This window comes from Nocardiopsis synnemataformans (assembly GCF_965343085.1).
In the GTDB taxonomy this organism is placed as follows: Bacteria; Actinomycetota; Actinomycetes; order Streptosporangiales; family Streptosporangiaceae; genus Nocardiopsis; species Nocardiopsis alborubida.
Window position 1 is genome coordinate 1 of sequence record NZ_CBDRFA010000014.1, and the last position, 54,423, is coordinate 54,423.

Here is a 54,423-nt window from a genome sequence, read left to right on the forward strand (position 1 = left end):
CGCAGCCAGAGCAACCATGGCTTCTGAGGAAGGCACGCCGAGCGAAGACCAGATTGCCGAGGCCGATGCACCTGCCGCTGAGGTTGCTGTGCGGGAACCCGAAGTGGAGACAGCACCAAGCCGGCTTACTAGTGACGGTTACAGCCATGAACAAGTCACCGACCGTGGAACTGTGCCCGGTGAACTAAGTGAACCTGACCTGCTCGACCTCACCGATGAGGATCTGGAAGCGCTCGCCGAGCGGCGTCTAGATCAGCAGCAAGAAACCACGACAAGCCCCTTCACAGTAGACATCGACAGTGCTTTGAAGGATCGTCTGAGCCGTCTGCTCCGTAAGAGCAAGGTGAGCAGTGGTCGGCAACTGACCATCACCGCAATTGTATTCGAGGGTTTGGAAAAGCACCGTAGCGGTTACAGTAAGCTGATCGCGGCATGGCAGGCAGCCCAGACTCCCGTAGACAATGGTAGGCTTTTCAGTCAGCCAGAGCACCGGCGCTGGTCGGGGCGAGCGTTGAGCACTGGGACCGCAACCATCACCATTCGGCCTACAGTTAAACAGCGGGAGCTCATCGAGAGAGCTGTGATCGTGAGCGGCGCTAAATCGAGGAAGGAATTCATCGAGGCCATCCTCGATGACATCCTCCCCAATAGGCCTGGGCGTCCTCGCAAGTATTGATGTGGGAGGTAAGGGCATTCACCTAAGGTTGATGGGTCTTACTGGTTCACGGCAAGGACCCGCTTAACTGAGATGGCCGCGAGCGGAAACATGTAGAATTTGCTTTCCTCTAGGGGCGTGCTTGGTAGTCAATTCGAAGGCCTCGCTTGTGATTGTAAATCCGGTGAGTCTTGACGGTTCCAAGGACGTGGGTGTTCCTTATCAGGGATGGGGAAGTGCCAAGGCCGCCCGACCTTTGCCGGTGGGGCGGCCTCAGCCATGCTTGCACTCTGAGGGCTCCCGCTAGTAGATGATGGCTTTGCCGGGATGCGCCCACTGGGTGGCCTGGTCGAGATCGGCTCTGGTCACCTCGGTGGAGTAGATCAGTGTGGCCAGCACGTCGCGGACCTGGGCGGCGAAGACATCGCTCGGCCGGACGGCGTGCGTGGTCCCGGAGTAGGGGCCGCTCTTCCAGAGCGTGGTGTCGCCCTCGGGCGAAAGCAGAGTAGTCCGGTCGGCGCGACGGCGCCATCAGGCGGCGAACGGGTTCACCGGGCACCTTCGTTCTGTGCGGCGGTCAGGTTCTCGCGCAGGGCGGGGACGGGGTCGGGTTCTCCGCAATTGGGGCAGGTGACGAACGCCCCGTCCGGGGGTTCGATCTGCCCGTGGCAAGCACGGCACCGCACGATCCCCTCGCGTTGCTCCTGCTGGATCTGGAGGATGTCCAGGGCGGGGATGACCAGATCGGCGACGGCGGCGCGGAATCCGGGGTCGCCGCTGGTGTGGGCGCGCAGCAGGTCGCCCGCAGGCCCGGCCTGGTCGGGGTGGACCCCTCCCAGCGAGGCTAGGGCGGGGGAGAGGTCGTCTTCCTCCAACCACGTCCGCATGTCCAGGGGGAAGTGGCCTGCTGTGGTGCGCAGGAACAGCAGCACCGCGAGCAGGTCGTCGGCGGCCGCGCGCTGGTAGGGGTTGACGGGGCGACTGCCCAGGGTGGTGTCCAGGAACTGTGCGGCGCGCCGGTGGTATTCGCCCAGCACCGGCCGGGCGGGCAGTTCGTAGGTGGGCACGGCGAACTCGGCCTGGATGCGTTCCAGGCGTTTGCGGTAGCTGGCCGCGCTGGCCTTGCCGCGCAGGGCGGCGATCTCCTCCCAGGTCATGCCCAGGGCGTGGGCGCTGTGGGCGCACCACAGCTCGGCGTAGCGCGGGGCCTGGGCGGCGTCCTTGATCAGGACCAGGGCGGCGCGGGCCTGCTCGGGGGTGATCGGTGCGACCGCGGGGACGCCGTGGTGGAGTAGGGCGACGTCGGCGGCCAGCCGGGCGGCCGCGAGCGCGGCGAACACGTAGCCCACGCCGTGGGACTGCTCCTCCAGGTCCGGGTAGCGCCCGGTGAGGACGTCGGTGGCCCACACGCTGCCGTCGGGAGCGGACAGAGAGCGGCTCATCGTTCTCCCTCGCCATCATCCTTCATGCGGGCCTGGGCGCGTTCGACGTAGAGCACAGACAGCAGATGGGCCAACTGCTGCTGTCCCTGGCCGGGCTGGACGTGGTGGTGCTCCATCAACTGGATGCTCAGCGCTGCCCCGGCCTTGGTGGCGTCGCCGTCGAACTGCTCCAGCCGGGCCGCGGCCATGTCGGTGTACGTCTCGTTGATGTCGCGGAGCCGCTGGACGTACTGGTCGGCGGTGGCCGACTGACGGGAGGGGTCGTGAGTCATAGGTTTCCTCTGTTCGTGTGAGGGCGACACCGGCGCGGGTGCGGCCCGGCTGGTGCTTGCGTCCAATTCGATTCAGCGCAGGGCCAGGGACAGGTACTGCCGGGTGAGCACGAGGGTGTACACCGCCAGGGCTGCGAAGCAGGCCGCCCAGAACGCGGCCCCTCCCTGCCCGTTCACGGCGCTGTGGATAGCGCTGGCGCTGGCCCCGAACGCGGCGAGAAGGAAAGCGGCCGTGGATGCGGGTTTGACCCATCGCAGGGAGCGGCTCATCGTCCTTCCTCACCCTCGGCGCGGGTCTGGGCCTGCTGGACGTACATCGCGGCCAGCATCTCCACCGCTGCCGCCCCCGGGTCGCCGGGGCCGATCCTCATGTCCTGCATCAGACGCGCTCCCAGGACGGCCCATGCTCGTGCCGGGTCGCCAAGCTCGTCCAACAGGACGGAGGCCGCGGCGATCAGAGTGGCGTTGGTGGTGCGGCTCCGTGTTAGCCGCTGGTCGGCTTCGGACAGGGCGCGTGTCTCGTCGGAGTTGTGCGGCATGGGGTTGTCCTTCCGGGTGTTGGTTCAGCGCTGGAGCAGGGACAGGTACCGCCGGGCGAGCGGGAGAAAGCACAGCGCCAGAACGGCACAGCAGGCCGCTCCGAGGGAGGTCCACCAGGCCTGTTCCAGAGCCGTTCGGAGCGCGCCGTAGCTCCACCCGAGGGCACTGGCAAGGAACAGGAGAGTGACTACGGGCTTGCCCCACCGCAGGGAGCGGCTCATCGTCCCTCCTGGCCCTGGGCGGGGTGCGCGGCGCGCTCGATGAGGAGCACGGCCAGGCAGCGGGCCATCTCCCGGGCGTGGTCGGTGTCCTGGAGGCCGTAGGTGCGCACGAGGTGAAAGCCCAACTCCAGGCTGGCCAGGACGGTGTCGCCGCCGTAGCGGTCCAGCACGCGCCGGGCCTGCTCGATCAGGCGGGCGTTGAGGGCCTAGACGCCGTGCACGTGCGCGTCGAGGTCCGCGCGAGCGCCGGGCCGGTTGAGGATCTCCTGGCGCCGCGCGTCGAAGGTCCGGACGTACTCGGCTTCGACCTCGGCGACCGGGCGGGCGAGCAGGCCGCGGGCGTCCTGCTCGGTGAGGCCGAAGCGGGCTTCGGCGGCCAGGGCGCGGGCGGCCTCGCCGGGGGTGAGGGCGGCGGAGGCGATGCGGGCGCGGAGGTCGCGCAGGAGGTCGATCAGGGGAGGCGCTTCCATGGATTTCCTTCTTCGAAGATCGGCGCAGGGTGGGACGTGGAGGAACATCGTCCGCTGTTCGGACAGTGGAAGCCCGCGTGCGGCGCTAGTTCCTCTACCAAAGACGCTAGCACTGTTGGACGTTCGTGTCCGGGGAACGTGAAAACTTCCATGATAGAAGGTAGCGCATAAGGCCAGTTATGCGCGGGCGGGGGAAACCCCCTCATCCTCGAAACAGGGTGATCCCCCGCATGGGGCATCCGGTGTTCGGCCCCGGCTTTGGCCCTGCGGGGAGGAACCAGGCGATCCAAATGCGGCGTTCGCCTGCGGACACCGGCCTCAGGCGTGTAGCTTCGCCCCCATGAGTACGAAGCCGACCACCTGCACCGTGCCCGTGGAGCCCGCCCCCGGGTCCGCGCACCGGGGTCCGAGCACCGCACAGCCTTCTGCGGGGCGCACCCCCCGCCCGCCGTCGCCGGAAGCGGCCCGCGCCCTGCTGGCGGCCGCCGACGCGCTGGAGGCCACCGGCGGCCGCCCCGCCCCCGACACCACCGACCCCGACCTGACCCGGCTCCTGCGCGGCATCACCCCCGCCGAGGCCGCCGTGGACCGGGCCGCCCTCATGGCCATCGGCGCCGCCCGCAGCCGCGGCTGGTCCTGGCCCCGCATCGGCAAAGCCCTGGGGCTCACCGCCGACGGCGCCCGCGACAAGTTCGACCGCGCCGCGGCCCGCCACCCCGACTACACCGCCCCCCTGCCCCCCACCCTGGGCGCCCACATCTCCCGCGCCGGCGACCTCATCGCCGCCATCGCCGACCCGCCCGGCCCCTACCTCGCCCACGCGGCCGCCCGGCTGCTGGGCGCGGTCCTGCTCACCGCCACCCTGGAGGAGACCCCCCACCTGGTGGGCCACTGGCTCACCGACCCGGCCCTGGCCGCGGTGACCGCGGCCGCGGCCCGCCACCCCAAGAACGACGGGGCCCACAAGGCCCTGACCGAGTTCGCCGGGGTGCGGCCCGGCACCCGCGCCGACCTGCTGGACATCCTGCGCGAGGCCGTCCACGACAGCTCCTGGGCGCTTCCCCCGGGCGGCGCCGACGCCCCGGCGACCGGGATGATCCGCCTCCACCCCGACGGCGCACTGCTCGCCGTCTCGGCCGCGCCGACCGCGCCCCTGGCCGTGGACACTGACTCCGACCAGGCCCCCGACGGCCCCGCGCCCGAGGACACCCGGTCTATGGTCGACGCCCTGCGGTTCCACGACCGACCCCGGGGCGCCGGCGCCGATGTGGCCGCGGCCGTGGCCCACGCCGGATGGCCGGCCGACTGCGCGGCGCCGGCGGCCGCGCTCGTGGACGCGGTGCAGCTGCTCGCGCTGCACCTGCCCGACGACGACGGCGCCCCGGGCCGCGCCCTGGTGGAGGCCGTCGTCAACGAGGACGGTCCGGCCCTGGTCCGTGCGGTCGGGGCGCTGCGGGACCTCGACGCCCCCGCCCGTGCCGCGCTCCTGGGCGAGGACGGCCAGCGGGCCCTGGACGCGCTGACCGCGGCGGTGCCCACCACGCCCGGCCCCGGAGCCGCACCGGACGATCCGGACCAGGTCCGCGAGTCGGCGGCCGCGCTGGTGGAGCTGTCCGCGTACGGCAGGGCCCTGTCCGAGGGCGGGCTCAACACCCCGGCGGCCGCCGCGCTGGCGGTGCCGATGGGCCGCTTCGCCACCGCCGCGCACTTGGCCGCACGCCACCAGCGCGACGGCGTGCTGCGCCACGCCCTGGCGGCCGTCGAACCCGCCCTGACCAGCAAGGCCCCGGACCAGATGCGGACGCTGCTGTACGCCCTGCCGCACCTGGACGCACACGGGCTCCCGGAGTGGGGGGAACTGGCGCTGGCGATCCAGACCCACGCCCCGCACCTGGAGGCAGGGGTCAATGTGTCCGTGCTGGCCGCCGACGCCGGCCTGCCCGAGGACGTGGCCCGCCACCTGGGCGGCCTCATCCGGACCGCCCGGATCGGGCTGCTTGCCGCCTACGCTCCCGGGCACGCCCCCGTGGCGGCCGCACCGGCCTTCCACGCCCTGCTCTGCGCCCTGGACGCGGCCCTGGCCGATGAGCTGCCCGAGGCCCTGGACCAGGTGGCGGCCCTGGAGGAGATCGACCTGCCCGCCGACGACCCCGGTGCGCTCACCCTGGCGTGGGAGACGCTGGCGGCGGCCTGGAAACGCTGGCGCGCCGACAACCCCGGCCCCGTCCCGGGGGAGCTGGGGTTGGATCTGGGGGACCTGGGCGATCCGGAGCAGACATGGCAGGACGCCGCAGCCCGGACACTGCCCTCGGCGCCAGAGCTGGCCGCCGCGGTGGCGCGGCTGCTGACCGTGGCCGCCCCGCTCCTGGGCGGGTCGAAGCTGGGCGCGGGCAAGGCCCACCAGGCGCTCGACCACCTGCGTGCGGTGGCGGTGGCGGGCAACCGCGCCACCATCGGCACGGCACTGGAGGGCGTGCTCGCCCTCAACCCCTCCCGCGCCCCGCTCACGGAGCACCCGCGCCTGGCCGATGCGCTGCGCGGCCTGCGTTCCGCCTACGACGATTAGTGAGGACACACGATGCTGCGCCATGCGCTATGGGAGACCTGGAAACTCGTGCTCACCGTGACGGCGATCGCGGCCGGTCTGGCAGCGTTCGTCACCCTGATCTGGTTGGTGATCACCGATCCCGATCGTGCCGATGCGTGGGTCTGGGGCCTGGCCGTCGTGGCGATGGTGGGCGACCTGGTGGCGGCCGTGCGCACGAACCCCCGCCGAGCGCGCAGCCCCCGCCTGGCCGGGCTGGTGTGGCTCGCATCCGCGATCACCGGCGTGCTGTTGATCCTGCTCGCCTCTGGGGCAGGCGGCGTGGCGGTCATCGGCTACGTCGTGGCGACGAACGTCCTCTTGACCCTGCCCGACGCCGCCGGGCTGTGGCCGGGACAGGACGACCGCGAACTCTCCGCGCCGCAATGACCACCGACGGGCATCCCAACACCCGGCCGACCTCTACGGGCCGCAGACCGAACGACCTCACCAACCGGGCCCGCGCGGCGGGCGGCAAAGTCGTCCTGCTGGGCACCACGCTGACCTACGGCAACCACCTGCACACCACCACCAACGATGGGAACAACCGATGATCCGCAGCAACCGCTTGAACACCCTGGTCCGCGACGCCGCCGAGCACGGCGCCCTGTTCGGCGACGGCGTCGGGATCGGCTCGGGCACCGTGGACGAGGAAGCCGCCGCGGCGGTGCGGTCCTACCTCGCCGCCGCGACGGGCGTCGACGCCGGGCAACCCGGCGACCCGGCCGCCGCCTACTACGTCGCCGCCCCGGCGGCGGCGGAACTGCCCGCGGGGCTGGACCTGTCCGGCCTGCCCCCGGCCGAGGCCGCCGTGGCGCTGGCGCGGGCCGTGGCCGACGGAGCCCGCCGCGCCCAACAGGACGCCGAGGCTGTGGAGCGGGCGGCCAGGGCCATGGTCGCTGAGCACTCCAGCTGATTCGCACCACCCGCGCACGCATGACTGAGAACCTGGCCGGGGCAGCGGGCGCCTGCTCGCCGCCCCGGCCAGGCCCACCCCGACGAAAGAGAACGCTGTGTACGACCCCCGCAACGAAGCCCGCGGCCCCTACCTGGTGCAGGTGCCCCACCGCGACGACACCGCCCCCGAGGAATGGCTCGTAGTCCCCACCGTCGACCTCCAGTGCGTGGGACGCACCACCGCCCGGCGCCGGTGCCGCAACCGCGCGATGGACAGCCGCGCCGACCGCATCAACGGCGGCCTGTCCCTGCACTGGTCCACACGGGGGATGGTGTACGTGTACGAGATGTTCGGCAGCGCGGACGCGGTACGGGCCTGGCGTGAACAGCGCTGCCCCGTCCACGACACCCCGGAGGCCGTGGACGAGTGCGCGGTGGACTGGCGCCCCTACGACCCCGAGCGCGACGCCGCGTTCTTCACCATGGACATCCCGCCCCTGCCGCGCCTGCCTGAGCCGGGCCAGGACTGGAGCGAGGTGCCCGACTGGATCAGGAACCTGTGGCACATCGGCCACTACCAGCGCGAGTACCACGGGATGCCCACGGGCGCCTCCTACCTCCCCGGGCAGGGGTGGACCGCGTGACAGCGACGACCCCAGCACAGGACCATGCGCCCGCGGACGCGGCTGCGGCCGCGCTCGCGGCCGTGACCCGGCGGGTGGAACCGCTGTGCCGCTCGTGCTCGCGCAAACCCCGGGTGCGCGCGAACGGCACCGCGACCAAACACCCCACCCGCGGGGAGCCGTGCCCGGGGAGCGGGAGGGCCTTGTTCCTGGCCTCCTCCTGCGGCTGCGGTCAGGACGACCTCATCGGCGCCTGGACCTCCCCGGCGGGGCGCCCCTACCGGCGCGCGCCGGTCTCGGCGGCGGTGTGCTCGCGCGCCGACCACCAGGTGGCGGTCCACCAATGTGTCCACGGCCGGGCCGGGGTCGCTCCCGACGAGATCGGGTTCACCCCCACACCGGAGACGGAGAAGAGGGCACCCTGGCTGGATGAGGGTGCCGCCCACGCCCGTCAGGCGCTGGTGGCCACGCTCGCCGGCCCCGCCTCGATCCCGCCCGAGGATGGGGAGCGCTACAGCTACGCCCAAGCGCTGGTCCTGGAACAGGGGCGGGCGTGGGCGCCGGTGCCGCTCGGCGCGGACCTGGAGTCCCATCGGGGGGTCGTGAGGCGGTGCTACGCCAACGCCGCCCGCATGGTCGCGGCCGTTCCGGGGCTGGTGTACGTGGAGGGTTACGCCACGCCGTCCCCGCACAGGGCCTGGGCGATACCGCACGCCTGGGTCGGGCGCCTCTCGGACGGGGCGGCACTGGAACCGACCTGGCCCGAGCCGGGGACGGCGTACTACGGCGTTGCCTTGACCTCGGAGTTCGTGCGCTCCTACCCGCGGGTGCCCGGCACGGACGCGGTCATGGTGGAGGCGCTGCCCAGGGCGCTGCGCCGCCAGGGCCTGCCGCACGACGCGGTAGCGCGGTAGGCGCTCTCGACGCAGAATGGACATCATGAGCACAGACAAGTCCCCCCGGCCCGTGAACTCTCGGCGTCCGGGCCCGCGGTCAGTGGCGCTGCTGTATTCCGCGAGCGACTTCCCCGAGCTGGACACGGCGTACACCGCGGCGACGGCAGCCGCGGAGGACTATCTCCGGGGCACCGGCGGCGACAGGCTCCCGCACACGCACCGCGCGCTGAGCGACGACTGATGAGGCGGTGGTGGGTGCAGACCAGCGCCGACGTCGGGATGGGCACAGCGCTGGTGGCGGGCCTGGCCCTCATGGGCGCCCCGTGGGGGTCCGTGGTGCTCCTCGCGGCGGGCGTGAGCGCGCTCGTGGCCCGCCGGGCCTGGCGCTCGCGGCCTCTCGTCCCGGCCGCCCGGCAGTAGCCCGGTAGCGGCCTCCTGAACGCACAACGGCCCGGAACCCACCAGGGGTTCCGGGCCGTGTTGCGTGCGAGGTGGTCAGCCGGGCCGGGCCTGAGCCCGCCCGTCTCGGCCAGGTCCACGCGCTACGCTCGGGAGCCCTCGCCTTCTTCTGGCTCCGGCGTTGGCCGATACCCTTCCACGACCTCCCAATGGCCAGGGTTGAGGGTGCGTGCGACGTGCGCCAGTTCCCGGACGGTGTTTCGTGCGAACTCGCCCTTGAACAGGTAGGTGGGGCTGCTCCCGCCCATGGTCAGGGAGGGGTAGCTACGGCCGCTGAGCTGTCGCATGAGCGCATACCAGGCCCCCAAGGGCCCCTCCAAGGACCCTGGGACACGTTCCTCGCCGTCACCGACCACCAGAGTCAGGAAGTACCCTCCACGTTCGGCGTGGTAAGCCTCGATCTCCTCGGGGGTGTGGGTGTTGAACATGCCCAGCTCGTCCATGGCGTCGGCTACCGCCTTCTGCTCCTCCGGGGAGGAGTCGTGGGGAGCTTCCTCCCCCGGCTGCCACCGCGGCGGCTGGGCTTGGGCGATGGCCTCTCGGCCGCGGCCGCCGTCAAGCCCGTCGTCGTTGAGGAACAGGTCCAAGACGGCGGCTTCATCGAACAGCGTCTGTTCGGCGAGGTGCTCGGCGTAGACCTCCCGGTCCACCGGCCCCACCGCCAAGTCCTGGACGGGGCGCCACATCGGCCCGTTCTCGGTCAACTCGACTGCGGAGAGCACCCCCACCCGCTCGCGGACCACACGCAACGCCGAGAGCACACCCCGGGCCGGGTGGGCATCGCGGACCGTGGTGTAGGAGGCACCTTCCAGGTGCTCCCATGCCTGGTCGAACTCCACAGTCCAGTGGACCATGTGCGTGACCAGGGCGAGGACCTGTGCCGGTGCCGCCGCCATGACGGCGAATCCAGCGGTCATCCGGGCGTGCTGGTAGGAGCCGTATGCGAGAAGGAAGCGGCCCTCAGGGGTGGACGCGTCGGGGGCTGGCGTGGTCATAGGCGGCTCCATTCACAGTGGATGGTTCCGCATTGTCGCAGATCAACCCGCTTGCACAGAAGGGTCTGGATCTTGAGAACGTCCCGTAACCCGGCGCTGACTGTCCGGGCTTGTCGGAAGCGGCGTGGCAGGCGCGCATGCTCCCCAAGGCGGCCCCAACGGCGTGTTCCCGCCGCCCTTGAACAACTGAGGCGGAGCCACACCGACCTGGGCACTCTGCACGATGAGGCCTGGCAGGTGGTGGCGGTCGCGTTCGCGACGGTCGGCACATCGGTCAGCCTGGAGCCTGCCTAGCGCGTTCGTGTCCTGCGCAGTCGCTGTCGCCGTTGGTTGCGGCAGCATCGACAACCTCATTTTGAGAAAGTTCCGGGTCGGTGTGGAGTCGTCGGATCATGCGTTCGACGAAACTTTCAACGTTCAGCCCGGACGTATTTCCAGAGAAGGATTTGACATCTTCGAGAAGGCGCTTTTCTGGGTCCAACCTCAGATCTCTCATTCTGCTAGTACCTCTTCAGGAAGAACGAGTGCCGGCGTGGGCATCTTGCAAGCCTCCGATCTCATGAAGTCGAGCTTTTCGTCCGCGCTATTAATCGTGTAGTCCTCAAAGTAGACCATGTGAACGTTTTTTTTTGGGTCTTCGAACGCTGAACCCACACGTGCACGGGGCCTCCCTGGAGTCCCAGGGAGACCCGCTGTGTTGCACCCTACGGTAGGTGTGAGCGTGCTCGTGGCTCGCCGGGCCGGGCGCTCAGGGCACCGCATCCCGTCCGCAGCCCGGCCGAGGACTCGAGGAACATGGCACAGCCCGGAACCTTCCGAAGGTTCCGGGCCGTCGCGGAGGAGTTGGTCAGCGGGGCGTGGCCTGGAGTCCCGGCGTCTGGATCATGTCGGTGCCGGGCTCGGCCCTTCTCGCCATGCAGTTAGCGGGCCGGGATTTCCTCGTACACGTCGTAGAAGGGTTCGGCGTCCTCATCCTGGTTCTCGAGGTAGGCCTGCAACAGGTCCAGGTCCTTGATCGGGGGATCCTCGCTATCCCAGCGGTCACGCAAATCGCTGGACAGGCTGCGCGCTGCGGCTTCCCAGGTGGCATACAGCTCTACCTCGTCCCGCTCGGCCGTTATGACCTTGACGATGACCACCGCCTCGGGTTCGCGTGTTTGGCCCAGCAGCTGAGCAAGAACCGTGAGCCAGGAAGGCGTGAGTCGTTTACGGCGCATGGTGGGGTGCACTCCTCGTGCTCGTCCGGGTGACGGTGGCCCCGAACCTGGCGTTGAGGTCGGGGCCTTGGCCTGTCAGGAGGCGGGGACCGTCTTGTGGACGGTCCCCGCTCCGGCGTCAGGGGGTACGGACCCCGCGCACAACCTGGGCCACCACATCGGCGACCTCGGCGATGAGCGCGGAGGTGACCGGCCCGGTGCCGTCGTGGAGCGTGGTGCAGCCCCGTTCGTCGTTGTACTCCACCACCAGGTCGGGGGCCTCGGCCGTCAGCATGCCGATGTGCTCGTCCGTGGTGCTGATGCTGATATCCCCGTGGGAGGTGTACAGGAGGATGTGCTCGGGGGCACGCCCCATGCCGTTGTCGATCTGGGTGGCTTGCTGCCCGCGCTGGGCCAGCGCGTCCAGCATCTCCAGCCCGAAGGGCAACCCCTCGCGGGCGAACAGGTCGCGGGGCTCGCCGAGGACCTCCAGCCACGCCACCGCACCGGCCAGCAGGCGCACCAGCGACCGGGGAGCGCGCGTAGGGCGCTTCCCGCCCCCCAGGGCGGAGAAGCCGGACACCAGGCGCCGGACGCGGCCCCTGTCCTGAATCGTTTGCCCGGCCAGGCAGGTGGTGAAGTCGGTCAGGCGCGGGAGTGCGTCCGTGGCGGGCGCGGGCCGCTGCGCGGCGAGCGCCAGAGCCTGGGGCCACAGCTTGGCGTGGGCGGCGGCGCGGGTGGTGCCGAGGTTGCGGGCCGCCGCGTCCAGCACGTGGACGGTCGCCGAGCGCAGCCCCACGAGGCTGATGTCGGTCCTGGGACCCCAGTCCAGGGTGTTCAGCGCCATGAGGTCCATCGCTTCCGGGGGGACTGGCCGGGTGGGTCGGCGGCTGGCGGCCTCGGCGGCCACGGCCCGGGCCAGGTGTGAAGCGTCGGTCTGAGCGTTGCGGTCGGCTGATGCGTAGATGAGGTAGTAGCGGGAGGGGTCGTCCCGGTAGACGAGCTGGGCGCAGAACCCCCGGTGCTCGCTCAGCGGGTAGTCGATCCGCTCGGACATGGTGTCGGTGATCTGGATCCAGACCCCCGGCAGATCGATGAAGTAGCAGTCTCCTTCGGAGGAGAGCCGGGCGGACAGGCCGAAGTCGGTGTCCTCGGCGGCTTCGGCGAGGGCGGACAGCACCAGCGGCCCGGTGGTGGCGTCGGGGTCGGTGCCTGCGGGGGCCTCGTTGGCGTCCTCGCATGCGTGGCAGGAGTTCGTGAGCCGGTATCCGTCCTGGTGGCCGCACGGGGTGCGTGAGGCCAGTTCGTGGCCGGGGCCCTGAATCCAGTACCCCGGGCAGGTCCGCAGGTCCTGAGGGGTGGGCGCGCTGATCTCCTCCAGCGGGTAGGCGTCCATACCCCAGTCCCAGGCGGGCCGGTGCGTGGCCCGGTGGGCGGGGTGATCGCTGGGCAGTTCCCAGCGGCCCCCCTGGGTGAGGTAGACCCCAGCGGGGGTGTGGCGGGCCAGGACGGTGTCCACCAGAGCGGTGGCGTCGGCGTCGTCGGGCAGGCGCCCGTCGTGGCCGATGCGCTCGGCCATGGCATTCAACACGGCGACCGTGTTATCGCTGGTCATCGGGTGTCCCGTCTTCTTGGGTCGGGGGGTGAGGGTCGGCATGCTCGGTCCCCCGACAGGCGGAGTCGATACCCGCAACTCTGGTATCGCAGGTATCAGTTTCTCAGAAGGACCCCATACCCGCAACTCTAGAATCAAGGGTATTGCCTGGAGCTGTGGCCACCCCGCCCGCCCCTGGTCCGCACGTCCCGGCGCCGGGGCGGCGCCGCGCAGGGGCTTCCGTGCTCACTGGCAACTTGGGGTGGGTTCGTCAACTCGCTGTGGTCACTCCAGATCCGCAAGTCTCGGGCGGTGCGTGGTCGAGGACAGAGAAGACGCTCGCGCGCCGGGGCCACCGACGGCGCTCCCGTTCCCAGCGCGCACCCAAATACCCTTGATTCTGGAGTTGCGGGTATCCACCATCCATGGCAGGCTTATACCTGCGATACCAGAGTTGCGGGTATCGACTCCGCCTGTCGGGGGACCGAGCATGCCGACCCTCACCCCCCGACCCAAGAAGACGGGACACCCGATGACCAGTACTGATGCCACCTTCACCCCCGCCATGGGCTACATACGCGGCCTGGGGTGGTTCGGCGGGTACGTCGACGCCACTACTGTCTGCTCTCCGGAGGAGATGGACGTGCACCTCCCGCAGCAGGAGTTGGAGGACTCCCTGCTGCACACCGACTTCCATGAGGCGGTGCGCTTCTCCGCCGCCCTGTGGCGGGACCAGACCCAGAGCCCGTTCGCCGACTCCCTCCTGCCCCTGTGGGGCGAGGACGGGTGTCTGCACCTGGTCGACACGCGCACTCCCGAGGTGACCGAACTGCGGGGCCGCGACGACCACACCAGCCCCGATGCCCCGGAGCGCGCGTTCGCCCTGGGCGCGTTCGGTCCCTTCGTCGGGCTGCGGTGGGAGGCGCTGGTGCGCTGCCCGGCCGGGACGGCCGTGGGCGTGCTGGACGAGCAGGTGGAGCACCGCATCCTGACCAAGGGCCACCGGTCCACGGACTGGGAGTACGTCCAGCACACCGACCTGGGGGACCGGTCCCGGGCGCTGCGCACCGCCTACAACCTCAGCGGCCAGACTCCGCCGCTCACGCGGTCCTACCGTGTACTGCGCGAGGAGACCACGCTGATGCGCGCGTCGGTGGACCTGCGGGCGCGGGTGGATGAGGAGGCGCCGCCCGGCCGGGGCCCCGAGCCCTGGCAGGAGGAGGGCGTGTACCAGGTGCAGGCGCGCCACGGCCTGGCCCGCCCTGCCCCCGAAGGCTCCCGGGAGCACAGGTGGTCCTTCACCGCCTACCCCGACTTCGACGCCGCGCACGCCGCGCACGCCCGGGATGAAACCGGGCAGGCCCACCTGGCCTACCAGGTGCGGCGCAGCACGTGGACCAGTACCGAGATCGGCGTGTGAACACAGCGGCGTCGCCCCCATGCGGGGGCGGCGCCGCCTGCCGGGTCCGCCCAGTTTGCCGACCGGCGGCCCCGGCCCCAGCCCCGCCCAAGAAGCGGGGCCGACACCATCATCGCAAACTCAGGAGCGTGACCATGATCCAGATCAAACTGGGCCCGCGCCGGCCCGTGGATCCCGACCAGGACCCCCTGCACCGCGAGCACGTCGGGTGGGCGCCCGACCTGGACGATGACCAGGTCTATGAGGCCGGACGCGGCTGCTGGGTCTTGGGTGCGAAAGCCGACGGGCAGGACTACGCCCTGATCAGCGCCGAGGGCCTGGTGCGCCTGGCCGTGCAGATCGAGCGCCTGGTGCCGGCCGGGGAGGGGCGCCGGGCCATCCAGGGGCGGATCCTGCCCGCGGAGCATCCGGTGGCCGCGGAGCACGTGGGCCTTCCCGAGCCCGTTCCCGGCGCGCGCAACCCCATCGCCTACGTCGACTCGCCGCGGTACTGCCGGTGCGGGTGCGGACAGGTACTGACCTCTCCCTGGCACGTTCCCACGGACGGCTACCGGCCCGGCCACGACCGCCGGGCGTTGGTGGCGCTGGCCTATGCCCACGGCGGCATGGCCCAGTTCCTTGACCAGACCGCCCAGCGCGACGCCTGGGAGGGGGCCTACGCGCGCGCGGGGGAGCTGCTGGGCGCGGCCGCCGACCCGCAGCCGGGGGCGGGTCTGTGGGCGCGGCACTGCCTGGCCGCGCTGCTCTACGCCGCCCGCGGTGAGCTGGACACCGTCGGCGCCTGGGGTGAGAGCGACGCCGCGGCCGCGGCCTTGGACGCGCTCGGCGACCAGGACGACGCGCTCGCCGACCAGGCACGGGCCTGGCTGCTGCTGTACTCCAGGGCTGAGCACGCCCCGGATGCGATCACCGCGGCGGTGGAGTCGGTGCGCGGCGCGGCCGCGGCCCACTCCGCGGGCACCGGCCGCGCGGGTGGGAAGCAGGCGGGTCGTTGACGGCCCCCGCACCGGACCCTGTCGGCCCGTCGGCCGGGGAGTTGGCGGGCGCCGACCCGGTCCTGATTGACGCGATTACCCAGTTCGCCGACCCGCCGGAGCCGGGGGAGCGGTACGGCTCGGCGCAGGCCCTGGTCCTGGACCAGGGGCGGGCGTGGACGCCGACCCCGCTCGACGCCGACCTGGAGGACTACCGGGGCGAACCGGGGCACTGCTACCTGTTCGCCGCGCGGATGGCCGACGCCGTGCCGGGGCTGGTGTACGTGGAGGGCTACGCCATTCCGTTCCCGGGCTGCACCTGGGCGGTGCCGCACGCCTGGGTCGGGCGGCTGTCGGACGGGGCGGCGCTGGATCCGACCTGGTCCCGGCCGGGCCCGGCGTATTTCGGGGTTCCGCTCACGGCCGCCTATCGGCGAGCGGCGCCGCGGGCGCTGTCGGGCACGCTGTCCCTGCTGGTGGACATGCTCCCGCGCTCGGTGTGCGCAGACGGGCTCCCGCCGGGGGCCGTGGCCACCGGCGCCGATCAGGCCGCGTGAGCGCGCCTTCATGCTCCTCTGCCGGTTTCCTGTACCAACGCGCCGCTTCCGGCGCAGAATGGATGCCATGACCGACACACCCCAGCCCCCCATCACGCTCGTCGGCGTGCAACGGGGCGGCCTCGACAAGACCTCCGCGACCATGGACCTCAGCGCGATCATCCCCACCACGGACGACCCCGACCAGCCGTGCCCCACCCTGATCGACACCGGACCGGTGGCGGCCGAGCACCACGACCCGGTGGCGCGGGAGGTGGCCGGGAACTACGACTGGGTGGTGCTCGATTCGCCCCCGTCCATGCTCGACCCCTTGCCGATCGAGGGCTGATGTCCCGACGGTGGTGGGTGCAGACCGGCGCTGACGTCGGGATGGGCGCGTCGCTGGTGGCGGGTCTGGCCCTCATGGGCGCCCTGTGGGGACCCGTGGCGCTCCTCGCGGCGGGCGTGAGCGCGCTCGTGGCCCGCCGGGCCTGGCGCTCGCGGCCTCGACCCGGCCGCCCGGCAGCGGCCCGGTAGCGGCCCCAGGACAACGTGACACGGCCCGGAACCCCTGGCGGGTTCCGGGCCGCCGTTGCACGCGAGGTGGTCAGGCGGGCGGGGCCTGAGCCCGCCCGCCTCGACCATGTCCACGCTGGCCTCGACCATGCTCACCACCGCGGCGTGGCGCTCCTCGGTGTCCAGCCCGACCAGCTCGGCGACGCCGTCCAGCGGCAGGTTCGCGGCCGCGCTCCGGGGCCCTTCCGGGGGCGCGAACTCGTATGCGATGTAGGCGCTGGCGCCCATGTCGATGATCTTGGTGACCCGTGGTCCTTCTCCCACGTCGTGTCGCTGTCCTGGGGGTTCGGCTCACCGTCGGCGCCGGGAATGCGCTCTTCCCGAGTCATGGATGTGGCCGCACCGCCGTCCGGGGACTGTCGGCGGGCGCCAGTATCGTGCCAGGCGACGGGTTGTGCGCCCGCTTGGCGGCCCCGCGTCCGGGGCCGAGGATCGAAACGCATTGCCCCTTTTCGAAGGGTTCCCTGTCGACTGCTCGCATGGGGGTTTCAATGGCGCTCACACCCGACCACCAGGCGCTGCGCGCCGATCACCGGGCGCTGACCCGCCGCGGTGTGCCCGAGGAGCACGCCACACAGCTGCTGCGGGTGGTCGCCGAGTACCCGCGCACCTACGTCCGGTCCACCGACCGCCTGTCCCGGGACTCTTGGGCGCGGTTGCTGGCCGCTCTGGTCCAAGGGCGCACGGTCGCCGAGGCCGCTGCGGCCGCGGGCGTCTCCCTGCCCTGGCTCAAGGCGCTGCGCCGCCGCGACCGGGCCCTGGAACAGCAGGTGGTGGAGGCAGCTGCGCTCGGCGGGACTCGCCTGCGCGGTACGGCGCGGCTGGAGTGCCCGGGGCAGCACTGCGGGTCCACGACCGGCTACGACTACGGGTGCGCCCGGCCGCGCTGCCGGGAGGTCAAGGTGACCGAGGTGGTGCAGGCACGCCACCGCGAGTCCTGACACGGCGCGCACCTGGGGGCGCACCACCAGCACCAAGGCTACGGGGCGTCCGCCAGCGTGCACCCGCACGCGGCAGCCACGCCACCCGCTCAACCTTGCCCCTGCGTGGGGTCGTGGAAGACGATGTCGACGCCGCGGACGCGCACGATGCTGAACTCGCCGTAGGGGCTCAGCATGTCCTCGATGTCCGCAGGCCACAGATGCGGGCAGGCGGGTGAGTGCGCGACCTCACGCAGATGCTCCAGCAACCCAAAGTGCAACCGGGGCGCGAACACGTCCCACCCTCCCTCGCGGCGCCGTGCCACGCGCAGGTCACCGCGGTCCACGAGGGGGTGCGCTCCGGTCAACGCCTCCACCACCAGCTCCAGTGCGCTCAGCTCGTCGGCGCGCGCGGTCATCCGCCACGGCGGTCGATGGGGGGCGTGCTCAGAAGACCAGGGGCGTGGCGACTGCGAGGGCAGGGGATTGTGCCGAAGGAGGAGTTGGCTGTCGTGTTCGGCGTGCAACCGCACCCAGGGGGTGTCACCGGCGTGGACGTGGGTGCGGGTGCGCAGCGGCGCGGGCAGAGCGATCGGTGAGCGTGCATCGGTCAGCAGCTCGGCGAGTTCCAGGGCGGTGGGGCGGCTGCCCCATTCCAGGTTGAGCAGGCGGGCCCCGGAGGAGTTGCGGGGGACGGGGTTGGGCCACACGTTGTAGAAGGGCCAGCAGCGGGGGATGGGGGCGCCGTGCAGCAGCCGCAGGCGGCGCAGCAGCGCGGAGGACATCCGAGCGCTCTCGGCGGCTCCGGATCCGGGCTCGGACTCCGCTTGGAAGAGGAGCTCTTCCTCTTCCAAGGGCAGCATCTCGTGCGGACGGGTCGCCCAGGGCGCCACTGTTCCGGCGGGCAGGCCGGTGAGCATCCAGGACCGCGTCCGGTGCCACTGTGTGCTGGTGAGGGGGATGCGGATGCGCCCGGCCAGGCGCAGGTGCTCCAGGACCAGGTGGCCGCGGTGGTGGTGCGCCCGGATTCCGGGGATGCCGTCCAGGTCTTGATCGGGGACGGCGCGGGGCAGGGTCTCGTTGAGTACCGCGCTCAGGTGCGGTCGGGCGATCTCGATGACGATGTCGGTGACACCAGGCGTGCACCGGCGGATCGCGAACGGCGGGTCGGTGGGGTGGGACACCACGGGCAGGCGGTTGAGGTTGGCCAGGAACAGGCTCTCCAGCCGGGCCTGGCCGTCGCTGGCCTCAGGGATGGGCGGTAGGTGCGGGGGCAGCGCTCTGAGGGCCTTGGCGGCGGTCTGGCGGCCTTCGCCGGTGGCGGTGGTGCGCAGCTTGGTCAGTGCCGTGGTCCGGGACATGGTCGCTCCAGCGCCCCGGCTGCGCGTGAAGGTCAGGTCCGGTCGGACTCGTCGCTGAACAAGGAGTGAGGGGCGGCGGTTCCGCCGGTTCGGGCTCGCGCCCCGCGCGCCGGGTGCTGTGGGGGAGCCGCGGCGCCCTCGAACACCGTAGCCAGATCTTCACACACTGCGAAGCGCCTGGGCAACTCTGACCGGTGTGTCAGCCAACAGGACCAGGGTGCTGGTCGACGCCGTTCCGGGGCGGTGCCAGGGGGTGGGTTGATCGCGGCCTGGGCCTTTCAGCACCCGTCGCGGCACAGGTGAACGCCCGAGCCCGCGGTGTCGACCACGCGGCGCTCGCCCAGCGCCTGCTCCAGGTCCACGGTGTGTTCCAGGAAATCATCCGGCTCCTGGCCGCACCACCGATCGTGCTGGGAGATGCGGACCCACAGGCTGACCGTGTCGCCCTCCTCCGAGACGCGCACCGTGGGGTCGGCGGTGCAGCGCCCGGCCTCGATGTAGTCCACCAGGCCCGTGTCGGTGGGGGCGTAGTCGTGGATGCGTCCTTCGATGGTGGACATGGTGGTGAGGATGTGCTCCTCCGGTGAGGGCTCCGCAGAGGGCTCCTCGGTCGCGGAAGCTTCGGCCTGCTCGCTCGTGGAGAGGGCGGGCTGCCACCACTGCGCCCACAGCACCAGGCAGAAGACGATCAGCGCGACCGCGCCCGCCCGGTGCAGGGAGAACCACAGGTCGCTGGGGTAGTTCGCCTCCGGGTCTCGGTACTGCCACGCGCGCAGGGTCCAGGCCACCTGGGGGCGCACCACCAGCACCAGGGCCATGAGCATCATCAACACCAGCAGCAGATGCATGGGGGGTCACGAAGGGGTCCTTTCCGGCAGGGGTGGGGATCGGGGACCAGTGTGCCTGCCCACCGGACTGGTGGGCGACCGCCCTCGTCCGCAGCGAGCAACAGCACGGCTGCGCCCCTGGGTACAGGCGGCAACGCGCGGCCGGGTGGCGGCTGGAGCGCTGTGCGGGCATCGCTGGCCGTCATAGGCCGCTGACATAATGTCGCCCATGTCTATGCCTTCTCCTCCCCCCTCTCCCGTCCAGGCCCCGCGGGGGCGTCGCTTGCGCGGCGGGTACATCGCGAGCCTGGCGTGTTTGGCCGTCACGCTGGTGGTCCTGGCGGTCCTGCTCGCGGTGGGGCCCGAGGTGCGCCAGCCCGCGCCGGACTTCATCACCGACCCCCGCAGCGACCATGCCCAGTTCGAGCTGGAACTGGGGGAGGAACACGTAGGTGAGATCGGCGTGTTCGGCCGCTTCGGAGGCGCCTGCACAACCATCACCCCCTCGGGGCAGGCGGGAGACTTCCAGACCCGGGGTGCCAGCCGCTACACCTACGGCCCTGAGGAATGGAGCTTGGTCCAGATCCTGCACACCCCTGAGGCGGGCACCTACGAGATCACCTGCACCAGCCCCCGGGGCGAGATCGGTATCGCCTCCATGGACGTGGTGAACAACGCCCCGACCCGGCAGATGGTGTGGGGCCTGACCTGGGTGACGCTGCCCGCCCTGGGGCTGGTGGCCACCATCGTCCTGGCCGTGGCCACACGGGTGCGCGACCGGCGGGAGAGGATTGCCGGGCGGCGCTGATCGTCTGCGAACCGTTCTTGGGGCCTGCTGGAAAGCGGGCCCCTTCGCTTTCTCGGCCCTGGGGCGGTGGCCGTCCTTGCCTGGATCAGAACACGCGGACGTGGTGGGTCACCAGTGCGCGAACAACTCCTCCAGGGTCTCGGGCATGAGCTCGTGCCGCACCTTCAGGGCCGCGGCGGTGAGCTGCTGCGTCCACAGGTGCCCCATCTCGGGGTGGTCGCCGTCGCTGCGGCCCAGGAGCGCGCCGCCGATGGTGCCCAGCGCCGCCTCGTCCAGGTCAGTGAAGGCCTCCAGCACCTCGGTGGCCAGGGATCGGGCCGCCGGGCGCGACCCCTCCAGGGCGCGTTGCATCAACGGCCGCAGGAACTGGGCGACGTCGTGCTGGGGGTGGCGCATACTGATCGCCACCCACGCCTCGGGGTGTGAGCGGCGGTTCAGCATGAGCAGCAGGGACAGCATGGTGCGCACTTGGGGGTGCAGATCGGTCATGGCTCCTACCTACCGTGCCCGCCCCCGGGGGGAGAGGCGATGGCCGCATCCGGTCACCTGCCACGCTCTGGACCGCGGTGCGGACACCTGCCGGGGCGCCCGCACGGCCCGCACCGAACGTCTCCAGCAGGTTGGGGTCGGCCCCGGCCCGGCAGGCGGCCGCGCTCATCCTCGGCGACGGGAGCGGTTGGGGTGTTCCGGCTCGCCGCGGTCGCCGTCTCACCTAGGTCCGCACGATCACCACGTCGTGGCCGGTGGGAGTGAGCGCGGAGCCCGCCCAAGCCCCTGTTCCTGGGCGTTGGCCGAAGGAGTCGTCCAAGGTGACCAGGTGTTCGGCCACCTCAGAGGTGGCGTGCACGGACACGCGAAGACGGTGGTCGGGGTTGACCCCCTGGTCGTGAGGCTGGTGGACCCAGATCTCCTCGGCGCCGGCCTGCGTCATCTCATAAACCCAGGGGGCAAGCGTCTCCACAAGGTCGGCCTGCTCTGCGGTGGCGCCGTGTCCGACGTGGTCCGCCGACGTGGGCTGGGCGGAGACGAACACGCCAACGCCGCCCCAGGCGGCGTGTGCCCAGGGCGGGGAGCCGGAACGGCGCACGACATCGGCGCTCATCCTCGCGGCCAGCCGCTTCACCGCGACCTGCTGGCGAGATGCGGCCACGGCTTCCTCCGGGGCCAGCATCAAACGCCAGCTCTGCCGGGGCGCGTACATCACCATCATCGGCGGCAGAGGGGCGGCGGCCCGCAAGAGGTCGGCGGCCGCACTCAACTCGGTGGCCACAAGGTCGCTGGTGACGGTGGTGCTGGTGGTGGTGGAGTGGTTGCGCATCCGGGCATGATCGCACGCGCGCACGCACACCTCGCGGGGTGGGACTCAAGCGGAGGCGGCGCACTGGGAGGCGCGGCGTAGCAGTGCCACGTCCACCCGCCCGGCGCGGTCCTTCAGGGTCGCGATACCACCCTGTAGGATCTCGCCGCTCCTGGCATAGAGCAGTGCCTTGAGCTGAGGTTTCTCTGGTTGTCTCACGCCTTCAGCGGAGGGTTCTGTCTCACGGTCGTGTCGTTTCCTCAGGTGCCGCCAGCTCACGCGTTGTTCGGCGAGGTCGAGCCAGCGCTCCATGTTCGCCGGGGGTGAAGTGTCTGATAGCCCAGTCTCAGATCCGTGGCCAAGTGGCTAACTGGTGGCCATCGTTCATGAGATTTGGCCACGCGATTTGAGACGCTACAACCCTGTAGGATCTCACGCCCCCTGCCCTTCGGCCGGGTTCGTGACCTGCGGTTTCCCCTCTTGTCTCACAGATGGACAGTGAGGCTGTGTCTCACAGTCGGCGTTGCTTCCCAGGGCATGCCCGGAACTTTTCTGCCGCGAACTTTGCTGTCTCGCGAGCTACGTCGTATGCGACATCCATACGACATCGGACGTGAGATTGCGACACGGATCGTGAGACCCTACAAACCCGCCCGGCCCGGTCAGTTGGTGGACCCCACCGAAAGGTGACGGCCCAAGTAGCCCACCACGACCGCCAGGTCGGCGGGGTGGCGCAGGAAGTGCAACCTCGGACAGATCCCGTAGTCGACATCGAGTTTGATGTGCGCGAACATCGGCGCCTGCCCGGTCGGGTCGACGTCGGTGGGGACAGGGAACACACGCTGGGCGGCCAAGCGCTCGCTGTTGCGCACCGTGTCGGACTCGGTGAAACCGACCCGGCGGGGCGGGATGACGCGGTATCCGTCCGGTGCCTGGGCGAGGTAGTTGTGCAGACCCGCGCTGTTGGTTGGGCGGTCCTGCCGGTAACGGCACCAGTCCTCCAACGCCTCCAGGGCCTCCCACGCCCGCCCCACCCACAAGGCTTCCTTGCTCCGGTCCAGGGCCAGGTCGTGCACGGGCCCCTCGTCCAGGGTGAACATCAGGTGCGGCAGGTCGGGGCCACGCGTGATGCGCTCCAGCAGTTCCTCCACCCGCCGCGGCGGACCGCCGGAGGCGATCAGGGGCGGTGCGGGGGTGGTGGCCAGCAAGTGCAGCCCTTCGTTGGCGGCCTGCGCGCGCAGCCAGGCCACTTCGGCCTCAGCACGTCGGGCTCGCTCGGCCTGCCGGTCGCGGTCGACGGCCAAGTCGATGTTGTCCTGGTCGAGTTCGCGAGCCTGCGCGGTGGCGCGGGTTGCCTGGTCAGCGAGGCGAGCCACCTCCTCACGCAGCCGCTCGACCTGCCCTGTCAGGCGGATGCGCTCGCGTTCGCCGGACAGGTCCGGATCCTCCTCCAGGGGCCGGCAGGTAGGACCAGGGGCGGGTGGTGTGGTCGTGGTGTGCACCCGGACCGTGTCCGGCGGGTGGGCGTCCACGGCGGCGGTGCGGTCGTCAAGGCCGGCGAGGACCTTCGCCACAGGCTCGGGCGGCGCCGCGGCCTGGGCGCAGGCGGTAACGGCGGCCTGCACCTGTTCGACGACGTCAGGGGCGGAAGGGTCGTGCTCGCTGGCGCGCACGAACGGGGGCGGAGTCAGCACATGGACACGTCCCGGGCGCAGGTCGATCCCCGCAGGCAGTAACGGCACGATCTCCTCCCGCGCGGGCCCGTCCAGGATGTACACCGACGCCATCCCCCGCAGTAAGGGAACCAGCCCCTCGGGGAGCGACCGCGGCCCGCTCCGGAGGGCATCGGCGGCCGGGGCCACCACCAGGGGCAGCAGCCGCCCGGGGTCGGTGAGGGCCTCGGCGACCCCGGCAACCTGGGGCGGGTGCTGGACGCGCACGGCACTTGACGGCAGCCGGGCGGATCCGTCTGCGGCCTGGAGTGCCTCCATCAGGACGCGCAGAACCTGGGGTGGGAGGAGCACGTCGTCGGGGCCGGGCGGGGCGTGTTCGAGGGTGGTGTGCACCCACGCCCCGTCGCCGGGAGTATCGACCACGGACAGGGCGGTGACCCACTGGCCGTCGTCGCGGTCGGTGAGCACCGCCACCTGTATCGCCCGGGTGCCGTCGGGTTCGCTGTGGGGCACGACCACGGCGCGCGAGCGGGCGCTGAGCCGGTACCGTCCCGCCTTGTCCAGGTGCGGGACCGCGCCGGGACGGTTGCGGTTGACCCACCCGAGCAGCACCGGGCCCGCTGTCTCCACCACCGGGCTGGTGGTGAGACACCGCCACAGGGACCGGTAGCGGGCCACGGCGGGCGGGGCGGGGTTCACTCGGTGCTCCTCACGGCAGGGGGCGTGGCACTCCAGCATGGCCGATCAGCCCCCAGATCGGGAGAAGATGTTCTTTCCCTGCCGTGCTACGGCCCCTACGGCGGTCGGCTGGACCAGGGCTAGGATGCCGGGGCCGTGCCGCTCAGCGGCCCCCTTTCACTCCGGCGTGGTGTCGTCCTGTTCGGTGGTGTCGTTGGTGATGTACGCCTGGGGCCCTTCGTCGCCGGGGGCGAAGCCGTGGATGAACTCCCAGTCCGGGTTCGCCGGCCCGCCTCCATCGGTCTGGGGCGCCAGCAGTCGCAGCAGCGTCTCCATCGTGCCCATCGTGCGGTTGGCCTGAGGACCGCCCACCACCAGCACGATCCGGTCCTTGCCGTACCCGATGTAGAACGGTGGCGGGGCGGAGGTGAACATCGACAGCAGCGCCTTGTAGGAGTAGAACTCCCGGGGCGGCGCCTCCTCGTCGAACTCACCGTGCACGACGGTCAGATGCCGGTAGCCCAGGGCCTGCTGTTCGACCTCGACCAGGTCGGGGTGCTCCTCCACCATGCGTCTGGTTTGCTCGACCGCCTTGCGGTTCTCCTCGCGCTCGGCCGGGAGCAGCATCCGGATGAGCTTCTCGGCCCGGCCGGTCATCACCTCGGGGGTGTGCAGGAACAGCTCGGCCACGACCCGGGCGGTCTCGCTCAGAGCGCGCCCCTGGAGGTGTTCGGTGTAGGCCAGGACCACGGTGGGGTCGGCCACCTCGGGCAGGTGCTCCACGGGGCGCCACCGGACGACCTCCAACGGGTCGGTGACCTCGGCCTCGGACACGTGCAACGCCGCCATCCACCCCCAGGCGGTGCGGGTGGCGGCCAGCGCGGACAGCACCGGCCCGGTCTCGGAGGCATCGCGCGTGGTGCGGTAGTCGTCCCCGGCCAGCTCCTGCCAGGCCGTGTCCAGCTCCAGCACCCATCCCAGCTCGCTGGGAAGAGAGCCGAGTACCGCGATGAGGTCGCCCTGCTGCATCGCCTGGTAGGAAGCCAGGGTCGCCATGTACCAGGCGCGGTAAGCGGACAGGAAGCGCACGTCGAGGCTGTTGGGGTTCTCGAAGTCGAGGGTGTCGTTCTCCATCGGGGCATCATCGCAATCACAGGTGACGAAAACCAGCCCTGACCAGTACAGGAACCTCGTGATCGGGCCTTGACGGGCGATCCCAGGGCGAGTTCCTGCGTCACGCAGAGAACCTGCGCGAGGGGCCCAGAGCCGCGCCGGAGCCGGGACGGGCAGGGTGTCCCTGGCGCGGGCGCACCGCTTCGTCCAAGGGGCGCACGTCGGTGGCGTTCACGGTGGGCAGCGCCCCGGGGGCGGCCCGGCGGATGTGGCCGCGCGCCAGGAGTACCCCGCCGCCGAACAGGGCGGCGGCCGCGCGTTGGGAGGCGCGGCGGGAGAGCGCCAGGTCGACCAGGCCGGTGCGGTCCTCCAGGGTCGCGAACACGACCCGGTGTCCGGAGCGGGTGGGCGGGGTCTGCACGCTCACCCGCAGCCCCGCCACGACGGCCGGGGCGCCGTCGGCGAGCCGGTGCAGGTCGCGTGCGAGGGCGAGCTGGTGGTGGGCCGCCAGGTGGGCGATGTCCTCGGCGTGGGCGTCCAGCAGGTGCCCGGACAGCTCATAGCCCAGTACCCGCAGCTCCTCGGCGACGGCGTCGGTGTGGTCCATGGCCACCGCGGCGGGGCGGGCGCGCTCGGGGGCGGTGGTCAGGGTGAGCTGGCCGGGGGCGGGCAGGGAACGGCGGGTGCGGCGCTGGGCGTGGGCGGCCAGCAGCACCTGGCGGCGGTGGGCGCGGCCGCCGGTGAGGCTGTCGGCTCCTCCGGCCAGGATGAGGTCGTCCAGGCCCTGCCCGGACAGGTCGGTGCGCTCCAGCAGGTCCTCCAGGCCGGTGAAGGGGCGGCCGGTCAGGATCTGGTCCTGGTGGTGCTCGTCCAGGTGGGCCACGTCGCTCAGCGGGGGGCGCAGCGCCCACCGGTCCGGCCCGGTCTGGTCGACGTGTTCCACGCGCCAGCTGGTGTGGGAGGCGTTGACGTCCAGGCCCAGGACCGGCACGCCGCACCGGCGTGCCTCCTGGAGCAGGACCCGACGCGGGTACATGCCCGGGTCGTGGGCCAGCAGCCCGGCGAAGAACGCGGCGGGGTGGTGGCGTTTGAGGTAGGCGGACTGGTAGGTCACCGCGGCGAACGCGGTGCCGTGTGCACGGCAGAACCCGAACGCGCCGAACGCCTCCACCATCTGCCACACCCGGTCGGTGACGTGGGCGGGGTGGCCGCGCTCGGCCGCGCGCTGCCGGACTTCGGCCTCGACCTGGGCTCGCCCCTGGTCGCTGGCCAGAGCGCGGCGCAGGGCTTCGGCGCGATCCAGGCCGCACCCGGTGTAGGCGTCCAGGACTTGGAGGAGCTGTTCGTGCCAGAGCAGGGCGCCGCCGGTCTCGGCCAGGATCGGATCCAGGTCCGGATGCGGGGCCGGGGCGGGGTCGCCGGCGCGCCCGGCCAGGTAGGCGGCGACCATGTCCACACCCATCGGGCCGGGGCGGAACAGGCTGATGTCGGCGACCAGGTCGGCCACGCCCCGGGGGCGCAGCTTGGTCACTAACGCTCTCTGACCGGCTGACTCCGCTTGGAACACCCCCAGGGTCTGGCCGCGGCTGATCATGTGGGTGGTGGCCGGATCACCGTCGGGCAGGGCGGTCAGGTCCGGGCGGGTTCCGGTGGTGCGCTCGACCTCGGTGAGGGTGTGGGCGAGCGCGGACTGCATCCGCACCCCCAGGATGTCGAGCTTGAGCAGCCCGAGGTCTTCGACTCCGTCCTTGTCGACTTGGGCCATGGCGACCCCGGCGCCGGAGGGCTGGGTGGGGATGCGGTCGGCCAGTGCGGTGTCGGCCAGGACCAGCCCGCAGGGGTGCATGGCCAGGTGCCGGGGCAGACCGTCCAACCGCTCGGCGAGGGTGAACAGGCGCTCGACGTGCTCGCCGGTCAGGGGTGCGCCGCCGACCCGGGACAGCTCCGGTAGTTCCCGGGCCACCTGGCGGATCCGGGCGGCGCGCACCCGGGGGAAGGCGGCGGCGATGCGCTCGACCTCCGCCGCGGGCAGGGACAGGGCGGCCCCGGCGTCGCGCAGCGCCGAGCGGGCCCGGTAGGTGTCGACCATCGCGACCGCCGCGGCGGCGCCGGGGTGGGCGGCGATGACCGCGTCGTAGGCCTCCAGGCGCCGCGCGGACTCCACGTCCAGGTCGATGTCCGGCTGGCCGGGTCGGGAGGGCGTGAGGAAGCGCTCCATGAGCAGGCCGTGCTCCAGCGGGTTGAGACCGCTGATGCCGAGCAGGTGCACGACCAGGCTCCCGGCCGCCGACCCGCGCACCGACACCCGGATGCCCTTGCCCGCGATGGCCGCCGCGGCGTCGGCCACGGTCAGGAAGTAGGACCACAGGCCCATCCAGTCGATGACGGCGAGTTCGGCCTCCAGACGGGCCGGGGCGCGGCCGTCGCGGTCCACGCCCAGGCGGGCGGCGCCGGAGGCGCACCGGGCCCGCAGTTCGGCGGCGGCGCCGGGGCGCGGGGGCAGGTGCAGGCGTCCCATGCCCAGGTCCGCGGCCGGGTCCAGGGCGCAGGAGGCCGCCAGCGCGGCGGTGTGCGCGAGCAGCCGTCGCGCCCGGGAGCGGTCTCCCGCGCACACCGCCGTGGCCACGTCGAGCATCTCGGCGCCGGTGGCCAGGTGTGCCCGGTCGGTGGGCGGGTCAGGGGTGTAGCCGCCGGGCGCCCACTGGCGGATCCGGTCCAGCGCCCGCGCCAGCGAGGCATCGGCCGGGGCCGGGTAGCGCACGGCGTTGGTCAGCACCGCCAGCACACGCTCCTGACGGGCCAGGCCCAGCAGCGAGCGGGCCGCGCCGCGCTGGCCCGGAGCGCCGTGCTCGTGCGGCGCCAGGACGATCTCGGCGCCGGTGGACCGCCAGGCCCCCAGCAGGGCGCGGGCACGCGCCCCCTCCCTGCCCGCCAGGGCCCGCCCCACGTCGGAGTCGGGGCCCAGCAGCACGACCAGCCCCTGGGCGTGCTCGGCGACCTCATCCGGGGCGGCGGCCACCGGACCGGGGCCATGGTGGGCAGCGGTGACGAGGCGGCACAGGGACGCCCACCCATTCGCGCCCCGCGCGAGCACGACCGCGCGGCCCCCGCCCGGGGCGGCCAGGGCCAGGTCGGCGCCGAGCACCGGCTGGAGCCCGGCCTCGCGGCAGGCGCGCACGTGCTCCACGACCCCGAAGAGGGTGTCGCGGTCGGTGAGCGCCGCGACCGGCTGGCCGTCGGCCGCGGCGCGGGCCACGAGCGCGGCCGGGGCGGCGGTGCCGTGGCGCAGCGAGTAGCGCGACGCCGTGCGCAGGTGAGCGAACACCGGCTACACCCCTCCCTGCTGTGTGTGCACGGCCGGGGAGGAAGACACCGCATTCGAACTGTCGTACGAAAACTGTAGCGTAGAGGAGGGCGCCGTGCAGCTCTGAGCTGGGTTGACACCCCGCCCCACGGCGCCAGAGCGCCTACGGCGCGGGGCGTGCCGCATCCCGGCCGGGGCGCGAGGGCGTCGCCAACACCACCCTGCACCATACTTAAAGCGATATTGCATGCGCGGAAAGTGGCGAAGGGTGGGGGCGTGTGGGACGACGACGCAACAGGATCAGGGCCATCCGCAGGAGAGATCGCCGGACCAAGGTCGCATCGGCGCACCGCGCCGACGAGCCCTACGTCCTTGACGACCTCGACGACTTCCCCCTGGGCTGCGCCCTCCCCATGCAAGAGCACCTGCGCGAGGTCTTCGAGCGCCTGCCGATGTCCCCCAAGCGCGTCCTGGGGCCCACGCAGGCGGACCCGGGCAGGGTCCTGACCGTCTCGCCTTCGGCGTTCTACCAGGACCTGAGCGCCGAGGACCCACAGCACCGGGTCCTCGCGGAGCGCTGGCCCTTCCGGCGGCGCGGGTCCGGGCAGCCACCCCATGACGCCTGGAGCTGCCTGGCCCTGATGAGCCTGGAGCTGGACGAGTCCCCGGACACCCTGGCCGAGGACCTGCGCGAGATGGAGCAGCGCGGCCTCATGGTGTGGTCGCCGACGACCCACACCTACCTCGCCGACCCGCCGCCGCTCTACCAGGCCTGGCACGCCATCCGCGCCCAGCACCCGCAGCTGCCCGCGGTGCGCATCACGCTGCGCCCCGGGGTGTGCGGGCGCGATTCCTACCCGCGGTGTGGTTGCTCGCGCTTGTGGCGCCTGGAACCGGACCAGAGCGGCGGCCCGGTGACCGTGGACCTGCCGCGCTCGCGCCTGCGCACGCCGCACGGCGTGCTCCAGGCGCTGCTGCACCAGGCGGCGCACCTGCTCGCCCGGGTACGGCAGGTGGAGGAAGTTGGCCAGGTACGAGGACTGCGGCATCTGCGCACGTTCTCCCCGCTGGCCGAGGAGGTGGGTTTGGACGGCGCGTGGTACGCGGCCCCCGGCGGGGGCAGGGACGCCGTCGAGGAGCTGCTCCCCGACACCGTCCAGCGCTACGCCGAGCTGCTCGCGGATCTGGACGCGGCCATCGACAGCGGCCTGATCTGGGAACACGACCCCGACGCCGAACCCGCCCTGTATGCCGCCGCCGGCCGATGACCCCGGGCGGCGGGCGGCGAGCCGTCAGGGCGGTGCGGCTCAGCGCCCTCCCGAGGTGAGGGCCCCGGCCCTTCGTCCCTAGACTGCCCGGGTCGATCAACGGGTCAGACCGGGACAAGGGGTGGGAAGCGGTGCGACGACGTGTGGGGGACGTGCTCGGCTGGAGCGGGGCCGCGATGCTCGCGGGCGCCCTGATCCTGACCACACCCCAGGTAGCGGGATTCTCCGAGCACACCGCGCCCGCTGGCCAGGACCTGGCGCTCCTGGTCGGCCCGACGCTACTCCTGGCCGCCGCGGTGCTCGGGTGGGTGGCCCTGACCGCCACCCGCGACCCCGAGCGGCTCACCGCGCGCCCGACTCTGGGCGGCGTGCTGGGACGGGCTGCGGTGGTCCTGGTCGTGATGGTGGTGGCCTGGTTCGCCTTCCCCACCCGCCACCTGGCCCTGTCCGTGGACAACGACCGCTTCCGGATGTTTCCCGACGAGGTCGTGGCCCTGTGGGCCGGGGTGTGCCTGGTGGCCCTGGGCGCCGCGCTGACCCTGGGGGCGGCCACGGTCCTGCCCTGGCACCGGTGGAAGCGGGTGCTGACCGGGATAGTGGCGGGCGCGCTGGGCGCGGCGATGGTGTGGACGCTGGTGCCTGCGGCCCTGTCCCGTCTGCTCATGGTGGAGCACACCGTGGCCGCCGCCGACGGCGGGCAGGCGGCGCCGGTCCCGGCCACGATCAGCCGGGTGGGATGGACCTGGGAGCCCGAGCACCCGGTGCTGGGCGTGGAGCGGGGCCCGCGCGGGCCCCTGGTGCGCCACGCCGACGGGTTCGTGGCCCTGGACGGGGCCACCGGCGAACAGCTGTGGACCTACCGGCTGCCCTACGCCCGCCAGGTGCAGACCGGGGTGTTCGCGGGCCAGGACCGCTACGCCTACCTGTCGCACGTCGCCCAGGCCGAGCCCGAACCCGAGACCCGCACGCTGGTGGTGCTGGACGCCACCACCGGGCAGGTGGTGCGCGATGCTCCCATGCCCGCACTGGCCTGGCCAGGGCAGGAGGAACCCCCACAGCTGCGCTACCTCACCCCCGACGTGCGCGTCTTTCGCGTCTACGAGGACGGGCGGTCCCTGGTCGTGGCCTACGCCACCGACTCCACCGAGCGCCTGTGGGAGGTCGAACTCCCCGACGGGACCGGTGAACGCATCTGCCTGTGGGCTCATGACGACGGGATCCGTGGCCACGGCGACCGGGTGCTGGTGGCCCGCCTGTGCCTGGACCAGGAGCACCTCCCCGAACACAACGTGGACGCGGCCCTGGGGGACATGGACGTGCCCGCCGACGCGGTGGAGAGCGTGACCGCGCTGGACACGGCCACCGGCGAACAGGTCTGGCGCCAGGAGTGGACGCCCCAGGACCTGCCCCGCGTGGCCCTGCCCAGTGTCGGCACTGTCCGCGAGGGGCACGGGGGCGAAACAGTTGCCCGCACGCCGGGCGGGGTGTTCGCCCTGGACGACGGCGCACCCGCGCAGGTGCTCCCCCCCGCCCCGGACCCCACGTATGAGTACGCCCTGGGTGTGGACACCCAGGGCGCGGTGGTGCTGCGCGACCAGGGCGGCGAGGAACCTGACCTGCTGCTGGTCACCGACGCCGCGGGGGAGGTCGTCCAGCGCACCGAGGTCGAGGTGCAGGCGCACCTGTGGGTGGCGATGGACCAGGCCCACGTCTTGGAGTCGGTGCTGGTCGTGCCTCATCGGACCCGGGACGACCACGACCGCCGGGTACACACTGTCTCCGTCCTGCCCTGGGAGGGCGAGCAGGCCCAGCAGGGCTGGACGTCCATCCTGCTGGAGGGCAGCGAGGACCCCGCCGATACGCCGGACGCTGGCGACTACAGCGTTCGCCCGGTCCCCGGCGCGGTGGTCACCCTCGTGGAGAACCGCCTGTACGGGCTGGTGCCTTAACTGCACTGACCACAGAGGTTAGATACAGACCGGCAGGGATTGGACAGCAAGAAGTGAGTACGCGCACTCATCCGGCTGCCCTTTGCGCTCAGTACGCTGCGGGCATGACCCAGAGTGCGCCGACCCCAACGCCGCTGTCCGCTGGCGCCTTCCACCTCCTGCTCACCGCAGGGTGCGTCAGCCTCGCCACGGCAGTGTGCGGCATGGGCCTTGCTCTGCTGCTAGGACCAGCCGCGGCGGGCGCCCCACTGGCCAGCCACCTCACCAACGCCGGGGGGTGCACGCTGCTGTGGCTGGGAGGCCACTGCGTGGAGTACTGGAGACTACGAAGGAAAGACCCCTTCTGGGCGGGTTTCGCGGCTGCCGCGGCCCGCGTGAGCGGGATCCTCGCCCTGCTGCCTCTGGTCCTGGCCTGGACCGTGGTGCTCGTGCGTCTGCTCCACTGAGAGCAGACGGCCCCCTACGAAGACGGCGGTCTCATCGTCACTCCCGCCAACCGTCGGCGCAGCCAGGCCAGGGCGGCAACACACCCGTGCTGGTGGCCCCGAGTACGCGTACTCATGCGGGCGACAGGGGCGCACCCGCAGACTGGGCGGCATGACGAACTCCGCGCAGACCCTCAACGGCTTCCTCCACCGCTACCCCTGGCTCGCGGTCCCGCTGTGGATCGTCGGGGTGATCGTGGTGGAGGCCGCGGGCCTGGTGCTGCTGATGGGCGCGTACATGGGCACGGCCAACGGCGCCCACCCCGCGGCCGGGCCGATGCTGTCCATCGGCTTGTACGCGCTGTGCGCGACGCCGCTGGTGTCCCTGGTCTACCTCGTGCTGGCACTCATCGGCCCCCGCACGCACCGGGCCGCCACGGTCGCAGGGGTGCTGCTGGTGATCGTGCTGGCGGTCGCCTTCGGAGCGATCGGCACCTCCACCAGCCTCGAACCGATGTAGGCCCAGCACTCCCGAAGTCCCAGCAGGCCCTGCTGTCTCACCGAAGGCGGGTGTAGCAGCGCGGGCAGGCCGGGGCCGTCACCGCGGCGGGGGCGTTCCAGGCCAAGCGGCAGTACCAGCGTCGGCACCGGACCGGTCGGTTCGTGGGGGCGTAGTCGTCGGTGGACAGCGGCGCGGTGTGCCCGCAGGCCGGGCAAGTCCATTCATGGGGGGTGGTCTCGGCGCCGTGGGCGCGGGTCACCGACAGGTGCAGGCGCATGTGGCCGGGGGCGGGGCCGTGCGGGTCGGCCACGTGACCACAGGCCGAACAGCGCGGGTAGGCGGGTGGGGCGGGGTCGCGGTTGAGCCACACCATGAACAGGGACATCGATGCCTCCAAGGCGGCGGCCAGTACGGGCCCGACCGGCACCGCGTAGGGCCAACCGGTCGCGGTGGCGGCCGGTCAGCACGCCGCGGAGCGCTTTCTGGGCGCGTGCCTGCCCGGGGCCACGGTGGAGAGGAGGACCTCAGCTGACGTTGTGGGCGTCCTGCGGAAAATCGGGCGCCCATACCTGCAACGCGCGCGCGGCCGCCCGGGTCGGCCCGGCGAGTCGCTCCACCTCATCCTGGTCCACCGGACCGTCCTGCATCGCGGCAGTCAGGGTCTCGATCGCACCTACCACCTCGGGGAGCTTCAGCAGGCGCTGCGCATCACTCAGCGCGCGGGACCGCCACACCACCAGATCCGCCGCCAGGTCCTCGGAGATCCAGTGCCAGGGGGAACCGCTGAGCGCCTCCACCGCGGCCAGCACCAGGGTGTCCTGCCCGGCCTGGGCGAGGTGGTGCTGCATGGACAGCGACGCGGCCAGGCCGATGACCGCGGACAGCTGCACATCCTCATCCGCCGGGACGAGTACCGTCCCCAGCACGCCCGGGGGCAGGCGGGCGTCCCCGGGCGCGGACACCACGCGTTCCACCTCATAGCCCAGCGCGTAGGTCGCGACCGCGCGGGCAGCGGTGAACGCGTCCTGGGCTGGTGACCACACCGGTGCGGGTACCCGGTCCAGGGCCTCCTCCAGGGGGTGCGCCCGCACCGAGTGGTTGGTCAGGTGCCAGATGCGGTCCGCCCACACCCAGGTACTCAACGCGCCCACGACCAGACGGACCCGAGCGATCCTCTGCACAGGCCCGCGCAGGAACAAGTCGTCCACCTGCTCGACGTGGAGGTCGGTGACGGTGGCGCGCCCTCGCCATACCTGCCCCGGAGCCCGTCCGAGCACCCCGAGTCTGACCTGAAGTCCTCTGACGCTCTCCAGGCTCTCGGTGGACACCGCACGGTGCTCCTGCACGTGCCGCATCATCTCCCGAGCGGCCGCGACGTCCGCTCGCGCTTGGTCCACGTGCAGTCCGATCTTCAGATCCAAATCGCGTAGTTCGGACAGCTGCTGGGCGCGGTAGAGCATGACGTAGGCGGGCACGTCGTCGTGGGCGTCCATGGCCGCGCGCAGTTCGGCGACCTCGCGCCTGTGGTGCTCGGCGTCGGTGAGGGGAGCGTCGTCGGGGGTGTCCATGGCCATGACCGTACCTCCTGCGCGGCTGCTCACCAGGCCGGTGACCGTACCCGGCCAGGCCCAGGCACGCCGGGCGGTGGCCGGGCTCACGGCTCAGTGGAAAGCGACCTGGGGGATGGGGGCGAGGTCTTCGATGGCCAGGTCCACGGCGATCGGGTGGTGGTCGCTCACCCCGCGGTGATCGAGTCGGGCGTATCCGGCGATCGCACCGGCGAGCTGGCGGGTCACCCAGACCTGGTCTGTGCGCAGCAGCCCATGCACGCCCGTGTACGCCAGCAGCTCCTCGCGGCCGGTCAGGTCGGCCAGATGCGCGGCCACGTCGATCATCTTGCCCCGGGTCAGGGCCAATCCGACCCGGCGGTCAAGGCGGACCTTGTCGGGCTGGTCCTGGTCCAAGATCGTGCGCGAGGCCCGGTTGTGCTCGGGCACCTGATCCCAGTCGGGTTCGGGTCCGGCCAGGGGGCCGTGGTTGACGTCTCCCAGGAGCACCCCGGGCCACCCCTGCCTGTGAACCCTCGTCTGGAGGAAGCGGGCTTCGCCGACCGCGGCGTCGACGTCGTGTGGGACCAGGTGCGCGCAGATGAACGTGATCGGGCACGGCCACCGCGGTCCGCGCAGGGTGGAGCTGGTGAACCCGTGCCAGGTCACACCCTTGTCCTCGTACTTGTCGCCGCCGTGAACCTCCTCGACGTGCGGCGCCCACAACAGAGCGGTGTGCAGCCCCGACGGGGACGGGCCCATCCGGTAGGTGAAGCCGAGCCGGTCGGCCAGAGCTGCCAGGGCGGGCTCTTCGGGGCACTCCTGGATCGCGACCACCTCGGCGTGGGCGTCACCGATCAGGGCGGCCACCTCGTCCACCCGTGTCCAAGCGGTGGTGTACTCCAAATTCGCCGACAGCAGGTGCACAGCTTGCTCTCTTTCCCGGTGTGGGCCCAGCCTCGGGCCATGTCGAGTGATCGCGGCGTTCACGACAGGACGCACCGGGCTCCGTGTGCGATGCGGCTTCCTGGAGAGGAAACCGCTGGTGCAGCGGGCGGCCCAGACGACCCGCGGCCACGGTAGCGGCATCGCAGAAGCCCTCACCACCGCAACGGCCAGCGCTCACGTCAACTGCCGCCGAGAAGGTGGGTGACGTTGATGTCCAAACGGTCGCTGTGCCGTTGCGCGGCCCCTGCTGACGACGATTGTGGTCAGGGCCCCTCGTCCAGGCCCAGGGCGCGCGCGGTCGCGCAGGGATAGACGACCTCGCATGTCAGGCACCGCCGCTCGGTGAGGTGGGCGGTGCCGTACAGGTAGCAGGCGTGCAGCGCGCGCTCGGCCTGGACCACGACCAGCTCGGCCTCGGCCACGGCCTCCATGGCGGCGTCGGTGCGCGGCGCCTGGGCCAGCAGCTGGCGCTGCACATGCTCCTCGGCGCGCACGGCGGGGTGGGTGTAGGTGACAGCGTCGGCCTCGTCCAACCCGAGGGCGTCCACGGCGTTGGCGTAGTGCAGGGCCGTCCACAGCGCCTGGGCCGGGACGATCCACGTGTCGGCCTCTGGGGTCTGGCCCTCCAGGGCGTTGGCCAACTCCTGGAGGGCGGCCGGGAGCGGGGGCGGGGTGGGCGCGGTCAGGGCGAGGGTGCCCAGCAGGGCGGTGAGGTGGTGGCGGTCGACGGCGACGGTCTCGTTGAACACGCGGGGGTTCTCCGTCTCTGCGCGAGGGGGCGGTCAGATGCTGATCATCGCAACCGGTACCGACGAAAACCATGCTCTGACCAGTAAAGAATCAGGCGTCACCGGCCGAAGGCCCTCTGTCAGGTAGCCAGCGGCGGCCGCGCGCGGCTCCTCGGCGGCGGCGCCGGGGGCGGGTCGGGGCCGTCGCCGCGTTCGGGCCGGGCGCGGTGCAGGGGCGACCCGCCTGTGCTGAACCCGCCCCGCGCGTGGTGTGGATGGGCCACAGTTGTTCCCTGGACTCGTCGGGACGGGGGATGGCACATGGGGTATCTGCGGGTACTGCGGCACAGGCGTGTGCTGGGGCTGTGGGGGGCGCAACTGCTGGCCGTGGTTGGGGCACGGCTGTACGCGCTGGCCGTGATGTGGCTGGTGTGGCAGGCCACCGGGTCGGCGTTCCTCATGGGCCTGGTGGCGGTCCTGGAGTCGGTGCCCTACATCCTCATGGGCGCCTTCGGTCGGCGCCTGGTGGCCCGCCTGGCCACCTGGCGGCGCCTGGCCGCGGTGGAACTCCTGCGGGCCGCCGTGGTGGCCACAGTGCCGTTGGTCTGGGCGCTGCCGGAGGCGCGGGTGGCGGTGCTGTTGGCCGTGGCGCTGCTGATCGGGGTGACCGGCTCGGTGGTGGACCCGCTGCTGCCCGCGCTGGCCCCCTCCCTGGTGAGGGATGACCAGGTGCGGCCGGTGATGGGTCTGCTGGATCTGACCGGGCGCATCGCGCGCATCCTGGGCCCCGGCGCGGCCGGCGCGCTGCTGCTGGTGGTGCGGGAGGTGGACTTCTACTGGCTGACCGCGGCCGGGTTCGCCGCCAGCGCGCTCGCGCTCGCGCTGCTGGGGCGCGCCGAACCGGCCTGCCGCGCCAGGCCAGCGGCGTCGGCGCCCTCGTCCGGTGACGGCGAGGATGCGGCGGGGTGGCGGGTAGTGCTCTCTCACCCGCCGGTGATGGCCGCGCTGGCGTTGAACGGGTGCGGGATCCTGGCCGGGACCGCGGCGGCGATCGGGCTGCCGATCCTGCTCACCACCGTGCACGGGGCCGGGATGGGCGTGTACGGATTGTTGACCGCGCTCACCGCGGCGGGGGCGGTGGTGGGCAACCTGGTGGTGGGCAACCTCGCCGCCCGGGGCCGGTGGCTGGGCGTGTTCTGCGCGGCGTGGGCGGCCTCGGGCGTGCTGCTGGCCGGGATGGGGATGGCGTCCACCGTGGGTGTGCTCGCGCTGATCCTGGCCCTGTCGGGGGCAGCCGCGCCGTGGGCGGGGGTGACCCTGCACGCCCATCTGGCCGAGCGCTTCAGCGCGGCCGAGCGGGTGGGGGTGCTCTCGGCCCACCACATGGTGATGCGCACCTGCGGGACGGCGGGCATGCTCGTGGTGCCGGTGCTGGTGGCCGCCAACCCGCCGCTGGTGTTCGCGCTGGCGGGTCTGGTGCTGGTCGCGGCCGCGACAGCGGCGGGCCTGGCCGGGGCGCGCCTGCCCGAACGCTCCGGTGAGCTGGTCGGGGCCTAGGAGCCGCACGGCCCCGACCGGAGAACTTCCGGCCGGGGCCACGCACAGGCGGGTCCAGGGTCAGGTGTCCAGGCGCCAGCGGGTGACGGTGATGTTCTCCATGGGCACGCCGAGCTGGGTGTAGATGCGCTCGTGCATCCTGCCGAACCAGGCGCCGCGGCGGTCGTTGTAGAAGGCCTCGTCGTACCAGGCCACGCCCAGCAGGACGGTGCCGCCGCCGCTCGGGTTGTCGGCCTCAGCCTCCCAGTAGGTGTTCTGCCAGTCCCAGAGCATCAGCTCCTCGGGGCGCGAGCGCAGGCGCTCGTCGGACTCGCGCAGGGCCTCGATCACCCGACGGGCGGTGGCCTGGTCGGGGCAGTAGTACCGGCAGTCGGAGAAGGCGATGGGGGCCTTGTCGCCGCGGCGGTCGGCGTCGCCGTCCTCGCCGACCAGGACGCGCACGCGGGTGACCGGCTCCACGGCCGGGTCGTACATGGTCAACGTCATCGTGGAGTTCCTTCCGGTTGGGGGTGGCCGGTCACCGGTCGGCGGCCGACAGGGGGACAAGGTGTGTGGGCGCGGTGCCGTCGCGCATCAGGCAGCCGCCGGGGGCGACCAGGCGCACGTTCACACCGACGCGGGGTGTGGGGGTGTGGTTGGGCGGGCTGTAGTGGATGGTGCGCACGTCCATCAACAGCACGCCGCCCGCGGGCACGGGGGCGGCGGTCCAGGGGCCGGTGGCCGGTGCGGCCAGCGTGAGCGGTCGACCGGCGGTGTCGGCGCGGCGAGTGGGGGCGTAGCCGCGCCGGTGGGATCCGGCGATGACGTGCACGCACCCGGCGTCGGTGGTGGCCTCGGACAGGGCGATCCACACCGTCAGGGCGCGTGCGGGGTCGAGCTGGAGGCGTTCGTTCGTGCCGTCCTGGTGGGCGGGCACGGTCATGTCCGTGCCCGGGTGCTTGACGATCACGAACGAGTTCTCGATGAACACCCGGGAGCCGAGCACGGCGCGGATGTGGGTGTGCAGCCCGTCGTGGGTGAGCGCGCGGGCCAGGGCGGTGGTGGTGCGGTGGGGGTTGGCCAGGACCGGGGCGTTCGCAGGGGCCGCCGCGCGCAGCTCGGCGAGCAGGGCGGGGGGAAGACAGGGGGGAAGGAGGGTGTAGCCGTCTCGACGAAGCGTCGCCATGATCACCATCCGTTAGGTTATGACCTATTGAATGATGGCTCCGGCTCCCCCTATCCCCGCAATAGGTACTTACCTATCCTCGGGGACAGCCCGCCCCGCCCCGAAGGGAGACCACCCCCATGACACGCTGGGAAGAAATCGCCGCCGACCTGCGCATACGTATCAACAACGGCGAGTTCGCCCCTGGCGCGCTCCTGCCCCGCGAAACCGAACTCATGGAGAGCTACGGCGCCAGCCGCGCCCCCGTGCGCCAGGCCGTGGCCGCCCTGGCCGAGGAGGGCCTGGTGGACAAGGTCCGCCGCCGCGGCACCCTCGTGCGCAACCCCCCATCGCGCCGGGTACTCACTCGCGCACGGCAGGTGTTTCGCGATGAGATCGGCTACTACTTCGACCCCGTGGCCCAACCCTGGCGGGCGCTGGCCACCCCGACCGTGAGGGCGGAGCCCGCCCCGGCAGACATCGCCCGCCTGCTCGACGTCGCACCCGCCACGACCGTGACCACTCGCACCCGGCTGATGGGGGAACCGGCCACGCACACCCCCACGCAGGTGGCCACCTCCTATCTGCATCCGGACGCGGTCACCGAGCTGCCGGTGCTCGCCCGCCCCGACACCGGCCCCGGCGGCATCTACGACCGCCTGGAGGAAGCCGGGCACGGCCCGCTGGCCTGGTCGGAGACGATCACCGCGCGCGCGGCCACACCGGCCGAACGCGAGGCGCTGGCCCTGCGCCCCGGGGTGCCGGTGCTACGGATCGTGCGCACCGCGCGCTCCGCACGCGGTCCTGTGGTGGAGGTCAACGACACCAGGATGGCCGCGGACCACTTCGAGGTCGGCTACCCGCTGGAGCGGCACACCAGCGCCCGATGAGGCGCACGCGGGGGTGAGCCCTTCCGTGGCCGCGCCCCCCGCGTGCTCGCCTCTACTGTGGGGCCATGACCACCACACCCACGCCCATGACGGCGGCCTGTGACGCGCTCCTGCTGCGCCTGCTGGAGCTGGAGGAGGCCGCCGATCCCAGCCGCGGCCGGAACCTGGCCGACATCGGTGCCGACCTGCCCGACCCGCTGGGGGAGTGGGTGCGCGAGCACGCCGTGCAGATCCGCGCGACCTGGCGTCACCAGGGATGGAGCGCGGAACCGGGCGGCGCCTCCCTGGGGGGCAACGACGCCTTCGTGGAGCTGACGGGCGCGGGACGCGCCTACGGAGGGCGGGTGCGCGAGCTGCGCGCCGGGGTGCGCCGGGCCCGTGCCGTGCGGGGTCGGGTGCTGCTGTTTCTGTACTCCGCCGAGGAAGAGGACGAGCCCCCGTTCGGGTTCGGCGCGCTGGCCGAGCCCGCCTCGCCCTGGGCGTGGCTGGCCGACCGGCCGCTGACCTCCAGGGACATCGAGCGCGCCCTGGATTACCTGGACGGACAGGGTTTACTCACCAACACGATCCCCCTGCCAGAGCGCGGGATCGTGATGGCGCGGCTCAGCCCCCTCGGGGTCCAGGTGGCAGAAGACCTCGCTGAGGGGCGGGCTCCCGCAGGCGGCCACGGCTCGGGCCCGCAGGTGGTCAACATCCACGTTGGAGACGTCTCAGGCTCGGCGACGGTGATGCAGGGCCGTGACGTGCACGGTAACGTCCTGGGCGGTCGGGGGCCGGGCGAGTACTGAGCCGCGCCGACGTGTTCCCGGCCAGGGTGCGGCGCGGCCGATCGTGGCCGACCACAGCTTCCTGGCCGGGAGGGTCGGTAGTGCAGTGGGGAGTGCCAGCGGTGGGGGCGCCTACCGCGCGGCGGCCAGAGCCTCGCGCATCAGCTCGCGCACCGGCCGCGGCGCCGCAGTGTGCTCGCTGAGGCGGGCGGTACGGGCCAACAGGGCGGTGGTGCGCTCTGAGTGCACCTTTCCCACGGCGGGGAGCACTGCTGCGGTCAGGGTCTCCTGCGCGGCGCTCCACGCCCCCAGGTGGGCCAGGGCGTGCAACTGGTGGACGGCGTCGACCAGCGGCCCGCGCGGGTAGCCGACCGGACGCTGCTCTCGGGCCAGCGCGAACAGCTCCTGCGCTTGGTCCCACTGGCCGTTGTCGGCGTGGATCATGGCCTCGTGCCAGGTCAGTTCGCCGTCGGTGATCCACCATGCCCACGGCGGGTCGCGGTCGCTGGTGCCGTCCTGAAAGCGCGAGCGGGCCTGACGTAGGGTGCCCAGGGCTCGCACCGGGGTGTTGCTCTGCCCGTGGGCTCGCGCCAGACGCAGCTCGAATAAGCAGGTCAGCCGTGGCGAGAGTGGTTGGTCCAGGACGTGTTCGCACACCTGGCGGGCCTGATCGGGTCGGTGTTCGTGGGCGTCGTGCATCGCCAGCTGGGCCAGGGCGAACAGTTCACCACTGTGGTCGCCTCCCGCGCGCGCGGCCAGGACCGCGGCGCTGGTCAACCGGCGGGCCAGCACATGTTCGTCGGCGTCGAACGCCAACCATCCGGCGACCTGCAACGCCTCCGCGGCCGCTGAGACCACGTCCGCTGACGTGGTCTTCTGCGCGCTGGTGTGGGCGGTGCGGGCGGCGCGCACAGCTGCGGGGACCAGGTCGGTTCCGCCCAGAGCCACGTCCAGAGAGACCAGGTGGGCGCTGGTGGCACGGATGCGCTCCGCCTCGCTCTCCTGCACGCGGGCGCCGGGTACGGCTCCGGGGGCCAGGTCGTCGGGGCCCACGTCCAAGACCTTGGACAGCAGCAACCGGTAGCGCTCACGGATCTGGTGCCGCCCGGCCTCCCAGTCACGGATGCGCCGTACCAGGCTCTGCGGGGTGGCGGTGGCCTCTCGCCCGGCCGCGTTCAGCAGTTCCTGGGCCAGCCGCAGCGCATCCCACCTGCGGGCGGTGCGGGCAGTGCGCAGGTTCTTCGACCACACAGGGCGTTCCGGCGAAGTCTCCATCGCTTTAGCGTGCCCCGCGCTCGCCGGTCTGTCAGCTGATTCGCGACGCTCATCGCTTCGTGTCCGCATGTGTCCGCGCGTAGCCGCACTTGTCACTAGCGGCCCCAGCGAGGTCACCGACAGTGTGGGGTCTCCACATCGTGAGCGAGGAGAACCTCCCGTGCCCTCCCTGCCCCCTGCACGTCCTCGGCCGCGCCTGTGGCCGCTGTGGTCCGACGCCGCCCGCGCCCAGGTCGGCGACTTGTTGACCGGCGGCGACCTGACCGCCACCACCCTGACCCCGCCGGTGCGCACCCTGGAACACCTGGTGGAACACGTTCTGGCCCCGGGCCGCCATGTGCTCGCCACCGGCTCGGGCACTGCGGCCCTGGCCACCGCCTACGTGGCGCTGGGTCTGGAGCCGGGCGCGCAGGTGCTCGCCCCCGCCCACACCTTCCGCGCCACGGTAACCGCGATGCTCGCCGCCCACCTGGTGCCGGTGCTGTGCGAGACCGACCCGGCCACCGGCGGCATAGACCTGGACGACGCGGCCGCGCGCGTCACCGGCCGCACGCAGGCGCTCGTGGCCACCCACACCTGGGGGCGCCCCCTGCCCGCCGAGCGGCTGCGCGCCTTCGCCGACCGCCACCACCTGGCCTTGGTCGAAGACTGCTCGCACGCCCACGGCGCCCGCCGCCACGGCGAGCCCGTGGGGGCACGCGCCGACGTGGCGGTGTGGAGCTTGGGCACGACCAAGCTCGCCTCCGGCGGGATGCTCGGCGCCCTGGCCACTCCCGATCCGGCCCTGTTCGCGCGGGCGTTGGCCTATGGCCAGCCCAAGCATCGGTGCCTGGCCAGCGTCCACGACTCGGCCCTGCGCAGGACGGCGCTGAGCGGGGTGGGGGCGAACCTGCGCCCCAGCCCCGTCGCCGCGGTGCTGGCCGCCGACCACCTGGCGCGCCTGGAGCAGATCCTGGCGCTGAAGAACCGCCGCCAGGCGGCGGTGGAGCACGTGCTCGCGGGCCTGCCCGAGCTGGCCCTGGAGCCGCTGGCGCGGGCCCCGGGCCACGACGGCGGCGCTCTCTACAAGTGGCACTGGCACCACTCCGACCCCGGCCGGGTCCTGCCCGCCTTGGCCGGGGCGGGGCTACGGGTGCGCCGCCCCGCCCCGGGCCTGCACACCCTGCCGCTGTTCACCGACCCCGACCTGGCGCGCGCCCTGGTGCCCGGCGCGCCACGCCTCCCCCCAGCGGGGCCGCGCCCGGCCACCGACGCCTTCCTCGCCGGTCTCATCGAGGCCGACACCCGCGACGTTTACGACCCCGACTGTGACCCGCTGCCGCTCTACCGCGACGCCCTGCACCGCGCGGCCGCGCACCCACGCCACCACACGAACTAAGGAGTTTCGTCCATGACCAGCCTGTTCTCCCCGCTGGCCCTGCGCGGTCTGACGCTGCGCAACCGGCTCGGCCTGCCGCCCATGTCGCAGTACAGCGCCGAGCCCGGCCGCCACACCGCGAACGCCTGGCACCTGCACCACTACGCCGCCCGCGCCCTGGGCGTGGGCGTGGTCATCGTGGAGGCCACCGCCGTCTCCCCTCACGCCCTGGTGACCCCGAACGACCTGGGACTGTGGACCGACGCCCACCAGCACAGCCTGGCCGCCGTCGCCGAGGCCATCACCGCGGGCGGGGCCGTGTCCGCCCTCCAGCTGTGCCACGGCGGCCGCAAGGCCTCCCGGACCCGCCCCTGGGACGGCGACATCGCCCTGGACCCCGAGCGGGGCGGCTGGCCGGTCCTGGGCCCCTCCCCGATCCCGTTCGCGCCGGGCTACCCCACCCCCCGTGAGGCGAGCACCGCCGACCTGGCCCGGGTCGTGGACGACTTCGCCGCCGCGGCCCGCCGCGCGGCCGCTGCCGGGTTTGAGATGGTGGAGCTGCACGCCGGACACGGCCGCCTGCTGCACAGCTTCCTGTCTCCGGTCGCCAACCAGCGCACCGACCACTACGGCGGGTCCTTCGACAATCGGGCCCGGCTGCTGCTGGAGACCGTGGCCGCGGTGCGCGCGGTCTGGCCCGCCCACCTGCCGCTGGCCGTGCGCCTGTCCTGCGAAGACCACGAAGCGGGCGCCTGGGAGCTGGCCGACACCGTGCGCCTGGCCGCCCTGCTGCGCACGGCGGGCGTGGACCTGATCGACTGCACCTCCGGCGGCATCCGCCGCCCCCAGACCTACCGGCCCACCCCCGGCTACCAGGTGCGCTACGCCGCCGAGGTGCGCCGCCAGACGGGGATCGCCACGGCCGCGGTCGGGCTGATCACCACCGTGGACCAGGCCCGCACCATCTTGGCCCAGGACCAGGCCGACCTGGTGCTGATGGGACGGCGCCTGCTGGTGGACCCGGCGCTGCCCTGGCGCCAGATTCACCGGGGCGGCGCCCCGGACCTGGTTCCGGCGCAGTACCGGCGCGCGCTGGAGACCGTCCCGGCCGCCGACGTCCAGCCCGAACTGTGACAGGGGGCGTGCTGGTGATCATCCTGCACAGCCGCCGACTGGTGTTCGTGCGCACCCGCAAGACCGCGGGCACCTCGATCGAGATCGCCCTGTCCCGCCTGGCCGAACCCGGAGACGTGGTCACCGCGCTCAGCCCGCGCGATGAGGCGCTGCGCCGCGTCCACGGCGGCCGCGGACCCCAGAACCACCTGGCTGCCGACGCGCCGCCAGGAGCCGGGGCCCGGCCCGGCCCGGGGGAGGGGGTGGTGTGGTGGAACCACCTGCCCCTGGACGTCATCCGGGACCGGATGGATGTGTCGGGGTACACCACCGTGGCGGTGGAGCGCCACCCGGCCGAGAAGGTCGTCTCGCTGTACTACCACCGCCACCGCGCCGAGCCCCGCATCTCCTTGGAGGACTTCGTGGCCTCCGGTGAGGCGGCCGACGCCCTGAACTGGCCGCTCTACACCGTGGGTGGGCGGGTGGGGGTGGACGTGCTGATCCGCTACGAGCACCTGAACGCCGGGCTGACCGCGCTGTGCGCCCGGGTCGGCCTGCCCGACCTGGACGTGGGGCAGGTGCGGGCCAAGGCGCACTTCCGCCCGCCCGGCGCCGCCCCCCGGGACCTGTTCACCCCCGCCGCGCGCCGCCTGACCGATGCCGTCTTCGCCCCCGAGTTCGCCCTGCACGACTACACCTGGACGGAGACGGCGGCGTGCTGATCGAGGTCGCCGGGATCGACGGCTCCGGCAAGACCACCCTGATCGCCCGGTTGCGCGGGCACCTGCACGACAAGGGCCGCAGCGTCTACGTGCGCTCGTGGCCCTCCACGGTCAAACGCATCGCCGCCGACACCGCCCACCAAGCCGTGGGCCGCCCGTGGTGGGAGTTCTTCGACCCGGCAGCGGTGGAGACCGCGGCCGCCTTCGAGCACCTGTCCATGGTTCACCAGCACCTGCTCCCGCTGGATGCCCGCCGCCAGGTGGTGCTCACCGACACCTACACCGTGCGGTGGCTGGCCACCGCCGCCCTGCACAAGGTTGACCTGGACCCGCTGGCGGCCCTGTACGCCCGCCTGGCGCCGCCCGCGGTGAGCCTGTGGTTGGACGTGGACCCCGGCACCGGCCGTGACCGGGTGCTCGGGCGGGCCGAACGCGACCACCCCACCACCACCGGCGACCCCACCAGGATCGCCCGCTACCACGCCGCGTTCACCGGCGCCCTGGAACACGTGCCCTACCCGGTGCACCGCCTCGACGCCCGCGCACCGCTCGACCAGGTCGCGGCGCGAGCCGCCGCGCTGATCGACACTGGCCTGGAGCGCTGAACCCGTAGCCCGCACACACGCGTGGGCCCCACCCGATCCGGGTGGGGCCCACAGGCAGTCAGGCGTTGCTCAAGCGTGGACCGTTGCTGTCACCCCCCGCCGGGGGCTGGACGGTCAGTGCTCGGTGAACAGGATCAGCGCTGGATCGGCGTCGGGGTGCTCCTCGGCGTCCGCGCCGAGAAGGCCGCTGCCTGTGTCGGGGTCGATCCGAAACGCCAGCACCTGGACCGCAGTGACCGGGTCGCCCAGGTCGGGGGCGCCGTTGTGGGCGACCACGACGCGGGCGGCAGGGCTCAGGCATTCCTGATCGGCCTCGAACAGCGCCTGGGACAGGTCCTTGACGGTGACCGTCTCGCCGCCGTCCGGGCGGGCGCTGCCTGCCGTGGGGGCAGGGTCGCTGCCGGTGATGAGGTCCACGACCTGCCCGGGGGGCAGCAGGTTGGTGGTCCGTTCGCCGGTGTGGGGGTCGCGGTGACGCACCCGGACCGTGTGCGGCGCCCTGGTGCTGTGACCCGGGGCCCACTCCGCGCACAGGGACCACGGCCCGTTGGGGTGGTCGGTGGGCCAGGTCACGCGCAGTTCGGTGGTGCCGGTGGCGGGGTCGCTGGAGAGGAGGTAGGCGCGGCCGTGGCGCTCGCACAGCTCGGCCAGGGCCAGAGGCGACCGCGAGGCGCCAGGCTGGTGGGCGGCGGGGCCGCTCTGGTTCTGCTGGGCTTCGGTCACCAAGCGGCTGCGCATGTCCAGGAGGGAGTCGATGACCTCTCGTGCGGGCTGCGGGCCACAGGGCTCGCCCGTCTCATCCCTGGCGTAGAGGCTGGTGGGGGTGAAGGTCAGCGAGGCGACCCGGAGTCCGCCGGGCAGGTCCACCGTCATGATCAGGTCGGCGTTGGACTCGTCGGAGGTGTCCCACAGGCACACGCCTTCGACCTCGGGAAGGCGCAGTTCGTCCTCACGGTCCAGAAAGACTTGCCGGAACCGTTCCCACAGGTAGTCGATGTCCTCGGGCACGGACAGGTTGTAGTCGTGGTACGGGAAGGCGGTGGTGAACGTCATCCATTGGGTGTCGGTCAGGGGCATAGCGAAGGTGCTCCTTCTGCGCGGCAGTCGTATCGGAGTTGGTGCCGAGACGGCCAAGCCTCAACATCAACACGCCCATAATACAACAAAAGAAGGAGGGTAGCCAACCCGCACCGCACCGCCGCCACTCCCGCTGAGCTGGGCGTACGCTCATCGCGCCCCCTCGGCGAGACCGGAACAGCGGGCCCAGCCCCGCCGCCGCGCGCCGTCCGCCCCGGGGCGCCCCACAGGGCGGGGTCACCCCAGCTGGGGCGGCTCCTGCGCGAGCGCACCGCGCCCCGGGGCGGACGGTGCCGGGCCTGCGGACGCGCTCGCGGCCTGGTCTGGCTGGTCGTAGGGGCGGCGGCGGCCGGGGCGGGCGCTCCACCACCGGTACAGGTCCTCGACGTAGAAGACGATCCGCTCGCGGGGCGCCACGTCTTGGACGCGGCGCCCATCAGCGGTGCGCGGCATGGTGTGGGGGTAGCGGGTGCGGTACTGGCCGACGGTGCTGTGGTCCTCGCCGATGATCTTGGCGAACCTGGTCAGGGAGACGCGCGCCCGCGGGTCCACGCCCAAAGCCCCGAGGGGAGGCAGGGAAGTGGGGGCCGGGACGAACGGTGCGAGGTCGGCGGGGTCGTAGACCGCCACGCGCGTGGTCGCGGCGGGCCGACGGTGCCACCAGGCGACCATGGCGTCCAGGCGCCGGCGCCCCTGGATGGGGTAGGCCACCGGCTCGGCGGGGTTGATGCGCTCGGGGAGCGGCTCGGCGTGGGTGGTGGCCACGCGGCGCACCTGCCCGGCCGAGACGCCGATGAGCGCAGCGAACTCGTCGACGGTGACGCCGCGGCCCGGGTCCTGGTCCTGCGGCACGGCGGTAGGGTCGCGGTGCTTGGGGACGTCGCGGTATCCGGCCGGCGCGGGGAACCCCTCCTTCGCGCGCAGGGCGCGCGCGCTGGAGGGCGCGTACCGGTGTTGGCGCCCCCACTCGGCGAGCGTCACCAGCTCCACACCGTCGTCGCCCTGTTCCTCCATGGCCATGGCCTGCTCTCCTCGTCGGTTACGATCATCGGTGTCGTCGGGTTGCCCGCGACCGCACTGCACGCGGCCGCAGGTTCCGGCGGTCGCATCGGAAGGCCGGTCCTGGTAGGCCAACCCTCGCCCCGGCGAGGGTCTCGTTCACGAGAGCCCGGACCGGCCACCTTTCCTTCCGGGGCCTTCCCCTGGGCAGCAGACGCGCTCCTCGCGCTGGTGATCCGGTGCCGCCAGCCCTTTCCGACACCCTCGGCATTGAAGCGCTCATAATACAACGTTGAGTTGGGTCTACCTCGCGCCCTCAAGGACCGACGGAGAACGGGGCTCCGCATCTGCGTCGGCGCCCCGCACGCGCGCGTGGCCTCCTGGTCGGGATGCCGTTAACGAACGTGTCACCAGCCGCGATCGAAAGCCCCCGCAGGCTCGCCGCGGGGGCTAGCGTTCCTCCCATGAACAGGAACACCAACGAGCTGACCGAAGACGAGCGCACTCTCCTGGCCCACATCCACCGGGCGGGCGAGCCGGTGGAGGCCAGCACCTTCTTCGCCGGGATGAACACCGAGACCGGCCACCGTGCCACCGAGCGACAGGTGAAGCTCTACGAGGCCTACGTGAGCCTGTGGCAGCAGGACCTGATCGAATCCGCCATTCCTGCCGACGGGCTTCACGCGGACAAGATGGTGCCCACCAAGACCGGGGTGGCGGCGCTGCAAGCAGCCGGTGGGGTTACACAGGGCTGACCCCGCGCCCAGCCCCGGCACGCCACCTTGACGCCCTGCCCCGCCGGGGCCGGTGGCGGACCCGGGCCACCGCGGTGGTTCACGCCGTGGGGCGCAGGACCCGCCGCGGCCCGCCCGGCGCGCGTGGGCCCCACCCGCACCGGGCGCGGCCCACGCTCAGGCCAGGCCGCGCTCAGGCGCTGACCGTCGCCGTCACCCCCGACGCCGTGCGCAGGTCGGCCACGAAATCGGGGTAGGAGGTGGCCACCGACCCCCACCCGGTGATGGTGCTCGTGCCGCTGGTGCGGGCCACCGCGGCCACGGCGGCCGCCATCGCGATGCGGTGGTCCCCGGCGCTGTCCACCGCCGCCGGGGTGAACCCGTCGGGGCGGCCGTGGATGACCATCCCGTCCGGGCGCTCCTCGGCCTGGACGCCGAACGCCCGCAGCATCGCCACCGTCGAACTCACGCGGTCGGATTCCTTGAACCGCAGCTCCTCGGCGCCGGAGATCACGGTGGTGCCCTTCGCACCTGCGGCGGCCACCGCCAGCACCGGGATCTCGTCCACGATCCCGGGCACCTCGTTCCCGGTGATCTCCACCGCGCGTAGTCCGGCGGCGCTGACCCGCACCGTGCCGGTGGACTCCTCCATCTCCACGGCTGCGCCCATGCGCCGCAGCACGTGCAGGTAGCCCTTCCGCCCGTAGCCCAGGTACAGGCCGGGCATCTCCACGCACCCGGCCAGGGCTGCGGCCACCGCCCAGAACGCGGACTGGGAGGGGTCACCGGGCACGGTGTGCGCCATCGGCGCGACCGGGCCCGGGTGCACGGTCACGGCCGCGCCGTCCACGTCCACCCGCACCCCGGCCGCGGTGAGCATCTCCTCGGTGTGGCGGCGGGTGGGGGCCGGCTCCACCACAGTGGTGGACCCGGACGCGGCCAGTCCGGCCAGCAGCAGGCACGACTTGACCTGCGCGGAGGCCGTGGGGGAGTGGTAGGTGATGCCGTTCAGGTTGCCTCCGTGGATGACCAGCGGCGCCAAGCGCCCGCCCTCGCGGGCCTCCACCCGCGCGCCCATCTGCCGCAGCGGGTCGGCCACCCGGCCCATGGGGCGCTGGCGCAGGTACTCATCACCCGTCAGGACGCTGAGCCCCTCAACTCCGGCGCACACCCCGGCCAGCAGCCGGATGCCGGTCCCGGCGTTGCCGCAATCCAGGACGTCGGCCGCCTCGTGGCGCAGACCGCCGTCCACGGTGACGGTGCCGTCGGCCTCGTCGGCGAACTCCACCCCGAACTGGGCCAGCGCGCCGCGGGTGTGGGTGGGGTCCTCACCCCGGGACAGACCGGTGATGGTGCTGCGCCCCGGCGCGAGCGCGGCCAGGATCAGGGCGCGGTGGGAGACGGACTTGTCGCCGGGCACGGCCACGGTGCCCTTCACCCCGCCCCCGGTGGCCGGTACGGACAGCGTGCTCTGGTGCATGGTGGATCCCTCGTTCCGTGAGAGCTGCATGTCCCACCAGCGGTCCTGGCGGGGGGTTCGCGTGCGTCCGGCCGCAACCACCACCCCGGAAGAGACGGAATTGCGTCCGGACGGAATCCAGGTTATCGGGTAGTGTGCCGGGATGGACCCCGAACACACCAACCTCCAGCCCGACCTGGACAACTACCTGGGCGCCCGGCGCGCGCTGGTGGACGCCATCACCCGCCAGCTGCGCGCGGGAGCCCCCGCCATGGGCATCTGGCGCTCGGTCGCGCCCGCGTTCAGCCGCGACCAGGTCAAGGAGTACGCGGCGGCCCTGTCAGCCCACGACCGGGCGCGCAAGGCCCTGACCGATGCCGGGCTACAGCCGTGGGTGGGGGTGCACCTGACCGGGATCGACGCGCCCCGCCAGACCCTGCTGGCCCTGGCCGCCGACCCGGCCGAGACTCCCGACGTGGCTGGCCTGCCCGGCCGGGTCCGCGAGGCGCTGCGGGACTACCACCTGACCCTCGCTGCCACCAGCGGCGAACATGAGGCCGCCGCAGTGGACACGATGCTCCTGGACAGCGAGCCGGTCCGCCTGGTCCGGGCACGGCCACTGACCTGACCCGCACCCCGCCGTGGCCCGCACCCGAGCGCCAGGGTGCGGGCCGCGGTGTGTTCACCCGGTCGGCTGCTCGCGGTCGGGCCGGGCCGCACCCGGCTGCGCCTGGCGCATCTGCTCCAGCAGGGCGCGGCTGCGCTCGTCCATGCGCGCGGTGGCCAGCAACCCGCCCTCGGCCTTCGCCGACGGCGCGGGGTCACGCCGCCGTGTGGTGTCCCGCTCCCCGCGGCCGCGCCCCTGCCGCGGCTTGCTGCTGCCCTGGCTCGGCCGCGCCGCGCCACTCGACGCGGCGGGCCGGGGGCCGGGCGCGGGGATGGGCCGGTCGAACAACCCCTGGGGGGAGCGCAGCAGCTGCGCCTCGATCTGCTCGCGCAGCCCCGGGGGGAGGCCGGGCCGTTCCAGGGCCTGCACCAGCTGGGTGCGCGTGAGGGCGTAGGTGTCCGCCCTCTTACTCTCCTGGGCCCAGCGCAGGGTCTCCAGCGCCTCCCGCAGCAGGGCGTGCTGGCGCACTTCGCGCCGCGCGGGCCCGCGCTGGCGGCTGCTTCCGGCCTGGCGACCCTGGCGCGAGCGCCGCTCAGGGGCCGGTGTCCGCGGCGCGGGCGCGGACCGGCGGAACCGGTCCTTGGGGAAGACGCGCAACTGCTGCCTGATCCGGTCCACCAGATCCCGGGGGGTGTCGGGGCGGTTGAACAGCTCCACCAGCGCGGCACGGTTGTCCTCATAGGCCCGGCTGCGACCGTTGGCCTCGGCCCACACCAGCTTGCCGATGTGGCGTTCGATGTCATCACGCAGGGGGTCCTGGGGACGGCTGGTGCGCCGGTAGGGCTCCACGACGGGCACGCGGCGCTGCACCGTGATGGTCTTGGCGCGCTGGGGCAGGGCCTGGGCGGCCTCGCGTAGCACAGCGCGGGCGTCGGTGACCAGGTCCGGGGGCAGACTGTGCACGCCCTGCTGGGTGAGCCGCCTGCGGACCACCTCGGCCAGGGAGCGCACGTTGGCCACATCGCCCTGGGCCAGCACCTGGCGCAGGGACGCCACCGCCTGCTCCAGCGGGTCGGGCGCCTGGGCGGCGTCGGATACCACACTCTCGCGCGGGGCCGACGCGAGCGGGCGCCGGCCTGCGGGCCGGGCCCGTGCGAGGGTGTCGCCGCGCAGGACGCACTCGGCCAACGGCACCCACTCGACCTCACCGGAGCCATCGCGGAACCCGACCTGGAGGGCGCGCTCATGGTGGGCGTCCTCCTTCATCTGGAACAACCGGTGAGGGACACCGTTGGCAACCAGCGCCTGCGTGACGCTTTGGTTGGCTCGGACGAGCCAGACATACTGCCTCGCCTGGGGCGACTTCGCCAGGGCGACTAGGTCATGGTCCAGGTCGCTGGTGAAGACCAGCCGCAGCGGCTTATGGCTCGTGGGCACGATCAGCTCAGTGCAGCCGCGCCCGGCGTCCAGGCCCACGAACGTGGGCGGGGCCTCCACGGCCGCGCCCGTGCCCAGGTGCTCGCGCATCCAGGTACGCAGGTGGCGGCGGGCGTAGAGGTGATCCGCGCTCTGCCCGCCCCGGATGTGCTCCCGCCCCTGGGCCATGCGCGCGCACAGGTTCGAGTCGGCGCGATGGGCGAAGTGGGGGACGGTCTCGCGCTGGTGGATCACCTTCAAGGACAGCTGCCCTCCGCACCCACCCAGCAGCAGACCGCACCAGTGCGTCTGCCCGTCCTGCCTGGCCTGGGTCCGGAACTCCTCGGCCTCGTCGGGGTCGGTGGGCATGTAGGAGGGCTCTTCTGATGCGGCGTGGCCGGTCACGGCGGTGCGGACCCGGCGGCGATCCTCAGTGGGCATATGCGCACAGATAACACACCGTGCACAAACGCGCGGGGGCTTCGCCGCAACTGGCCGGACCTGGCCACCCGCGGACCGGGGCGGAGCCGAGTTCGCCCGTCGACGCCGCAGCCGGAGGCGCACCGCCCTCGATTTTGTTGTATAATGATCTTATTGATGTGGAGGTTTGGCCGCCTCCGCGTCTCCTTCGACGCGACCGTTCACTCGACACGAAAAGGACCTGATGACAAGCCCAAGCTTGCCCACCCCGTCCCAGTTCCTCCAAGACGCGCTCACCGCTCACGGCCTACAGGCCTGGGAGCACACCGACCCCGCAGGACGCCCGTCCATCCTCGTTCGCCCCTCCAACGGACCGGCGCGAGGCACGGTCATCGTCACCTCCTCGGGGAACGTGGACCCCACCGCGCCCGTCACCGAGTGGGACGGATGGGCGGCCGAGTACGTGGCCGAGGCCGGAGGCACGCCCGTGCCGCTGGACCCGCCCCGCACGAACGACGACCGCGACCCTTGGCGCCGACTGCTCGTGGACTCGGTGGAGTTGGCCAGGGACCTGCATGCGGCGCTCGACAGCCCGAACTGGAGCCACCCGCCGATGCTGTCCACCCCCGCCGAAGCCCTGGCCTGCACGCTCAACGCCCGCACGGGCATGACCAGCCACCCCGAGGACGCGTGTTTCGCCCACTACGTGGCGATCGGTGAGGTGGAGGTCTTGGTCAAGGGCTGCCCAGAGCAGGGGGCCGTGGTCGTGGACATCGACACCTCTGCCGCCGCTGCGGGCATGGCCCGTCCCCGCAGCAGGGTGCCTGTGCTCATCCGCCGTGACGGACGCACTGTCCAGAACTAGCGCACGCCAGCCCCATGCCTCGTGGGGCTGGCGCCCCTGATGTTCGCGTGCGACGGTGCCAGGGCTTGGCCGCCCTGGCACCGTCTCCCTTGGTACGACCGTGCACCCCCGGGGGTTCAGCGGGAGAGCCACCGGCTCCAGGCCTGCGGCTGACAGCCCACGTCCACGGGGATGCCCAACAGGGCCAGCGCACCGGGATAGGTGGCCTCGTACACGGCGTTGGCCGTGGCGGCGCTCTGAGCGTCGCGCAGCAGCCAGGGGGCGGGAATGGAGCGGCACCACAACCAGTCGTGCCGGTTCTGGTCCCACCAGGCGTCGATGATGTTGCGGTCGATGAGCCCGCAGATCAGCCTGCGGCGCTCTCGGGCCCGCTCGATCGGCGCCCGGGTGTCCCTAAGGTGTTCCTCGTCCTCGGCAACCAGCCCGTACAGGGCCACCGCCGGTGCGGGCACCTGGTAGGTGATGTGCGCGGCCGCCCACGGCAGCCCCAGCAGGCGCAGGGCGTGCACGCGGTGCTGGCCGTCACCTCCCTCGCCCACCATGTACACGGGTCCGGCCCAGGCGTTGACCCGGGTCAGCCGCATGGGTTCGCTGAACAGGCGGCGGGCGAAGACGTGCGCATCCTCGGCACCGGCCAGGGTGCGGGCGATGTCCAGCGGGCGCTGGGCCTTGTGGTCGCTCAGCTCACCCCAGGTGGTGTGAAACGTCGACACGACGCGGTCGGCGGGAACCCAAGCGCGGGCCTCGACGTGGGTGTGGGTGTGGTCGACGTTGGGGTGGTGTTCGTCCGGGTCGACCTGCAACAGATGGGGCGGGCACTGAGGGTGGTCGCGGTTGAGCGCCTGGGCGCGCTCGTGGAGCAGGGCGGGCAGGTCGGGCTCTGCGTCCAGCTCCTTGCCCACGCGCTTGCACGCCTCCAGGAAGGCGGGATAGGCCGGTTCGTCGTCCTCCAGCAGCTGCTGGGTGTGGTCGTCGTGGAGGATCCGGCCGGGGTCGGGTGCGATCAGGGGCCGGTCCATGGTGCGCTGGTGCGGGCTCAGGACCACACGGTGGTCGTCCTGGCCGACCAGGTGGGCGACGGCGCGCAGCGCGGCGTCGGGGGTGGGAGCCATCCCCCAGGCGCGGGTGAGCTGGTCGCTGTGGTCGGCCCCGTGGGCGAGTGTGACCCTGCGGGCCCGGAAGTGCCCGTCATGGCGGTAGCCCACCGCCCATTCGGGCGCGCCGCGGGGCGGCGGGGCGTGGGCGATGATGCGCAGGTCGGTGTCGACCCGGCGGGCCCGCTGTACCAGCAGCCGGTGGTCGAGCGCGTCGGCGTCCACCTCCTCACCGTCGGCAAGGTCGACCCGGGCCAGGGTGTCGCGCAGGTGATCGCTGACGGTGCGGGCCTGGTCCAGGCGTCGGATCAGCTCGGGTGCGCGCACCCCGGTGGAGTCCTCGGCCAGACCCTGGGCCATCTGCCGCAGGACCGCGGAGACGTCGGCCAGCTCCTGGCGGGCCGCCTCGGGGTCGGGATAGGGGCGCCCGGCGCGGTCGGTGGGCGGGGCGCTGTAGTCGGGAAGCTGGAGCATCTGCCGGGTCAGGCCCCAGCGCTGGGTGAAGGGCACCCGGTGGGCCAGGCCCAGGATCGTCTCGGCCGAGAAGGCGGCCAGGACCCGGCGCGGGTGAGGTCGGCGCCGGACCGCGTGGCCTTCGTTCAGGCACAGGGTGTTCTCGGCGGC

General features: G+C 72.4%; 60 protein-coding genes (1 of these 60 only partly in view). 29 read left to right on the forward strand and 31 right to left on the reverse strand.

Annotated features, from left to right (window positions below):
- Window positions 1-676, forward strand: a 676-nt coding sequence (locus tag ACSIH6_RS10255; protein ID WP_435108004.1) for a hypothetical protein, incomplete at its 5' end; no start/stop codon positions are given.
- Window positions 677-1,203: 527 nt separating this feature from the next.
- On the opposite strand, the gene ACSIH6_RS10260 is transcribed toward ACSIH6_RS10255, so the two are convergent.
- From ACSIH6_RS10260 to ACSIH6_RS10290, 7 genes are all read right to left on the reverse strand, one after another.
- Entirely contained in the window at window positions 1,204-2,097 is an 894-nt protein-coding gene (locus ACSIH6_RS10260) for a hypothetical protein (RefSeq protein WP_435108005.1), read from the reverse strand.
- Window positions 2,094-2,369, reverse strand: a complete 276-nt coding sequence (locus ACSIH6_RS10265) for a hypothetical protein (RefSeq protein ID WP_435108006.1) — start codon at window positions 2,367-2,369, stop codon at window positions 2,094-2,096. Before ACSIH6_RS10265 ends, ACSIH6_RS10260 begins: the two co-directional genes overlap by 4 nt.
- 72 nt (window positions 2,370-2,441) lie before the next feature.
- Entirely contained in the window at window positions 2,442-2,639 is a 198-nt protein-coding gene (locus ACSIH6_RS10270; protein WP_435108007.1) for a hypothetical protein, read from the reverse strand.
- Window positions 2,636-2,908, reverse strand: coding sequence for a hypothetical protein (locus tag ACSIH6_RS10275; RefSeq protein WP_435108008.1), 273 nt, complete (start codon window positions 2,906-2,908; stop codon window positions 2,636-2,638). Before ACSIH6_RS10275 ends, ACSIH6_RS10270 begins: the two co-directional genes overlap by 4 nt.
- Before the next feature lie 24 nt (window positions 2,909-2,932).
- A complete protein-coding gene (locus tag ACSIH6_RS10280; protein WP_435108009.1) occupies window positions 2,933-3,130 on the reverse strand; it encodes a hypothetical protein in 198 nt (65 codons plus the stop codon).
- Entirely contained in the window at window positions 3,127-3,300 is a 174-nt protein-coding gene (locus ACSIH6_RS10285) for a hypothetical protein (RefSeq protein WP_435108010.1), read from the reverse strand. The genes ACSIH6_RS10280 and ACSIH6_RS10285 overlap by 4 nt, the downstream gene beginning before the upstream one ends.
- A gap of 36 nt (window positions 3,301-3,336) precedes the next feature.
- Window positions 3,337-3,600 (reverse strand): hypothetical protein, encoded by a 264-nt coding sequence (locus ACSIH6_RS10290; RefSeq protein ID WP_435108011.1) that lies wholly within the window; start codon window positions 3,598-3,600, stop codon window positions 3,337-3,339.
- A gap of 340 nt (window positions 3,601-3,940) precedes the next feature.
- Here ACSIH6_RS10290 and ACSIH6_RS10295 point away from each other — a divergent pair, with 340 nt between their 5' ends.
- The 8 genes from ACSIH6_RS10295 to ACSIH6_RS10330 all read left to right on the forward strand — a co-directional run bounded on the left by ACSIH6_RS10295 (window position 3,941) and on the right by ACSIH6_RS10330 (window position 9,020).
- Window positions 3,941-6,166: a hypothetical protein gene (locus ACSIH6_RS10295; protein ID WP_435108012.1), complete on the forward strand. Its 2,226-nt coding sequence runs from the start codon at window positions 3,941-3,943 to the stop codon at window positions 6,164-6,166.
- Between the two features lie 12 nt (window positions 6,167-6,178).
- Window positions 6,179-6,574 (forward strand): hypothetical protein, encoded by a 396-nt coding sequence (locus tag ACSIH6_RS10300; protein WP_435108013.1) that lies wholly within the window; start codon window positions 6,179-6,181, stop codon window positions 6,572-6,574.
- Window positions 6,571-6,738 (forward strand): hypothetical protein, encoded by a 168-nt coding sequence (locus ACSIH6_RS10305; RefSeq protein ID WP_435108014.1) that lies wholly within the window; start codon window positions 6,571-6,573, stop codon window positions 6,736-6,738. The genes ACSIH6_RS10300 and ACSIH6_RS10305 overlap by 4 nt, the downstream gene beginning before the upstream one ends.
- Window positions 6,735-7,100, forward strand: a complete 366-nt coding sequence (locus ACSIH6_RS10310; RefSeq protein WP_435108015.1) for a hypothetical protein — start codon at window positions 6,735-6,737, stop codon at window positions 7,098-7,100. Before ACSIH6_RS10305 ends, ACSIH6_RS10310 begins: the two co-directional genes overlap by 4 nt.
- A gap of 97 nt (window positions 7,101-7,197) precedes the next feature.
- A complete protein-coding gene (locus ACSIH6_RS10315; protein ID WP_435108016.1) occupies window positions 7,198-7,725 on the forward strand; it encodes a hypothetical protein in 528 nt (175 codons plus the stop codon).
- Window positions 7,722-8,618, forward strand: a complete 897-nt coding sequence (locus ACSIH6_RS10320) for a hypothetical protein (protein ID WP_435108017.1) — start codon at window positions 7,722-7,724, stop codon at window positions 8,616-8,618. Before ACSIH6_RS10315 ends, ACSIH6_RS10320 begins: the two co-directional genes overlap by 4 nt.
- A 25-nt stretch (window positions 8,619-8,643) precedes the next feature.
- A complete protein-coding gene (locus ACSIH6_RS10325) occupies window positions 8,644-8,841 on the forward strand; it encodes a hypothetical protein (RefSeq protein WP_435108018.1) in 198 nt (65 codons plus the stop codon).
- On the forward strand, window positions 8,841-9,020 hold the full coding sequence (locus tag ACSIH6_RS10330) for a hypothetical protein (RefSeq protein WP_435108019.1): 180 nt from the start codon (window positions 8,841-8,843) through the stop codon (window positions 9,018-9,020). The genes ACSIH6_RS10325 and ACSIH6_RS10330 overlap by 1 nt, the downstream gene beginning before the upstream one ends.
- A 122-nt stretch (window positions 9,021-9,142) precedes the next feature.
- On the opposite strand, the gene ACSIH6_RS10335 is transcribed toward ACSIH6_RS10330, so the two are convergent.
- The 3 genes from ACSIH6_RS10335 to ACSIH6_RS10345 form a co-directional block, all read right to left on the reverse strand.
- Complete coding sequence (locus ACSIH6_RS10335) at window positions 9,143-10,054, reverse strand: hypothetical protein (RefSeq protein WP_435108020.1); 912 nt, start codon at window positions 10,052-10,054, stop codon at window positions 9,143-9,145.
- 920 nt (window positions 10,055-10,974) lie between these two features.
- Window positions 10,975-11,271 carry a hypothetical protein gene (locus ACSIH6_RS10340; RefSeq protein ID WP_435108021.1) on the reverse strand — a complete coding sequence of 99 codons (297 nt, stop codon included), beginning with the start codon at window positions 11,269-11,271 and terminating at the stop codon, window positions 10,975-10,977.
- Window positions 11,272-11,389: 118 nt separating this feature from the next.
- Window positions 11,390-12,865 (reverse strand): hypothetical protein, encoded by a 1,476-nt coding sequence (locus ACSIH6_RS10345; RefSeq protein WP_435108022.1) that lies wholly within the window; start codon window positions 12,863-12,865, stop codon window positions 11,390-11,392.
- Between the two features lie 511 nt (window positions 12,866-13,376).
- On the opposite strand from ACSIH6_RS10345, the gene ACSIH6_RS10350 reads away from it, so the two are divergent.
- The 4 genes from ACSIH6_RS10350 to ACSIH6_RS10365 all read left to right on the forward strand — a co-directional run bounded on the left by ACSIH6_RS10350 (window position 13,377) and on the right by ACSIH6_RS10365 (window position 16,123).
- Window positions 13,377-14,264: a hypothetical protein gene (locus ACSIH6_RS10350; protein WP_435108023.1), complete on the forward strand. Its 888-nt coding sequence runs from the start codon at window positions 13,377-13,379 to the stop codon at window positions 14,262-14,264.
- Between the two features lie 134 nt (window positions 14,265-14,398).
- Entirely contained in the window at window positions 14,399-15,259 is an 861-nt protein-coding gene (locus tag ACSIH6_RS10355; protein ID WP_435108024.1) for a hypothetical protein, read from the forward strand.
- Window positions 15,256-15,795 (forward strand): hypothetical protein, encoded by a 540-nt coding sequence (locus ACSIH6_RS10360; RefSeq protein WP_435108025.1) that lies wholly within the window; start codon window positions 15,256-15,258, stop codon window positions 15,793-15,795. Before ACSIH6_RS10355 ends, ACSIH6_RS10360 begins: the two co-directional genes overlap by 4 nt.
- A 67-nt stretch (window positions 15,796-15,862) precedes the next feature.
- Window positions 15,863-16,123, forward strand: a complete 261-nt coding sequence (locus ACSIH6_RS10365; RefSeq protein WP_435108026.1) for a hypothetical protein — start codon at window positions 15,863-15,865, stop codon at window positions 16,121-16,123.
- Here the strand turns inward: ACSIH6_RS10365 and ACSIH6_RS10370 are convergent.
- A complete protein-coding gene (locus ACSIH6_RS10370) occupies window positions 16,060-16,614 on the reverse strand; it encodes a hypothetical protein (RefSeq protein ID WP_435108027.1) in 555 nt (184 codons plus the stop codon). The genes ACSIH6_RS10365 and ACSIH6_RS10370 overlap by 64 nt on opposite strands.
- Window positions 16,615-16,841: 227 nt before the next feature.
- Between ACSIH6_RS10370 and ACSIH6_RS10375 the strand changes: the two genes are divergently transcribed.
- On the forward strand, window positions 16,842-17,291 hold the full coding sequence (locus tag ACSIH6_RS10375) for a hypothetical protein (RefSeq protein ID WP_435108028.1): 450 nt from the start codon (window positions 16,842-16,844) through the stop codon (window positions 17,289-17,291).
- 89 nt (window positions 17,292-17,380) lie between these two features.
- On the opposite strand, the gene ACSIH6_RS10380 is transcribed toward ACSIH6_RS10375, so the two are convergent.
- On the reverse strand, window positions 17,381-18,631 hold the full coding sequence (locus tag ACSIH6_RS10380) for a hypothetical protein (RefSeq protein ID WP_435108029.1): 1,251 nt from the start codon (window positions 18,629-18,631) through the stop codon (window positions 17,381-17,383).
- 278 nt (window positions 18,632-18,909) lie between these two features.
- Complete coding sequence (locus ACSIH6_RS10385; protein ID WP_435108030.1) at window positions 18,910-19,479, reverse strand: DUF6199 family natural product biosynthesis protein; 570 nt, start codon at window positions 19,477-19,479, stop codon at window positions 18,910-18,912.
- 295 nt (window positions 19,480-19,774) lie between these two features.
- On the opposite strand from ACSIH6_RS10385, the gene ACSIH6_RS10390 reads away from it, so the two are divergent.
- Entirely contained in the window at window positions 19,775-20,266 is a 492-nt protein-coding gene (locus ACSIH6_RS10390) for a hypothetical protein (RefSeq protein ID WP_435108031.1), read from the forward strand.
- Between the two features lie 108 nt (window positions 20,267-20,374).
- Here the strand turns inward: ACSIH6_RS10390 and ACSIH6_RS10395 are convergent, their stop codons facing one another.
- The 6 genes from ACSIH6_RS10395 to dnaE all read right to left on the reverse strand — a co-directional run bounded on the left by ACSIH6_RS10395 (window position 20,375) and on the right by dnaE (window position 28,352).
- The gene (locus ACSIH6_RS10395; protein WP_435108032.1) at window positions 20,375-20,755 is read right to left on the reverse strand and encodes a hypothetical protein; all 381 of its coding nucleotides are present in this window, start codon (window positions 20,753-20,755) and stop codon (window positions 20,375-20,377) included.
- Between the two features lie 223 nt (window positions 20,756-20,978).
- Complete coding sequence (locus ACSIH6_RS10400; RefSeq protein WP_435108033.1) at window positions 20,979-21,584, reverse strand: hypothetical protein; 606 nt, start codon at window positions 21,582-21,584, stop codon at window positions 20,979-20,981.
- A 45-nt stretch (window positions 21,585-21,629) separates the two neighbouring features.
- A complete protein-coding gene (locus ACSIH6_RS10405; protein ID WP_435108034.1) occupies window positions 21,630-21,782 on the reverse strand; it encodes a hypothetical protein in 153 nt (50 codons plus the stop codon).
- 443 nt (window positions 21,783-22,225) lie between these two features.
- Complete coding sequence (locus tag ACSIH6_RS10410; protein ID WP_435108035.1) at window positions 22,226-23,935, reverse strand: hypothetical protein; 1,710 nt, start codon at window positions 23,933-23,935, stop codon at window positions 22,226-22,228.
- Between the two features lie 156 nt (window positions 23,936-24,091).
- Entirely contained in the window at window positions 24,092-25,048 is a 957-nt protein-coding gene (locus ACSIH6_RS10415; RefSeq protein WP_435108036.1) for a hypothetical protein, read from the reverse strand.
- 100 nt (window positions 25,049-25,148) lie between these two features.
- Window positions 25,149-28,352, reverse strand: a complete 3,204-nt coding sequence (gene dnaE / locus ACSIH6_RS10420; RefSeq protein WP_435108037.1) for a DNA polymerase III subunit alpha — start codon at window positions 28,350-28,352, stop codon at window positions 25,149-25,151.
- Between the two features lie 257 nt (window positions 28,353-28,609).
- Between dnaE and ACSIH6_RS10425 the strand changes: the two genes are divergently transcribed.
- The 4 genes from ACSIH6_RS10425 (at window position 28,610) to ACSIH6_RS10440 (ending at window position 32,493) form a co-directional block, all read left to right on the forward strand.
- Window positions 28,610-29,599 (forward strand): hypothetical protein, encoded by a 990-nt coding sequence (locus ACSIH6_RS10425; protein ID WP_435108038.1) that lies wholly within the window; start codon window positions 28,610-28,612, stop codon window positions 29,597-29,599.
- Window positions 29,600-29,730: 131 nt separating this feature from the next.
- Window positions 29,731-31,548, forward strand: coding sequence for an outer membrane protein assembly factor BamB family protein (locus ACSIH6_RS10430; RefSeq protein WP_435108039.1), 1,818 nt, complete (start codon window positions 29,731-29,733; stop codon window positions 31,546-31,548).
- Window positions 31,549-31,652: 104 nt separating this feature from the next.
- The gene (locus ACSIH6_RS10435; protein ID WP_435108040.1) at window positions 31,653-31,994 is read left to right on the forward strand and encodes a hypothetical protein; all 342 of its coding nucleotides are present in this window, start codon (window positions 31,653-31,655) and stop codon (window positions 31,992-31,994) included.
- Window positions 31,995-32,145: 151 nt separating this feature from the next.
- Window positions 32,146-32,493 carry a hypothetical protein gene (locus ACSIH6_RS10440; RefSeq protein ID WP_435108041.1) on the forward strand — a complete coding sequence of 116 codons (348 nt, stop codon included), beginning with the start codon at window positions 32,146-32,148 and terminating at the stop codon, window positions 32,491-32,493.
- Between the two features lie 37 nt (window positions 32,494-32,530).
- Here ACSIH6_RS10440 and ACSIH6_RS10445 read toward each other — a convergent pair whose 3' ends face one another.
- From ACSIH6_RS10445 to ACSIH6_RS10460, 4 genes are all read right to left on the reverse strand, one after another.
- Window positions 32,531-32,860, reverse strand: a complete 330-nt coding sequence (locus ACSIH6_RS10445; RefSeq protein WP_435108042.1) for a hypothetical protein — start codon at window positions 32,858-32,860, stop codon at window positions 32,531-32,533.
- Between the two features lie 139 nt (window positions 32,861-32,999).
- On the reverse strand, window positions 33,000-34,049 hold the full coding sequence (locus ACSIH6_RS10450; protein WP_435108043.1) for a hypothetical protein: 1,050 nt from the start codon (window positions 34,047-34,049) through the stop codon (window positions 33,000-33,002).
- 87 nt (window positions 34,050-34,136) lie between these two features.
- Window positions 34,137-34,949, reverse strand: coding sequence for an endonuclease/exonuclease/phosphatase family protein (locus ACSIH6_RS10455; protein ID WP_435108044.1), 813 nt, complete (start codon window positions 34,947-34,949; stop codon window positions 34,137-34,139).
- A 284-nt stretch (window positions 34,950-35,233) separates the two neighbouring features.
- Entirely contained in the window at window positions 35,234-35,719 is a 486-nt protein-coding gene (locus ACSIH6_RS10460; RefSeq protein ID WP_435108045.1) for a hypothetical protein, read from the reverse strand.
- 300 nt (window positions 35,720-36,019) lie between these two features.
- Here ACSIH6_RS10460 and ACSIH6_RS10465 point away from each other — a divergent pair, with 300 nt between their 5' ends.
- Window positions 36,020-37,255 (forward strand): MFS transporter, encoded by a 1,236-nt coding sequence (locus ACSIH6_RS10465; RefSeq protein ID WP_435108046.1) that lies wholly within the window; start codon window positions 36,020-36,022, stop codon window positions 37,253-37,255.
- Window positions 37,256-37,315: 60 nt separating this feature from the next.
- Here ACSIH6_RS10465 and ACSIH6_RS10470 read toward each other — a convergent pair whose 3' ends face one another.
- Together ACSIH6_RS10470 and ACSIH6_RS10475 are read right to left on the reverse strand one after the other, a co-directional pair.
- Complete coding sequence (locus ACSIH6_RS10470) at window positions 37,316-37,741, reverse strand: hypothetical protein (RefSeq protein ID WP_435108047.1); 426 nt, start codon at window positions 37,739-37,741, stop codon at window positions 37,316-37,318.
- A gap of 31 nt (window positions 37,742-37,772) precedes the next feature.
- The gene (locus ACSIH6_RS10475; RefSeq protein WP_435108048.1) at window positions 37,773-38,420 is read right to left on the reverse strand and encodes a phytanoyl-CoA dioxygenase family protein; all 648 of its coding nucleotides are present in this window, start codon (window positions 38,418-38,420) and stop codon (window positions 37,773-37,775) included.
- Window positions 38,421-38,539: 119 nt separating this feature from the next.
- Here ACSIH6_RS10475 and ACSIH6_RS10480 point away from each other — a divergent pair, with 119 nt between their 5' ends.
- Together ACSIH6_RS10480 and ACSIH6_RS10485 are read left to right on the forward strand one after the other, a co-directional pair.
- Window positions 38,540-39,289: a GntR family transcriptional regulator gene (locus tag ACSIH6_RS10480; RefSeq protein WP_435108049.1), complete on the forward strand. Its 750-nt coding sequence runs from the start codon at window positions 38,540-38,542 to the stop codon at window positions 39,287-39,289.
- A 65-nt stretch (window positions 39,290-39,354) separates the two neighbouring features.
- On the forward strand, window positions 39,355-40,077 hold the full coding sequence (locus ACSIH6_RS10485; protein ID WP_435108050.1) for an alkaline phosphatase family protein: 723 nt from the start codon (window positions 39,355-39,357) through the stop codon (window positions 40,075-40,077).
- 111 nt (window positions 40,078-40,188) lie between these two features.
- On the opposite strand, the gene ACSIH6_RS10490 is transcribed toward ACSIH6_RS10485, so the two are convergent.
- The gene (locus ACSIH6_RS10490) at window positions 40,189-41,331 is read right to left on the reverse strand and encodes an NsdA family TPR-like regulatory protein (RefSeq protein WP_435108051.1); all 1,143 of its coding nucleotides are present in this window, start codon (window positions 41,329-41,331) and stop codon (window positions 40,189-40,191) included.
- Window positions 41,332-41,491: 160 nt separating this feature from the next.
- On the opposite strand from ACSIH6_RS10490, the gene ACSIH6_RS10495 reads away from it, so the two are divergent.
- From ACSIH6_RS10495 to ACSIH6_RS10510, 4 genes are read left to right on the forward strand one after another with little or no spacing between them, the layout of a single operon-like run.
- Window positions 41,492-42,709 carry an aminotransferase class I/II-fold pyridoxal phosphate-dependent enzyme gene (locus tag ACSIH6_RS10495; protein ID WP_435108052.1) on the forward strand — a complete coding sequence of 406 codons (1,218 nt, stop codon included), beginning with the start codon at window positions 41,492-41,494 and terminating at the stop codon, window positions 42,707-42,709.
- Between the two features lie 12 nt (window positions 42,710-42,721).
- Window positions 42,722-43,822: an NADH:flavin oxidoreductase/NADH oxidase gene (locus tag ACSIH6_RS10500; RefSeq protein ID WP_435108053.1), complete on the forward strand. Its 1,101-nt coding sequence runs from the start codon at window positions 42,722-42,724 to the stop codon at window positions 43,820-43,822.
- Window positions 43,823-43,830: 8 nt separating this feature from the next.
- Entirely contained in the window at window positions 43,831-44,523 is a 693-nt protein-coding gene (locus ACSIH6_RS10505) for a hypothetical protein (RefSeq protein ID WP_435108054.1), read from the forward strand.
- The gene (locus ACSIH6_RS10510; RefSeq protein ID WP_435108055.1) at window positions 44,517-45,128 is read left to right on the forward strand and encodes a nucleoside/nucleotide kinase family protein; all 612 of its coding nucleotides are present in this window, start codon (window positions 44,517-44,519) and stop codon (window positions 45,126-45,128) included. The genes ACSIH6_RS10505 and ACSIH6_RS10510 overlap by 7 nt, the downstream gene beginning before the upstream one ends.
- Window positions 45,129-45,242: 114 nt before the next feature.
- On the opposite strand, the gene ACSIH6_RS10515 is transcribed toward ACSIH6_RS10510, so the two are convergent.
- Window positions 45,243-46,205, reverse strand: coding sequence for a hypothetical protein (locus tag ACSIH6_RS10515; protein WP_435108056.1), 963 nt, complete (start codon window positions 46,203-46,205; stop codon window positions 45,243-45,245).
- A 237-nt stretch (window positions 46,206-46,442) separates the two neighbouring features.
- A complete protein-coding gene (locus ACSIH6_RS10520) occupies window positions 46,443-47,225 on the reverse strand; it encodes a hypothetical protein (protein ID WP_435108057.1) in 783 nt (260 codons plus the stop codon).
- A 443-nt stretch (window positions 47,226-47,668) separates the two neighbouring features.
- Here ACSIH6_RS10520 and ACSIH6_RS10525 point away from each other — a divergent pair, with 443 nt between their 5' ends.
- Window positions 47,669-47,959, forward strand: coding sequence for a hypothetical protein (locus ACSIH6_RS10525; protein ID WP_435108058.1), 291 nt, complete (start codon window positions 47,669-47,671; stop codon window positions 47,957-47,959).
- Between the two features lie 172 nt (window positions 47,960-48,131).
- On the opposite strand, the gene aroA is transcribed toward ACSIH6_RS10525, so the two are convergent.
- On the reverse strand, window positions 48,132-49,448 hold the full coding sequence (aroA, locus tag ACSIH6_RS10530) for a 3-phosphoshikimate 1-carboxyvinyltransferase (protein ID WP_435108059.1): 1,317 nt from the start codon (window positions 49,446-49,448) through the stop codon (window positions 48,132-48,134).
- A gap of 112 nt (window positions 49,449-49,560) precedes the next feature.
- Here aroA and ACSIH6_RS10535 point away from each other — a divergent pair, with 112 nt between their 5' ends.
- Window positions 49,561-50,025, forward strand: coding sequence for a hypothetical protein (locus ACSIH6_RS10535; protein WP_435108060.1), 465 nt, complete (start codon window positions 49,561-49,563; stop codon window positions 50,023-50,025).
- A 54-nt stretch (window positions 50,026-50,079) separates the two neighbouring features.
- Here ACSIH6_RS10535 and ACSIH6_RS10540 read toward each other — a convergent pair whose 3' ends face one another.
- Entirely contained in the window at window positions 50,080-51,861 is a 1,782-nt protein-coding gene (locus tag ACSIH6_RS10540) for a hypothetical protein (protein ID WP_435108061.1), read from the reverse strand.
- 223 nt (window positions 51,862-52,084) lie between these two features.
- Here ACSIH6_RS10540 and ACSIH6_RS10545 point away from each other — a divergent pair, with 223 nt between their 5' ends.
- Entirely contained in the window at window positions 52,085-52,705 is a 621-nt protein-coding gene (locus ACSIH6_RS10545) for a hypothetical protein (protein ID WP_435108062.1), read from the forward strand.
- Between the two features lie 116 nt (window positions 52,706-52,821).
- On the opposite strand, the gene ACSIH6_RS10550 is transcribed toward ACSIH6_RS10545, so the two are convergent.
- Window positions 52,822-54,423, reverse strand: the 3' portion of a protein-coding gene (locus tag ACSIH6_RS10550; RefSeq protein WP_435108063.1) for a zinc finger domain-containing protein. Its footprint extends 45 nt past the window's final position; 1,602 of the gene's 1,647 nt are visible here — the last part of the coding sequence; the start codon falls outside the window, past its right edge — the gene reads right to left on this strand; its stop codon occupies window positions 52,822-52,824.

Coding starts and splice junctions, on each gene's coding strand:
- ACSIH6_RS10260 (WP_435108005.1), bottom strand. CDS start 2,097: ATGAGCCGCTCTCTGTCCGCTCCCGACGGCAGCGTGTGGGCCACCGAC.
- ACSIH6_RS10265 (WP_435108006.1), bottom strand. CDS start 2,369: ATGACTCACGACCCCTCCCGTCAGTCGGCCACCGCCGACCAGTACGTC.
- ACSIH6_RS10270 (WP_435108007.1), bottom strand. CDS start 2,639: ATGAGCCGCTCCCTGCGATGGGTCAAACCCGCATCCACGGCCGCTTTC.
- ACSIH6_RS10275 (WP_435108008.1), bottom strand. CDS start 2,908: ATGCCGCACAACTCCGACGAGACACGCGCCCTGTCCGAAGCCGACCAG.
- ACSIH6_RS10280 (WP_435108009.1), bottom strand. CDS start 3,130: ATGAGCCGCTCCCTGCGGTGGGGCAAGCCCGTAGTCACTCTCCTGTTC.
- ACSIH6_RS10290 (WP_435108011.1), bottom strand. CDS start 3,600: ATGGAAGCGCCTCCCCTGATCGACCTCCTGCGCGACCTCCGCGCCCGC.
- ACSIH6_RS10295 (WP_435108012.1), top strand. CDS start 3,941: ATGAGTACGAAGCCGACCACCTGCACCGTGCCCGTGGAGCCCGCCCCC.
- ACSIH6_RS10300 (WP_435108013.1), top strand. CDS start 6,179: ATGCTGCGCCATGCGCTATGGGAGACCTGGAAACTCGTGCTCACCGTG.
- ACSIH6_RS10305 (WP_435108014.1), top strand. CDS start 6,571: ATGACCACCGACGGGCATCCCAACACCCGGCCGACCTCTACGGGCCGC.
- ACSIH6_RS10310 (WP_435108015.1), top strand. CDS start 6,735: ATGATCCGCAGCAACCGCTTGAACACCCTGGTCCGCGACGCCGCCGAG.
- ACSIH6_RS10325 (WP_435108018.1), top strand. CDS start 8,644: ATGAGCACAGACAAGTCCCCCCGGCCCGTGAACTCTCGGCGTCCGGGC.
- ACSIH6_RS10330 (WP_435108019.1), top strand. CDS start 8,841: ATGAGGCGGTGGTGGGTGCAGACCAGCGCCGACGTCGGGATGGGCACA.
- ACSIH6_RS10335 (WP_435108020.1), bottom strand. CDS start 10,054: ATGACCACGCCAGCCCCCGACGCGTCCACCCCTGAGGGCCGCTTCCTT.
- ACSIH6_RS10340 (WP_435108021.1), bottom strand. CDS start 11,271: ATGCGCCGTAAACGACTCACGCCTTCCTGGCTCACGGTTCTTGCTCAG.
- ACSIH6_RS10345 (WP_435108022.1), bottom strand. CDS start 12,865: ATGACCAGCGATAACACGGTCGCCGTGTTGAATGCCATGGCCGAGCGC.
- ACSIH6_RS10350 (WP_435108023.1), top strand. CDS start 13,377: ATGACCAGTACTGATGCCACCTTCACCCCCGCCATGGGCTACATACGC.
- ACSIH6_RS10355 (WP_435108024.1), top strand. CDS start 14,399: ATGATCCAGATCAAACTGGGCCCGCGCCGGCCCGTGGATCCCGACCAG.
- ACSIH6_RS10365 (WP_435108026.1), top strand. CDS start 15,863: ATGACCGACACACCCCAGCCCCCCATCACGCTCGTCGGCGTGCAACGG.
- ACSIH6_RS10375 (WP_435108028.1), top strand. CDS start 16,842: ATGGCGCTCACACCCGACCACCAGGCGCTGCGCGCCGATCACCGGGCG.
- ACSIH6_RS10380 (WP_435108029.1), bottom strand. CDS start 18,631: ATGTCCCGGACCACGGCACTGACCAAGCTGCGCACCACCGCCACCGGC.
- ACSIH6_RS10385 (WP_435108030.1), bottom strand. CDS start 19,479: ATGCATCTGCTGCTGGTGTTGATGATGCTCATGGCCCTGGTGCTGGTG.
- ACSIH6_RS10395 (WP_435108032.1), bottom strand. CDS start 20,755: ATGACCGATCTGCACCCCCAAGTGCGCACCATGCTGTCCCTGCTGCTC.
- ACSIH6_RS10400 (WP_435108033.1), bottom strand. CDS start 21,584: ATGCGCAACCACTCCACCACCACCAGCACCACCGTCACCAGCGACCTT.
- ACSIH6_RS10415 (WP_435108036.1), bottom strand. CDS start 25,048: ATGGAGAACGACACCCTCGACTTCGAGAACCCCAACAGCCTCGACGTG.
- ACSIH6_RS10435 (WP_435108040.1), top strand. CDS start 31,653: ATGACCCAGAGTGCGCCGACCCCAACGCCGCTGTCCGCTGGCGCCTTC.
- ACSIH6_RS10440 (WP_435108041.1), top strand. CDS start 32,146: ATGACGAACTCCGCGCAGACCCTCAACGGCTTCCTCCACCGCTACCCC.
- ACSIH6_RS10445 (WP_435108042.1), bottom strand. CDS start 32,860: ATGTCCCTGTTCATGGTGTGGCTCAACCGCGACCCCGCCCCACCCGCC.
- ACSIH6_RS10450 (WP_435108043.1), bottom strand. CDS start 34,049: ATGGCCATGGACACCCCCGACGACGCTCCCCTCACCGACGCCGAGCAC.
- ACSIH6_RS10465 (WP_435108046.1), top strand. CDS start 36,020: ATGGGGTATCTGCGGGTACTGCGGCACAGGCGTGTGCTGGGGCTGTGG.
- ACSIH6_RS10470 (WP_435108047.1), bottom strand. CDS start 37,741: ATGACGTTGACCATGTACGACCCGGCCGTGGAGCCGGTCACCCGCGTG.
- ACSIH6_RS10475 (WP_435108048.1), bottom strand. CDS start 38,420: ATGGCGACGCTTCGTCGAGACGGCTACACCCTCCTTCCCCCCTGTCTT.
- ACSIH6_RS10480 (WP_435108049.1), top strand. CDS start 38,540: ATGACACGCTGGGAAGAAATCGCCGCCGACCTGCGCATACGTATCAAC.
- ACSIH6_RS10485 (WP_435108050.1), top strand. CDS start 39,355: ATGACCACCACACCCACGCCCATGACGGCGGCCTGTGACGCGCTCCTG.
- ACSIH6_RS10490 (WP_435108051.1), bottom strand. CDS start 41,331: ATGGAGACTTCGCCGGAACGCCCTGTGTGGTCGAAGAACCTGCGCACT.
- ACSIH6_RS10500 (WP_435108053.1), top strand. CDS start 42,722: ATGACCAGCCTGTTCTCCCCGCTGGCCCTGCGCGGTCTGACGCTGCGC.
- ACSIH6_RS10515 (WP_435108056.1), bottom strand. CDS start 46,205: ATGCCCCTGACCGACACCCAATGGATGACGTTCACCACCGCCTTCCCG.
- ACSIH6_RS10520 (WP_435108057.1), bottom strand. CDS start 47,225: ATGGCCATGGAGGAACAGGGCGACGACGGTGTGGAGCTGGTGACGCTC.
- ACSIH6_RS10525 (WP_435108058.1), top strand. CDS start 47,669: ATGAACAGGAACACCAACGAGCTGACCGAAGACGAGCGCACTCTCCTG.
- aroA (WP_435108059.1), bottom strand. CDS start 49,448: ATGCAGCTCTCACGGAACGAGGGATCCACCATGCACCAGAGCACGCTG.
- ACSIH6_RS10535 (WP_435108060.1), top strand. CDS start 49,561: ATGGACCCCGAACACACCAACCTCCAGCCCGACCTGGACAACTACCTG.
- ACSIH6_RS10540 (WP_435108061.1), bottom strand. CDS start 51,861: ATGCCCACTGAGGATCGCCGCCGGGTCCGCACCGCCGTGACCGGCCAC.
- ACSIH6_RS10545 (WP_435108062.1), top strand. CDS start 52,085: ATGACAAGCCCAAGCTTGCCCACCCCGTCCCAGTTCCTCCAAGACGCG.